At 46.9% G+C, this 57,671-nt stretch carries 57 protein-coding genes and 5 tRNA genes (1 of these 62 running past the window's edge); 25 read left to right on the top strand and 37 right to left on the bottom strand.

The window, feature by feature from the left end; translation table 11 throughout:
• The 5 genes in view from ccmE to ccmA are tightly spaced (at most 48 nt apart) and all read right to left on the bottom strand, a layout consistent with a single transcriptional unit that may run on beyond the window.
• Positions 1-393: the 5' portion of a cytochrome c maturation protein CcmE gene (gene ccmE / locus AAGC78_RS11815; protein ID WP_435784279.1), read on the bottom strand. It extends 72 nt beyond the left edge of the window; the window shows 393 of its 465 coding nt (coding positions 1-393); it begins with the start codon at positions 391-393; the stop codon falls past the left edge of the window.
• A 38-nt stretch (positions 394-431) separates the two neighbouring features.
• Positions 432-641, bottom strand: coding sequence for a heme exporter protein CcmD (ccmD, locus tag AAGC78_RS11810; RefSeq protein ID WP_435784278.1), 210 nt, complete (start codon positions 639-641; stop codon positions 432-434).
• A complete protein-coding gene (locus tag AAGC78_RS11805) occupies positions 641-1,393 on the bottom strand; it encodes a heme ABC transporter permease (protein ID WP_435784277.1) in 753 nt (250 codons plus the stop codon). The genes ccmD and AAGC78_RS11805 overlap by 1 nt, the downstream gene beginning before the upstream one ends.
• A gap of 48 nt (positions 1,394-1,441) precedes the next feature.
• Positions 1,442-2,140 (bottom strand): heme exporter protein CcmB, encoded by a 699-nt coding sequence (ccmB, locus tag AAGC78_RS11800; protein WP_435784276.1) that lies wholly within the window; start codon positions 2,138-2,140, stop codon positions 1,442-1,444.
• Positions 2,133-2,843 (bottom strand): cytochrome c biogenesis heme-transporting ATPase CcmA, encoded by a 711-nt coding sequence (gene ccmA / locus AAGC78_RS11795; protein ID WP_435784275.1) that lies wholly within the window; start codon positions 2,841-2,843, stop codon positions 2,133-2,135. The genes ccmB and ccmA overlap by 8 nt, the downstream gene beginning before the upstream one ends.
• Positions 2,844-3,023: 180 nt before the next feature.
• Here ccmA and AAGC78_RS11790 point away from each other — a divergent pair, with 180 nt between their 5' ends.
• The 3 genes from AAGC78_RS11790 (at position 3,024) to AAGC78_RS11780 (ending at position 6,054) form a co-directional block, all read left to right on the top strand.
• Positions 3,024-4,805 (top strand): hypothetical protein, encoded by a 1,782-nt coding sequence (locus AAGC78_RS11790; protein ID WP_435784274.1) that lies wholly within the window; start codon positions 3,024-3,026, stop codon positions 4,803-4,805.
• Between the two features lie 10 nt (positions 4,806-4,815).
• A complete protein-coding gene (locus AAGC78_RS11785) occupies positions 4,816-5,109 on the top strand; it encodes an EscU/YscU/HrcU family type III secretion system export apparatus switch protein (protein WP_435784273.1) in 294 nt (97 codons plus the stop codon).
• Between the two features lie 132 nt (positions 5,110-5,241).
• Entirely contained in the window at positions 5,242-6,054 is an 813-nt protein-coding gene (locus AAGC78_RS11780) for a sulfurtransferase (RefSeq protein WP_435784272.1), read from the top strand.
• 92 nt (positions 6,055-6,146) lie between these two features.
• Here AAGC78_RS11780 and AAGC78_RS11775 read toward each other — a convergent pair whose 3' ends face one another.
• The 16 genes from AAGC78_RS11775 to prmB all read right to left on the bottom strand — a co-directional run bounded on the left by AAGC78_RS11775 (position 6,147) and on the right by prmB (position 22,008).
• Positions 6,147-6,926: a hypothetical protein gene (locus AAGC78_RS11775; RefSeq protein ID WP_435784271.1), complete on the bottom strand. Its 780-nt coding sequence runs from the start codon at positions 6,924-6,926 to the stop codon at positions 6,147-6,149.
• Positions 6,901-7,428 (bottom strand): DUF2878 domain-containing protein, encoded by a 528-nt coding sequence (locus AAGC78_RS11770; protein ID WP_435784270.1) that lies wholly within the window; start codon positions 7,426-7,428, stop codon positions 6,901-6,903. Before AAGC78_RS11770 ends, AAGC78_RS11775 begins: the two co-directional genes overlap by 26 nt.
• Positions 7,428-8,693, bottom strand: coding sequence for a class I SAM-dependent methyltransferase (locus tag AAGC78_RS11765; RefSeq protein WP_435784269.1), 1,266 nt, complete (start codon positions 8,691-8,693; stop codon positions 7,428-7,430). The genes AAGC78_RS11770 and AAGC78_RS11765 overlap by 1 nt, the downstream gene beginning before the upstream one ends.
• Positions 8,690-9,538 carry a DUF1365 domain-containing protein gene (locus AAGC78_RS11760; RefSeq protein WP_435784268.1) on the bottom strand — a complete coding sequence of 283 codons (849 nt, stop codon included), beginning with the start codon at positions 9,536-9,538 and terminating at the stop codon, positions 8,690-8,692. Before AAGC78_RS11760 ends, AAGC78_RS11765 begins: the two co-directional genes overlap by 4 nt.
• 33 nt (positions 9,539-9,571) lie before the next feature.
• Complete coding sequence (locus AAGC78_RS11755) at positions 9,572-10,840, bottom strand: NAD(P)/FAD-dependent oxidoreductase (protein ID WP_435784267.1); 1,269 nt, start codon at positions 10,838-10,840, stop codon at positions 9,572-9,574.
• A gap of 63 nt (positions 10,841-10,903) precedes the next feature.
• Entirely contained in the window at positions 10,904-11,680 is a 777-nt protein-coding gene (locus tag AAGC78_RS11750; RefSeq protein WP_435784266.1) for an SDR family NAD(P)-dependent oxidoreductase, read from the bottom strand.
• A 12-nt stretch (positions 11,681-11,692) separates the two neighbouring features.
• Positions 11,693-13,114 (bottom strand): cryptochrome/photolyase family protein, encoded by a 1,422-nt coding sequence (locus tag AAGC78_RS11745; protein ID WP_435784265.1) that lies wholly within the window; start codon positions 13,112-13,114, stop codon positions 11,693-11,695.
• Positions 13,111-13,545 carry a nuclear transport factor 2 family protein gene (locus tag AAGC78_RS11740; protein WP_435784264.1) on the bottom strand — a complete coding sequence of 145 codons (435 nt, stop codon included), beginning with the start codon at positions 13,543-13,545 and terminating at the stop codon, positions 13,111-13,113. Before AAGC78_RS11740 ends, AAGC78_RS11745 begins: the two co-directional genes overlap by 4 nt.
• The gene (locus tag AAGC78_RS11735) at positions 13,542-14,483 is read right to left on the bottom strand and encodes a MerR family transcriptional regulator (RefSeq protein ID WP_435784263.1); all 942 of its coding nucleotides are present in this window, start codon (positions 14,481-14,483) and stop codon (positions 13,542-13,544) included. The genes AAGC78_RS11740 and AAGC78_RS11735 overlap by 4 nt, the downstream gene beginning before the upstream one ends.
• Complete coding sequence (locus tag AAGC78_RS11730) at positions 14,483-15,442, bottom strand: YbgA family protein (protein WP_435784262.1); 960 nt, start codon at positions 15,440-15,442, stop codon at positions 14,483-14,485. Before AAGC78_RS11730 ends, AAGC78_RS11735 begins: the two co-directional genes overlap by 1 nt.
• Before the next feature lie 225 nt (positions 15,443-15,667).
• Positions 15,668-16,642 (bottom strand): HTH-type transcriptional regulator CysB, encoded by a 975-nt coding sequence (gene cysB, locus AAGC78_RS11725; RefSeq protein ID WP_435784261.1) that lies wholly within the window; start codon positions 16,640-16,642, stop codon positions 15,668-15,670.
• 287 nt (positions 16,643-16,929) lie between these two features.
• Positions 16,930-17,835 (bottom strand): 5'-nucleotidase, encoded by a 906-nt coding sequence (locus AAGC78_RS11720; RefSeq protein WP_435784260.1) that lies wholly within the window; start codon positions 17,833-17,835, stop codon positions 16,930-16,932.
• A 30-nt stretch (positions 17,836-17,865) separates the two neighbouring features.
• A complete protein-coding gene (locus AAGC78_RS11715; RefSeq protein ID WP_435784259.1) occupies positions 17,866-18,633 on the bottom strand; it encodes an amidohydrolase in 768 nt (255 codons plus the stop codon).
• Positions 18,626-19,813 carry an MFS transporter gene (locus AAGC78_RS11710; RefSeq protein WP_435784258.1) on the bottom strand — a complete coding sequence of 396 codons (1,188 nt, stop codon included), beginning with the start codon at positions 19,811-19,813 and terminating at the stop codon, positions 18,626-18,628. Before AAGC78_RS11710 ends, AAGC78_RS11715 begins: the two co-directional genes overlap by 8 nt.
• A 70-nt stretch (positions 19,814-19,883) precedes the next feature.
• A complete protein-coding gene (gene aroC, locus AAGC78_RS11705; RefSeq protein WP_435784257.1) occupies positions 19,884-20,984 on the bottom strand; it encodes a chorismate synthase in 1,101 nt (366 codons plus the stop codon).
• A 94-nt stretch (positions 20,985-21,078) separates the two neighbouring features.
• On the bottom strand, positions 21,079-22,008 hold the full coding sequence (prmB, locus tag AAGC78_RS11700; protein ID WP_435784256.1) for a 50S ribosomal protein L3 N(5)-glutamine methyltransferase: 930 nt from the start codon (positions 22,006-22,008) through the stop codon (positions 21,079-21,081).
• A 144-nt stretch (positions 22,009-22,152) separates the two neighbouring features.
• Here prmB and folE point away from each other — a divergent pair, with 144 nt between their 5' ends.
• Entirely contained in the window at positions 22,153-22,692 is a 540-nt protein-coding gene (gene folE / locus AAGC78_RS11695) for a GTP cyclohydrolase I FolE (RefSeq protein WP_435784255.1), read from the top strand.
• Positions 22,693-22,823: 131 nt separating this feature from the next.
• On the opposite strand, the gene AAGC78_RS11690 is transcribed toward folE, so the two are convergent.
• From AAGC78_RS11690 to AAGC78_RS11665, 6 genes are all read right to left on the bottom strand, one after another.
• Positions 22,824-23,732 carry a DUF4892 domain-containing protein gene (locus AAGC78_RS11690; protein WP_435784254.1) on the bottom strand — a complete coding sequence of 303 codons (909 nt, stop codon included), beginning with the start codon at positions 23,730-23,732 and terminating at the stop codon, positions 22,824-22,826.
• A gap of 56 nt (positions 23,733-23,788) precedes the next feature.
• On the bottom strand, positions 23,789-24,661 hold the full coding sequence (locus AAGC78_RS11685; RefSeq protein WP_435784253.1) for an alpha/beta fold hydrolase: 873 nt from the start codon (positions 24,659-24,661) through the stop codon (positions 23,789-23,791).
• 49 nt (positions 24,662-24,710) lie between these two features.
• Positions 24,711-25,181 (bottom strand): phosphohistidine phosphatase SixA, encoded by a 471-nt coding sequence (gene sixA / locus AAGC78_RS11680; RefSeq protein WP_435784252.1) that lies wholly within the window; start codon positions 25,179-25,181, stop codon positions 24,711-24,713.
• Positions 25,182-25,568, bottom strand: coding sequence for a DUF4389 domain-containing protein (locus AAGC78_RS11675; protein ID WP_435784251.1), 387 nt, complete (start codon positions 25,566-25,568; stop codon positions 25,182-25,184). It lies immediately after the preceding gene.
• On the bottom strand, positions 25,568-26,587 hold the full coding sequence (locus tag AAGC78_RS11670) for an NAD(P)H-dependent glycerol-3-phosphate dehydrogenase (RefSeq protein ID WP_435784250.1): 1,020 nt from the start codon (positions 26,585-26,587) through the stop codon (positions 25,568-25,570). The genes AAGC78_RS11675 and AAGC78_RS11670 overlap by 1 nt, the downstream gene beginning before the upstream one ends.
• Before the next feature lie 509 nt (positions 26,588-27,096).
• Complete coding sequence (locus AAGC78_RS11665; RefSeq protein ID WP_435784249.1) at positions 27,097-27,597, bottom strand: flavin reductase family protein; 501 nt, start codon at positions 27,595-27,597, stop codon at positions 27,097-27,099.
• Between the two features lie 405 nt (positions 27,598-28,002).
• Between AAGC78_RS11665 and AAGC78_RS11660 the strand changes: the two genes are divergently transcribed.
• The 11 genes from AAGC78_RS11660 to AAGC78_RS11610 all read left to right on the top strand — a co-directional run bounded on the left by AAGC78_RS11660 (position 28,003) and on the right by AAGC78_RS11610 (position 33,335).
• Positions 28,003-28,079 (top strand) — tRNA-Pro (locus AAGC78_RS11660).
• Between the two features lie 37 nt (positions 28,080-28,116).
• A tRNA-Arg gene (locus tag AAGC78_RS11655) sits at positions 28,117-28,193 on the top strand.
• A 93-nt stretch (positions 28,194-28,286) separates the two neighbouring features.
• Positions 28,287-28,362, top strand: a tRNA-His gene (locus AAGC78_RS11650).
• Positions 28,363-28,577: 215 nt separating this feature from the next.
• Positions 28,578-29,423, top strand: a complete 846-nt coding sequence (gene folD / locus AAGC78_RS11645; protein ID WP_435784248.1) for a bifunctional methylenetetrahydrofolate dehydrogenase/methenyltetrahydrofolate cyclohydrolase FolD — start codon at positions 28,578-28,580, stop codon at positions 29,421-29,423.
• A gap of 81 nt (positions 29,424-29,504) precedes the next feature.
• Complete coding sequence (locus AAGC78_RS11640) at positions 29,505-29,819, top strand: hypothetical protein (protein ID WP_435784247.1); 315 nt, start codon at positions 29,505-29,507, stop codon at positions 29,817-29,819.
• A gap of 94 nt (positions 29,820-29,913) precedes the next feature.
• Positions 29,914-30,675 (top strand): tRNA pseudouridine(65) synthase TruC, encoded by a 762-nt coding sequence (gene truC, locus AAGC78_RS11635; protein WP_435784246.1) that lies wholly within the window; start codon positions 29,914-29,916, stop codon positions 30,673-30,675.
• A complete protein-coding gene (gene rsuA / locus AAGC78_RS11630) occupies positions 30,675-31,370 on the top strand; it encodes a 16S rRNA pseudouridine(516) synthase RsuA (protein WP_435784245.1) in 696 nt (231 codons plus the stop codon). Before truC ends, rsuA begins: the two co-directional genes overlap by 1 nt.
• Positions 31,367-32,434, top strand: a complete 1,068-nt coding sequence (locus AAGC78_RS11625; RefSeq protein ID WP_435784244.1) for a methyltransferase — start codon at positions 31,367-31,369, stop codon at positions 32,432-32,434. The genes rsuA and AAGC78_RS11625 overlap by 4 nt, the downstream gene beginning before the upstream one ends.
• Before the next feature lie 207 nt (positions 32,435-32,641).
• Positions 32,642-32,717: transfer RNA gene (locus AAGC78_RS11620), tRNA-Asn, on the top strand.
• 118 nt (positions 32,718-32,835) lie between these two features.
• A complete protein-coding gene (locus tag AAGC78_RS11615) occupies positions 32,836-33,117 on the top strand; it encodes a pyrimidine/purine nucleoside phosphorylase (RefSeq protein ID WP_435784243.1) in 282 nt (93 codons plus the stop codon).
• Positions 33,118-33,259: 142 nt separating this feature from the next.
• Positions 33,260-33,335, top strand: a tRNA-Asn gene (locus AAGC78_RS11610).
• A gap of 73 nt (positions 33,336-33,408) precedes the next feature.
• Here AAGC78_RS11610 and AAGC78_RS11605 read toward each other — a convergent pair.
• Entirely contained in the window at positions 33,409-34,107 is a 699-nt protein-coding gene (locus AAGC78_RS11605; protein ID WP_435784242.1) for a TIGR01621 family pseudouridine synthase, read from the bottom strand.
• A gap of 386 nt (positions 34,108-34,493) precedes the next feature.
• Here AAGC78_RS11605 and AAGC78_RS11600 point away from each other — a divergent pair, with 386 nt between their 5' ends.
• The 7 genes from AAGC78_RS11600 to rhlE all read left to right on the top strand — a co-directional run bounded on the left by AAGC78_RS11600 (position 34,494) and on the right by rhlE (position 43,114).
• On the top strand, positions 34,494-35,111 hold the full coding sequence (locus AAGC78_RS11600) for an acyltransferase (RefSeq protein ID WP_435784241.1): 618 nt from the start codon (positions 34,494-34,496) through the stop codon (positions 35,109-35,111).
• An 80-nt stretch (positions 35,112-35,191) separates the two neighbouring features.
• The gene (locus AAGC78_RS11595) at positions 35,192-36,214 is read left to right on the top strand and encodes an extracellular solute-binding protein (RefSeq protein ID WP_435784240.1); all 1,023 of its coding nucleotides are present in this window, start codon (positions 35,192-35,194) and stop codon (positions 36,212-36,214) included.
• A 1-nt stretch (position 36,215) separates the two neighbouring features.
• On the top strand, positions 36,216-37,964 hold the full coding sequence (locus tag AAGC78_RS11590; protein ID WP_435784239.1) for a diguanylate cyclase domain-containing protein: 1,749 nt from the start codon (positions 36,216-36,218) through the stop codon (positions 37,962-37,964).
• Positions 37,965-37,978: 14 nt separating this feature from the next.
• Complete coding sequence (locus tag AAGC78_RS11585) at positions 37,979-39,523, top strand: FMN-binding glutamate synthase family protein (RefSeq protein ID WP_435784238.1); 1,545 nt, start codon at positions 37,979-37,981, stop codon at positions 39,521-39,523.
• 4 nt (positions 39,524-39,527) lie between these two features.
• The gene (locus tag AAGC78_RS11580; RefSeq protein ID WP_435784237.1) at positions 39,528-40,094 is read left to right on the top strand and encodes a DUF3806 domain-containing protein; all 567 of its coding nucleotides are present in this window, start codon (positions 39,528-39,530) and stop codon (positions 40,092-40,094) included.
• A gap of 158 nt (positions 40,095-40,252) precedes the next feature.
• Positions 40,253-41,485 (top strand): multidrug effflux MFS transporter, encoded by a 1,233-nt coding sequence (locus tag AAGC78_RS11575; RefSeq protein ID WP_435784236.1) that lies wholly within the window; start codon positions 40,253-40,255, stop codon positions 41,483-41,485.
• A gap of 225 nt (positions 41,486-41,710) precedes the next feature.
• Entirely contained in the window at positions 41,711-43,114 is a 1,404-nt protein-coding gene (gene rhlE, locus AAGC78_RS11570) for an ATP-dependent RNA helicase RhlE (RefSeq protein ID WP_435784235.1), read from the top strand.
• A gap of 86 nt (positions 43,115-43,200) precedes the next feature.
• Here the strand turns inward: rhlE and AAGC78_RS11565 are convergent, their stop codons facing one another.
• The 5 genes from AAGC78_RS11565 to adk all read right to left on the bottom strand — a co-directional run bounded on the left by AAGC78_RS11565 (position 43,201) and on the right by adk (position 48,470).
• The gene (locus AAGC78_RS11565) at positions 43,201-44,211 is read right to left on the bottom strand and encodes a tryptophan--tRNA ligase (RefSeq protein ID WP_435784234.1); all 1,011 of its coding nucleotides are present in this window, start codon (positions 44,209-44,211) and stop codon (positions 43,201-43,203) included.
• 125 nt (positions 44,212-44,336) lie between these two features.
• A complete protein-coding gene (locus AAGC78_RS11560; RefSeq protein WP_435784233.1) occupies positions 44,337-45,365 on the bottom strand; it encodes a cyclic nucleotide-binding domain-containing protein in 1,029 nt (342 codons plus the stop codon).
• Positions 45,366-45,646: 281 nt separating this feature from the next.
• Positions 45,647-46,981, bottom strand: a complete 1,335-nt coding sequence (locus AAGC78_RS11555; protein ID WP_435784232.1) for a M18 family aminopeptidase — start codon at positions 46,979-46,981, stop codon at positions 45,647-45,649.
• 16 nt (positions 46,982-46,997) lie between these two features.
• Entirely contained in the window at positions 46,998-47,723 is a 726-nt protein-coding gene (tsaB, locus tag AAGC78_RS11550; RefSeq protein ID WP_435784231.1) for a tRNA (adenosine(37)-N6)-threonylcarbamoyltransferase complex dimerization subunit type 1 TsaB, read from the bottom strand.
• Between the two features lie 93 nt (positions 47,724-47,816).
• Positions 47,817-48,470 carry an adenylate kinase gene (gene adk / locus AAGC78_RS11545; protein WP_435784230.1) on the bottom strand — a complete coding sequence of 218 codons (654 nt, stop codon included), beginning with the start codon at positions 48,468-48,470 and terminating at the stop codon, positions 47,817-47,819.
• A 286-nt stretch (positions 48,471-48,756) separates the two neighbouring features.
• On the opposite strand from adk, the gene AAGC78_RS11540 reads away from it, so the two are divergent.
• Positions 48,757-49,227 (top strand): Lrp/AsnC family transcriptional regulator, encoded by a 471-nt coding sequence (locus tag AAGC78_RS11540; protein WP_049629802.1) that lies wholly within the window; start codon positions 48,757-48,759, stop codon positions 49,225-49,227.
• A gap of 74 nt (positions 49,228-49,301) precedes the next feature.
• On the opposite strand, the gene AAGC78_RS11535 is transcribed toward AAGC78_RS11540, so the two are convergent.
• The 3 genes from AAGC78_RS11535 to AAGC78_RS11525 all read right to left on the bottom strand — a co-directional run bounded on the left by AAGC78_RS11535 (position 49,302) and on the right by AAGC78_RS11525 (position 54,305).
• Positions 49,302-50,942 carry a methyl-accepting chemotaxis protein gene (locus tag AAGC78_RS11535; RefSeq protein WP_435784229.1) on the bottom strand — a complete coding sequence of 547 codons (1,641 nt, stop codon included), beginning with the start codon at positions 50,940-50,942 and terminating at the stop codon, positions 49,302-49,304.
• Positions 50,943-51,079: 137 nt separating this feature from the next.
• Complete coding sequence (locus AAGC78_RS11530; protein WP_435784228.1) at positions 51,080-52,543, bottom strand: NAD-dependent succinate-semialdehyde dehydrogenase; 1,464 nt, start codon at positions 52,541-52,543, stop codon at positions 51,080-51,082.
• A gap of 34 nt (positions 52,544-52,577) precedes the next feature.
• Positions 52,578-54,305 (bottom strand): potassium/proton antiporter, encoded by a 1,728-nt coding sequence (locus tag AAGC78_RS11525; RefSeq protein ID WP_435784227.1) that lies wholly within the window; start codon positions 54,303-54,305, stop codon positions 52,578-52,580.
• A gap of 201 nt (positions 54,306-54,506) precedes the next feature.
• On the opposite strand from AAGC78_RS11525, the gene AAGC78_RS11520 reads away from it, so the two are divergent.
• Positions 54,507-56,504: a VacB/RNase II family 3'-5' exoribonuclease gene (locus tag AAGC78_RS11520; protein WP_435784226.1), complete on the top strand. Its 1,998-nt coding sequence runs from the start codon at positions 54,507-54,509 to the stop codon at positions 56,502-56,504.
• A 35-nt stretch (positions 56,505-56,539) separates the two neighbouring features.
• Positions 56,540-57,001 (top strand): EVE domain-containing protein, encoded by a 462-nt coding sequence (locus tag AAGC78_RS11515; RefSeq protein WP_435784225.1) that lies wholly within the window; start codon positions 56,540-56,542, stop codon positions 56,999-57,001.
• Positions 57,002-57,298: 297 nt separating this feature from the next.
• On the opposite strand, the gene AAGC78_RS11510 is transcribed toward AAGC78_RS11515, so the two are convergent.
• Positions 57,299-57,671, bottom strand: a 373-nt coding sequence (locus AAGC78_RS11510; protein WP_435784224.1) for a hypothetical protein, incomplete at its 5' end; no start/stop codon positions are given.

The raw sequence follows: 57,671 nt of genomic DNA, 5'->3' as shown, positions 1-57,671 counted from the left end.
AGGCGGAACATAATTTTCGTCGTGCTTGGCAAGTACTTCGCTCGCATTCAATTCGCCGGATTCTGTCACTACACCGTTGATAACAGCGGCTTCGCCCTCAGCAAATAAATCGGGCAATATACCGTTGAAATTGACTTTGACATCGGAAATGCCATCCGTAATTAAAAAGCGGATTTGCAATGAATCACTGGCGCGTTCAACGCTACCCGGTTTCACACAGCCGCCTGCGCGTATACGTGTGTTATGAGGCACATCACCTGAGGCAATTTTGCTAGGTGGATAGAATAAGTTGATATTTTCGCGTAATGCATAGGCCATCAAGCCCACTGCAAGACTGGAAAAAACCACAATAAAAATAACAATCATCAAACGTTGTTTGCGAAGCGGGTGCATAAGTTGTCGTGCTCTGTTCAGCTAATACGGAAAATCATTTATTCAATTGATTCACCGGCGACATCATTCGACCGGGTCAATTTTTGTTGTTTTTGCTGTTGTTTAACAAACGCTTTTTTCTGCAATACCGGGCTGACCAATAAAAATACCAGCACCGCAAAAGTGATAGCGTAGGAAGCCCACACAAAAGGACCATGGCCATTCATGGCAATAAAATCTGCAATTGATTCAAATTGGAATTTCATCATTACACCTTCTTGTTACTTGTGCCGATGAGGTCATTAACCCATTGGGTTCGACTCTCGCGCCGCAATACTTCAACACGAGTATTGAGTAAAAGCACCAAGGCGTAGAAACAATAAAAACCGATCACCATCGTCAATAAGGGATACAACATTGAAGGATCAATACTGGATTTACTGGTGAATTTGATTGTTGCTGGTTGATGAAGCGTATTCCACCAATCAACCGACTTATAAATGATCGGGATATTTACCATCCCAACCAACGCCAACACGGCACTGGCTTTATCAGCAGTGTCGCGATGTGCAAAAGCTTGCTGCAGGGCAATCATACCCAAATAGAGAAAGAACAGAATCAGCATGGAAGTGATGCGTGCATCCCATTCCCACCAAGTCCCCCAAGTAGGCTTACCCCAGATAGAACCGGTGACCAAGGATACAAAGGTGAGCAATGCTCCTATCGGTGCTGCTGACTTCATTACCATAAACGGCAATTTCATTTTCCAGATAAGGCCAATCGCCCCCGAAATCGCCATGATGTAGTAACCCGCCAGCGCTAAAAATGCAGCGGGAACGTGAATATAAATAATGCGATAGCTGTTGCCCTGCTTAAAGTCCGCCGGTGCAAATGCCAATCCCCATACAGCGCCCGTCACGAGAAGCGCTATGCTGATCGTTGCCAACCATGGCAGCCAAGGTGTTGTTTTCTCGTAAAACCAACGGGGAGAACCTAATCGATGAAACCATTGCCATGCCATAGTTGTAAGACCTTATCGCTGTAGCTGTTAGCTGATCGTTATTATTAGTTAACCATTTGTACTGATACGCAAGGCGCCAACTGCTGCAATTGGAGCAAGCACTATCGCCAATGCGAGGAACGCGCCTAATACTGCGAGCTGCATGCCAATCGCTCCGCCCTGCACGGCGGTCTGCACTGCACTCGCACCAAAAATCAGTACGGGAATATACAGTGGCATCACGATCAGCGACAACAATAAACCACCCTTGCGCAGTGAAACTGTTAAAGCAGCCCCAACAGCGCCAATTAAACTCATCGATGCAGTCCCTAAAGCCAGCGATGCCAGCAGCGGAAAGTAGCCATCGACCGGCAAACTCAACATCAATCCGAGTAAAGGTGCCAACAAAGTCACCGGCAAACCCGACACCAACCAATGCACTAACACTTTTGCCATCACCGTAAAGTACAGTGACTGCGGGCTAATCAACATCTGCTCCAAGGATCCATCGTCGTAATCGCTGCGAAACAGACCATCGAGCGACAGCAATGTCGCCAGTAATGCCATAACCCATACGATTCCCGGTGCAAGCAACGCCAGTACGGATTTTTCCGGACTAACCCCCAATGGAATCAGGGTTACCGCGATCAAAAAGAACACCAGCGGATTAGTGAGTTCCGCCTTGTGCCGCGCGGCGATCAGTAAATCGCGACGAAAACTCGCGGCAAACCCGCCAAATAAAGTCGCTGCCGGCATCTTATCAACCATGATAAGCATCCCCGTCAGTCAGACTCTCAAATCCGTTTTTGGTTTGGTTGCTCCGCGCACCAGGCTGATAGTCATTCAAATTGACTATCCGCAGTTGCGGCAAGGTTAAATCCTGATGGGAAGTGAGGATCACCACACCGCCGTTAGCAGATTGCTTGGCGATAAGCGCTTCCAGCTGGCTTACGCCCAATTTGTCGATTGCGGTAAAAGGCTCATCCAGAATCCAGATACGCGCCAGACTGAGGTGTAACCTTGCCAACGCAACCCGGCGTAACTGCCCCGCCGATAATTGATAGCAGGGAGTGTCCTCGTAACCGTAAAGGCCGACAGCTCTGAGGGCAGCGTCGATTGAAACAGCAGCACCGCTTTGGGCTTTATACCATTCCAGATTTTCGGCCGGTGTTAATGCCTTTTTGATTCCGGGCAGATGGCCGAGATAAAGACTATCGCCCGCGAATTCCCATGCGGCCGCTGGTAATTCCTGACCAGCATAAAGAATTTTGCCGAGATAATCCGTGCTGATTCCCGCAAGGGCGCGCAATAAAGTGGTCTTGCCAGCACCATTAGGCCCGCCGATTTGCACAACATCGCCCGGAAACAGACGCAAATCCAAACCGGAAAAAAGCAGTCGCTCATCCCGCTCACAGCCAAGGTCACGCAGCTCAAGCAGTGGAACACCTACCTCAATCCCCAAATCGGTCATGCTAATAATTGCCTTGGCGTGTATGGTATCTACAGGAAACCTATGATCAGCCGCTATACTCAGCACAAGCAATTCGCTTGGCTGGCGACCATCTAAAGTTCGCGATTATAGCGGCCTGTGTTCCGGCATAGCACCCCAATTTACGTTTTTGATCATATTAATGTCTATTCGAGATAAGCCATGGAGCTGAGTTCCGTAACCGACAAGCTGGTACAAAATGCCCAGCGTGCGCAGGTCGAGCAAATAATGGCGATCACCAAGGTGCTTGGCTTGAAAGTAGGCGATCAATTTTTAGCGGATGTCCAAAAAGTAACCCAGGCAACACCGGAAGAGCGCGCCCAACTGGTTAAAACAATTGAGGCCAATTTGGCCCAACTCAATAAAAACTCCGCTGCACCTGCCATCAAAGCCCTGATCACCCAATTGGAAGCACAGAAAAGTTTGGTGGAAACACCCAGCGTTAAGCTGGTGACAATTTCAGTTAATACTCCCCCGCCTGTTAACGCTGCTGCTCCCACCGCTACTAATATCCCAACTCCGTTAGCCACAACATTGCTCACTTACACTAACCAGCCAGTGCAAGTCGGCCAAACACTATTAATGCAGTTGAGTGAAGGAAAAGGTTTACAATTACTGCAGCCGCTGACCAAAGCGCAAGTTGCTGCATTTAATGCACTCCTGCAGACGACCAACACCCAAACCACAACGACGAACACCGGCTCAGCAAATCCAAACAATGCGTTGAGTGAATTGTTGGCGACAATCGTTACCCAGAACCAAAATGTAGCGATTAAAAATACCGATGCCGTTGGCGAAACATTGCGCCGCTTATTGCCGCAAAAAGACAAAGGACAGGATTTACTGGCAAGCCTGCCGAAAATCACCCAGTTTATTCAGCAGTTGCCAATCGCGGAACGTAAAGAGTGGCTGTCAAACCAAGTGCAACAATCACTAAAAACCTTGAGCAACCATATTCGTTTAACCGATCAACTCAGCAATCCTAAATTGCTGGAAATGACGTTAAAAAATAATGGTCAGGGTTTTGAAAATAAATTAGCGCAGCTAGTTTCCAGCCAGAAAAATAATGAATTAACCATAGCGCCAGCTCCAACTAATTCATCTTCACCAAAGGGCTCTACTACGATTGCCAACCCTTTAAATCCGACGACAGGAATTACATCACCGCTATTAAAGCCCAGCGAGCAATCGGTCTCGCCCCACAAACAAATAGCAATACCGCAAGTTTCTGTTGAAAAAATGGCAAGTCAAGATTTAAAAGGCGCACTGCTTGGATTGCTACATGAATTAGATAGCGAGCTTGAGACTGCCAAACCCGCGTTACCCGGCTCACCACTGACAAACGAGTTCACTAAAAATTTGGTAGCTATCGCCCTGCCCCAATTTTTAGGTTTGCTAGCCAATAAACAGCAAGGAGAACTCAGCCAAAAACAATTACGTACGCAGTTGGTTATGTTGATGCATCAATACACGCTGGGCAGCCTTGCAAAAATTCAATTGCAACAAGTTCACACACTGAACCACCAATTAGGCCAAGTCGATCAACCTCAACCAACCCAATCCTGGCAATTTGAAATCCCTGTACGCCAAGGGCATGACGTGCATCCGCTGCAGATCCAAATGGAACAGCAGTGGATTGAAGAACAAAGTGATGATAAAGAAAAAAGCAGTACGCGCGTGCGCCAGTGGAATGTAATGCTCAATTTTGATTTGCCATTGATAGGCCAGTTCTACGCGCAACTCACAGTCCTGGGTGATAGCCTTGCAGCAAAATTTTGGGCAGAAAATGAAACCACTTTGCAAGAAGCAAAAATTCGTCTCGATGGATTAAAAAAGCTGTTAGAGGGTGAAGGCATCCGTGTTACCCAAATGCAATGCCTTCCCGGATTACCGCCCAAACCCAAAATGAATGTCAGTTATTCATTGGTCGATATTAAAACCTGAGATCATCCCGATGGCTTCCGAATATTCTCCCCAACAATTACAAAAAGCCGTTGCGATCTACTACGACGGAAAAAATGCCCCACATGTTAGCGCTAAAGGCACAGGCGATGTTGCCGAGCAAATTATTGCTATCGCAAGGGAGCATGGTGTCCCGCTGTGCGATAACTCAGCGCTTGTGGATCTGCTTGTCACACTGGAACTGGGTGATGAAATACCTTCGGCGCTGTACATTGCAGTGGCCTATATCATCGCCTTCGCCTATCAACTGGAAGGTAAAACTCCGGAAGGCTGGCAAACCCGTTAATAAATGCGATTAATCTGTATCATCAACATTTACAAAAAATACACAAAGCGTTCAGTTTTCACCCTTCCCAACCAACCCGTAATAATGCGATTATGACGCCACTTTTTTGACTTTCACGCGCGTCACATACCAATGAGTCACTTTATTACTAGCGAACAACTGAAATCGCAACTGGGCAAAGTTGTGATTTTTGATTGCCGTTTCAACTTGATGAATAAAACCCTCGGCAGCGAGCAGTACCGCACTGGCCACATTCCCGGCGCTTACTTTCTGGATGTGGAAAAAGATCTCTCCAGTGAAGTTGGTAAGCACGGTGGCAGACACCCTCTTCCGGATACCGAAATGCTCAGCCAGAAGCTGCGCGCAGCCGGAGTAAATCAACACACAACCATTGTGGTTTACGATGATTCGCGTATGGCTTACGCCGCGCGCGCCTGGTGGTTGCTCCGTTATTACGGACATCAGGAGGTGCTGATTCTTGATGGTGGTTTCGCAGGCTGGGTAAATAACGGGGGCGCAATCGACAGACGCGAGCCTTCCTCCAAACACGGAAATTTTAAAGCGGTTATCCAACAACATTGGATCGCCGACCGTGCTGATATTTTACAAGCTGGCTCTGGGTTTACCTTGATAGATTCGCGTGAAGCCAAACGCTATCGCGGCGAGGAAGAGCCTATAGATCCGGTGGCTGGTCACGTTCCCGGTGCAATTAATTATTTCTGGCAGGATGCCATTACAGAACAAGGTTTTATCAAACCGGAAGAAGCACAAAAGCAGCGCTGGGAGAATTTGCCAGATCGCGATAATCTGGTGGTTTATTGCGGTTCGGGGGTGACAGCTTGTGTGAATATTTTATCGCTGGAAATAAGCGGTATAAACGCGAAGCTCTATCCCGGTAGCTGGAGCGATTGGTGCTCCTATTTAGAAAAAGGCCAGTCAACTTAGAAAAAGATCAGCCAGCTTAGAAAAAGACCAATCGGCTCAATAACATCTTAAAAAAAGCGAGGGACATTCTATCCCTCGCTCCATTCATCATCTTAATTCGTATATTCATACTCGATACGAACATCCTGCGGGCCACCTTTATCATCATCGATATTGGAACGACCGTAGAAACGCACTAAGTATTTTCCATTCGGGTCGTAAGCAAGATTGATTGGATCAGCGAAAAATGAAACGAATTTTTTTGCCGGTGCAATACGGAAGTAAATCCACTCGCGACCATAATTCGCATCATATACAGGTGAATCAGCAGCCTTAATCTTGCGCACTTCCAATTGAACAGTATTCAGCTTGGTAGGAAGTGCAAAATCAAACTTCAAGGTTTTACCGGAAGCCAACTTATCCCAATTCAATTGGATGTAAGAATCAAAACCTGCATCAATAACAAGACGCGCGTTGTCGTAAATCGTCTTTTCCGTTTTGGTGTCTTTCACCCCATGGGTGAGAAGTAAACGGCCGCCTTGAAAATGGGCCGAGGCAAATTCGTTATCGCGGGTGTCTTTAAAGGTAAAACTTGGCTGAAAAGGCTCACCGTTGTAGTCCAGTGTTTTACTTGCGAATGTCTGGCCGTCGGGTGTTACATAATCGACACGTACGGTTTTGTTCTCGTCGAGCGCAGTGTACAACTCGCGATAGATAAGCTTATTGCTATCAAGATCATAAGCGCTGCCCGCCACAACGTAGTTGTCTTGCGCTACTGCGTAATTCTCCTGGGCAACAACCTGCGCGGTGTAAAAACCAGTGAGAAGCGCGCACAAGCCCACCCCTTGAGTAAGAATGTGACCAACATTATTTTGTCGTTTTGCACTGGACATAAGACGAAATCCTCAAGCTAAGAAAACGGTGTAATGGCAGTATCACTAACCACAGAGCCGCTATTATAGGTAGAACTTCAACCAGCGGGCTAGACCATTCCGCTGATGATAATTTTACCCCCGCGAGATAGCTAAGTGGTGCGAGCAACCCGCCCAATAGTGAAGACCACAAAGGGCGATAATAAATCCACTGCAATGAATGGTTCAGCGTTATACCTAACAGAGCCCACAAACATACCAGCCACAGAGGCGGCAGCTGAGCGGATTCCACAAAGTGGATCTGGCCGGTGTGGATCAGTAGCAGATCATGAGCAAGCCCTAAAAGGATGGCAAGCACAACGGCGATAGCATCATCACAACGGCGATTCGCAAAAAAGAAATGGATAACAAGAACAATAGCGGTAAATCCAACGGCCAAAGCGCTGCCGCCGAGAATACATACAAACCAACCTAGCTGAAAAATCAGGGCATTGGTAAGCGTGAGTACCAATGCCCGACTCATTATTGGAAATACCCGCTACGGTATTGCGGTTTAGCCAGAAGGACTTGCGCTGTACCTATGCTGCGCTCCATAAATCCGCCCTCGCAAGAGCAGAGATAGAACTCCCACATGCGGATAAAACGCTCGTCAAAACCTTGTGCACGCACCGCACCCAATTTTTCATTGAATGCTTCGCGCCAATGCTTCAGGGTTTGCGCGTAGTGCTCACCAATATCTTCAATGTGCAGGATATTCATATCGGTTTTACGTTTAGCCCAATCGCTAATCACCGCGACTGATGGCAATGAACCACCCGGAAAAATATATCGCTGAATAAAATCAACCGTCCTGCGCGCCATATCATAACGCTGGTCGGCAATGGTGATGGCCTGCAACAACATTAACCCATTCGGAGCCAACAAACGCGAGCAGGTAGAAAAATATTGGTCGTAGTGTTCATGGCCAACAGCCTCGATCATTTCAATCGAAACCAACTTGGTGAACTGCCCGCGCAAATCGCGATAATCATCAAACAACACACTCACACGATCACTCAGACCAGCCGCCGCTACTTTTGTGATTGCATAATCGCGCTGCTCGCGGGAAATGGTGGTGGTGGTTACTCGACAACCGTAGTTCTGCGCTGCATAAATCGCCATACCGCCCCAGCCGGTACCAATTTCAAGTAAATGATCATCAGCAGACAACTGTAATTTTTCACACACGCGCTGCAGTTTATAGCGCGACGCATCAAATAATGTGGCATCGGGCGTTGGATATATTGCGGATGAATACATCATGGTTTGATCAAGAAACAAGGAGAAAAAGTCATTTCCCAAATCGTAATGTGCGGCGATATTTTTGCGCGATCCAGTTTTGGTATTGCGATTAAACCAATGAAATAGTTTGAGTAGATATTGGCCAATAAAAGATTGTTTCGCATCCATAGCATCGAGCGCGTCCATATTACGCACAAACAAGCGCGTAACCTGCGTAAGATTAGGCGTGCTCCAACATCCACTCATGTAAGCCTCACCCGCGCCGATTGAACCACCAAATACTACATCGGCATAAAGTTGCGCATCATGCACATAAATATCCGCGACTAAATCAGCCATATCGGCCGATTGACCAAACTGATAAAGCTCACCTTGCTCATGAATGCGCAAGCAGCCCTGCGTAATACCACGCAACAATTTGAATAACATGTTGCGGGCAATATTTTGGTTACGAGTCAACGATGCAATTTTGTGCTTCGGCAGCAGCGCGATACTGGTAGATTTCACGATTGTTCCCCTGTCGTTTTAAGTTCACCGCGAACAGCTGCAGGCAAAGGATTTTTTGATTGATGGTCGTAAACAGGCACACCTTTGATTAACAAGCGTAGTGCTTGCCAATAAATAGCAACGGGCACTTTTATTGCCGCCCAAGGTTGCAGCCACAATATTTTTTGCAACAGCGATTTAGACCAAGGTTTACGTTGTAACTTTAATGTGGCATCCATATGGCAGATCGCACCTTTTTTTCCGGCTTCTAATTTATCCTTGGCAAGGGAATGATTTTCCATATGCACAAGCAGGCTTTCCGCCGGGGCAGAGCTAACCCAGTGATACTCCATATCCAGGGGGTTAAAAGGCGATACATGAAAATCTTTATCGAACTGCGAATTAGCTTTACCTGTTTCCGCATCACAATGAATGAGATAGGTATGGCGCTCGTTCCACGGCGTATTATTCACTTGCGCAAGAATCATTGCCGGCTGACTAGCGCCTGAATTAAACAGATAATAAAAAGTTACTGGATTAAAACTAAAACCAAAAATACGCAAATTCGTCAGCATCCGGACTGCACCATTCGGGCAGCGCATTGCGCTTTTATTATCCGCCGCTAGCAACGCATTAACTTCGTTATGCACAGCTGTTTTCAACGGCACAGCGGGATCGCCTAAAAAATCACTGCGACGAAAACTGCCAAAATTCGCGCGATTAAGCGACCAGCCGGTAACACCGGAAAATAAATCCGGCAATTCATCAAGGTCAATGTAAAACAATGTGGACGAATAACTAAATTCGTGGCGTTTCGGAAAAAAACGCCGATGCCGCAAATTACCTTGATAAATAGCGCTATACATAGACATACCTCGGGCAACAAGTAAGGTATTTCATCACCACATTTCCCCCAGAGCTTCAGCTACACGAATGGCCGACACCACGCCATCCTCATGAAAACCATTGCGCCAATAAGCACCGCAAAAATGGGTATGGTTAACGCCGCTAATCTCAGACCATCTCGCCTGCGCAGCTACTGACTCACGCGTAAAAACCGGATGACTGTAGTGATATTCACCATATACTTTTTCTAAATCGATATTCCCATGTGCATTGACTGATACGCAGAAAGTTGTTTCCGCGTTCAGTTTTTGCAAAATATTCATGTTGTAGGTCAAGGCCGCATTGTCCTCACCATGATTTACTAACAAGTAATTCCAGCTGGCCCAGGCGCGGCGCGAATTCGGCAGCAAACTGATATCGCTGTGCAAAATCACCTGATTAAGCTGATAGGGAATTGCACCAAGGATTTCATTTTCCTTCGGTGTTGGATCAATAAGGAGCTTTAATGCTTGATCACTGTGGCAAGCAAAAATAACTTCATCAAATGTTTGCGCTCCATGAAGCTGTGTATCAATCACTATCGAGTCAGCATCTCGCTTTACGCTCAACACCGGGCAATCGGTATAAATATTTTCTTTAAAATTTTCAGTTAATGGCTTCAAGTACTGATGGGAACCGCCTTTAATGGTGTACCACTGTGGCTGTTGCGTAACGGTTAGTAGTCCGTGGTTATGAAAAAAGCGGATAAAAAATACTAACGGCATTGAAGCCGCAATATTGATAGGCGAAGACCAAATCGCTGACACCATGGGCAATATATAAAAATTGATAAATTTCTCACTATAGCCATGGCTGCTCAAGTATTCGCCGAGGGTTTGATCTTCTGGAATAGTATTATCGGTATAGAGTTTGGTGCAGGCTGAATTAAACCCTACGATTTCTTTCAACATGCGCCAGTGGGCTTTATCGAATAGATTTTTCCGTTGCGCAAATACCCCATTGAGAGAGGTACCGCTATATTCAAAACCGGTTCGCTGGCAAGCAACACTAAAACCCATATCAGTTGCCTGATAAGCAACATCAAGCCGTGCTAGCAACTTCAAAAAATTGGGATAAGTACGGTCATTAAATACAATAAAACCTGTATCAACCGCAAACTCACCTTCAGGTGTAGAAACCAATTTGGTTGCGGTATGCCCGCCAATACTGCTTTCGGCTTCGAATACCGTTACGTCATTACGCCGCGACAATAGATACCCGCTTAGCAATCCGCTGATTCCCGATCCGATGATGGCGATTTTTTTTCTGCTAGCTACTGTCATGCCTTAACTCTTACCTGAATCTTAAAATGAAATCTGTTGGTTAAGCTGCCGTTGCCAGATGCCTTATTGAGCGCGTGAAATTTTCTGCAATAACCAAACTTGTGCACGCAGCGGCAAGACGGCAATGCTGCGCATGACCAACACTAAAGGCCATGGAAATTGCACCAACCATTTACGCTTATTAATTCCTTGCATAATGTTGCTGGCAGCCATTGGCGCGGTCTGCTCAAACGGCATGGAAAAATCATTGCGCTGAGTAAGCGGTGTTTTTACAAAACCGGGACGAACAACGGTGATATCAATTGCTGCGCTTGCCAAATCCACACGCAATGAATTAAATAAATACTCCACAGCAATCTTGGATGCTCCGTAAGCTTGCGAACGCGGCATCGGCAAAATACTCGCCATGCTTGAGATTCCAACTAATTGCGCGCGTCTACCCTGCTCTTTGCAGCGCCGTAACAGTGGTAAACAAAACAAAAGAGTATTGAGTGTGCCCTGCCAATTAATCGCCATCACCTTATCAAAAGGTTCGCGGGTTAAATTAGCTACATCAACGTATTCGCAGGTGCCTGCATTCAGGATAGCGAGGTCGAGATGTTGTATTTGTTGATTGATCCATTCTCCAGCGCGCTGGCTGTCTTCAGCACTGGAGAGATCAACTGTTACCGGCAAACAGAGTTCAGGAAACTGCGCAACCAATTGCGCTAACCGCTGTTCCGAGCGCGCTAACGCCAATACCCTTGCGCCCTGCTTTAAATAACCTAACGCCAGCTCGTAGCCAATCCCGCTGGAAGCACCTGTAATTAATACTGTGTAAGGTGCGGGGCTGGAATTCATAAGGTTGTCCGGTTAACGCGCGATGGGCGGCAGTTGTGCAAAAAGCGCGATGGTTTCTTTTCGGCTCGCTGACAAATCGACAAACGGGCGCGGATAATTTTTTACCGCTGGCGGATTGTGAATTTGTTTATTCGACAAATGCGCCAACTCTGGAACCCATTTACGAATGAATTCACCATTTGGATCAAAGCGTTCTGATTGACTAATAGGATTAAAGATACGGAAATAAGGCGCAGCGTCAGTTCCTGTGGAAGCACTCCACTGCCACCCCCCGTTATTCGCGGTGAATTCGCCATCGATTAGCTGAGACATAAAATAATCTTCGCCCCAGCGCCAATCGATTTGGCAATTTTTTGTCAAAAACATAGCAACAACCATCCGCAAACGGTTATGCATCCACCCTGTTGCATTCAACTGTCGCATCGCCGCATCAACAATAGGAATTCCGGTCTTACCGTCACACCATGCAGAGAATTCTGTTTTGTCATAACGCCAGGGAAAAGCTTCAGTGTGCGCTTGCATGGCTTTGCGTTTACACACTTGCGGATAATCCACCGCTACATGCTGATAAAACTCACGCCAGATTAATTCGCCGATCCAACAATTTGCGCCCGCATTACCACCATCCCACTCGCCGTGGGTATAGGCCAGCACCGCGGAGAGCGCTTGACGGGGTGACAGAGAACCAACAGCAAAATAAGGAGATAAAGTTGACGTGCCCTCTATAGCGGGAAAATCGCGCTGATCCAAATAGCGCGACAGCGACCGCTCAATAAATAAATCCAGTCGACGATAAGCTTCGTCTTCACCCGCAGGCCAAAGTGCGGATAAATCACGCAGCTCATGTCCGGTAAATAATTGATCTATCTCTTTTGCAGATGCAGCGTTGATATTGGAAACGGCAGGCTGCTTCGCGGGCAATGCCAGCGGCTGCAAAGTGACAGGCATAACTGTCTGCAACCATTTCTTTTTAAATGCAGTAAATACCTTATAGGGATCGCCCTGACCATTGCGGATCATGCCCGGCGGAACTATACAGCGGTCGTGGCAGCGTTTTACCAAAATGCCGTTGTCACGCAGCAATTGATTAACCGCGAGATCGCGATTCAATTCGTTGAGCGGATACTCCGCATTAAAATAACAATATTCCGCGCTAAAATCCTGCGCCACCCGCAGTAACGCCGGCGCTATTTCTGCTGGCTTTTTTACGCGCACAACCAACAAAGGAATATTCAGTGCAGTTAATTTTTTCTGCATAACCAACAAATGGCGACGCACAAAGTCCAGCTGCGCGGGAGCAATAACATGCAATTTCACATAAGCATCGCAGTGTACGTAAACAGCGACCACCCCCTGTCCTGACTCTGCGGCCTTAAACAACGCAGGGTTATCGTACACGCGCAAATCATGGCGCAACCAAACAAGAGAAGTCACTTTGCACCTACTTTTTTCTTTATCTTCCTAATGGCATAACCCATTAGCGGAATATGTTCATAGAGCATTGAACCAGCATCGTAATAATCGCGATGGTAATACACCTTATCGTTAAAGAGCAGATGGGTATTCCCCGTCAGTTCCAGCAATTTACCTTTGGCTAATTTTTTATGGCGATAATGCATCGTCCAGAAAAGGATAGTCTCACCACGTTCGGTCATTTCCATTGAATGATGGAATTCAAACCGACATTCGATCAGTTCACCCATCATCCCTGCGTAATAATCGGTAAGATTTTGCAAACCGTTCAATGCATGGAGTGGATCGCGAAACTGAACGTCATCGCTGTAAACGTCAGCAAGTGAGCGAAGTATTTTTTTATCAAAACGCAGATATAAATTACGTATTTTTTGCGGAACCGTAAGCGTCATAAAGATGACTCATCCGTTAGTATTTGGTTGACCATAGCCAATACTTGTTGCTGGCTATCACAAAGGTAAATGCCTGTTGTTGGCTCGAAATGCAGCGCCCTGAAAAGACGCGCCGCATTTCCCGACAACACAACAGGTATGGCCAGACGCTCTCGCCATAGTGTTAAGTGTAGCTGCAACTCGCCCGCAGCAATTGTATCGCCTCCGGGAATTACCACTATTTCTGCACCCATAGCCTCAGCACACAATAACGATTCCTTTACCGGCAAATAACCTAAAAACTCTGCCCGATGTTGATTTACCAAAAGTCCATAATTCAGTACATGAGACAAAATCTGGCCTTCGCCCTCTGATACTGCAAGAACCAAAATTTTCTCGCCCCGGGCGGCCTGCCGCTGACGGCTTTGTGATGCATGGATGTACTCCTGGATCACCGTATTAAAAAAAGCGCGCCGTGCAGGCTTACCCGGTTCATCTCCTTGCAACTCCTGTAGAAGTGGGGCCAATAAAAAATCAGCAATCATTTCAACCGGATAAAGCGCAAACGTATCTTCAATCAATCGTTCAAGCTGGTTGCGATTAAATGCCGTTATAGCGGCTTGAATTTGCTGAGCTAACTGAATCCAAATGGAATCGATTGCAGGAATTTCATTTCCGCGTTGTTCATCAGCAAGCAGCGCTTTGACTTTGCTAATCGCCAAGCCGCGTCCGAGCCATAATTGAATTTCCTTAACGCGCTCTATATCCGCGCGACTGTATAGGCGGTGGCCTTTGGTCGTGCGCTGTGGAATCAACAATCCGTAACGACGCTCCCACGCACGCAGGGTCACGGTATTTACACCGGTGACGCGGGAAATTTCACGAATGGGAACGCTATCGTCGATCAACTCGTTCTCTTCAAATACATCTTCAACTTCTGTATTAACTGTGGATTCCACTATTCATTCTCAATAATGTGATTACGCAAACCCAAGCGCTCAGGGTGCGGCGACCAAAAAGTTTGGGATTTTAAATATGGGTTGTCGAGCTTCAACAAATGATGTTTGAGCAACGTGAGCGGTACCACTAACGGCACAATCCCGGTTCGGTAAGAATCGATTAATTGCGACAACTCATGTTTCTCCTGAGTGTTAAGCCGGTCTTTCAGATAACCGCGCAAATGCATAATCGCGTTGGTATTACTTTTACGCGTAGCATGGTGGGCAAGCGCCTCCATCAGCAGACGAAAAAACTCATTGCTGCAGATGGATATGTCGCGTCCGGAAAGATTTGATAAATATCGGCCAATCGCAAAATAGCTCGGCACATGGTGCGCCATCACCTGGTATTTATAGCGGGAGTAAAACTCGATAAGTTTTTTGGCGGTAGGAGCCTCAGCCACAGAAGTTTTAAAATCATGATAGGCAAATACACGGGTTAAAAAGTTATCGCGCAAGCCTGCATCATTTAAACGCCCAGCCTCTTCCACCGGCAGCAAAGGCACAAGTTCCATTACCCGCTTCGCGTAAGCGCCCCGCCCTTTGCTATCAATGGAATAACCGTTGGCGAGATAACGCTTCATCCCAAATGCGCCGCAGCTAGGCGACTTCTGCATAAATATGTAGCCGCAGATGTCAGGCATCCGGGCTATGGCGAGTTCGGCCTGATCAACGAGCGCATCAGTGACATCCTGATCCGGGTTCGCAATACCACGTACGCGGGTTTCATCGCCAACAATAACCAACCTTATGGGTTTGCGTGGAATCCCTAAACCAATCGCTACCTCCGGACATACAGGGCGAAACTCAAAGTATTCGCTGAGCACATCGGTCAAATAATGGTTGTGCTTGTGGCCGCCATCAAAGCGAACCTGCTCCCCCATCAAACACTGACTGACTCCCAGCGGAATTTTGCTCATGGTATTCCTATACAAAATAATTGCCTTGTATAAGTTTTATATCAACATCCTGTACAAAGCAATTATTTTGTACAACAAAGACAAATTAAGTGGCCAAGGAAGAGGACTTACTGGAGAGGGATAAGCGAAGCAAAACTAGAGAGACAGGATTAGGAAAATACGTTAATTAATTGATATTAAATAAAAAAGCCGAACTTTCGTTCGGCTTTTTTAGCTTCATCCCTATCAGTGCGTAGGGATTTCGATATCTTCAAACAAATCATCCAATTCCGCCCGCGAATGGCGGTTAAAGGCTTCATTGATGATGTCTTTGGTCAGATGCGGCGCAAACTTCTCGATGAAGTCGTACATAAACCCGCGCAAGAAGGTACCGCGACGGAAACCAATCTTGGTCACACTGGATTCAAACAGGTGGCTAGCATCCAGAGAGATCAGATCGCTGTCGGTATTTTCGTTGTAGGCCATGCTGGCAATGATTCCAACACCCAGCCCTAAACGCACATAGGTTTTGATAACGTCAGCATCGGCAGCAGTAAAGACAACTTTCGGCGCAAGGCCGCGATTGATAAAGGCCTCATCCAATTTAGAGCGACCGGTAAAACCAAACACATAAGTTACGATTGGGTACTTCGCCACCTCTTCAAGCGTCAAGTTGGAAACCTGAGCTAGTGGATGGTTTTTAGGCACCACGATACTGCGGTTCCAACGATAACAAGGCATCATGATCAGATCGCTAAACAGCTCCATAGCCTCAGTAGCGATTGCAAAATCCACAGTACCGTCCGCTGCCATTTCGGAAATCTGCATCGGTGTACCTTGATGCATATGCAGCGCAACTTCTGGGTATTGCTTGATGAATGAACCTATTACCGGCGGCAACGCATAGCGCGCCTGGGTATGGGTAGTCGCAAGCGTCAAAGTACCTTTACGTTCATTACTGAACTCTTGGGCAACTTGTTTAATACTCTCAACTTTACGCAGGATCTCGCCTGCGGTTTTGAGTATCGCCTCACCTGCTGGTGTAATACGGGTCAAATGCTTCCCGCTACGCGAAAAAATCTCAACACCCAGCTCATCTTCCAGCAAGCGAATTTGCTTACTGATACCGGGTTGGGAGGTATAAAGACTCTGTGCAGTAGCTGACACGTTTAAATCGTGATGTGCCACTTCCCAGATGTAACGCAGTTGTTGCAGCTTCATAAGCCCTCCGATTGGCTCACTCACTGGGGTATTTGCAAGCGCAAGTACCAGAAATAAACCCTGATGCAAGCTCAGAGTTATAAAATCAAGTTAGGTTATTCGTTTCTAGAATAGAACAGATAGCAACCTTATGCCTAACAATTATTAATTGTGCTTCCGGCTGCTCTTGTTACAACTTTAGACTATATCCCATAAATTCAAAGTTTTTGCTGAAGGAATATTACAAAAATAACAAAAAATGCGGTTTACATACCCCACATTGGGTATATGTGTGCAGATGCCACTATTTAAGGAATGATCCGGTTAGCGATTCCATGCGGAACATGCCCGGTAGCAACATGCTCACGCGCAGATTCGCAATGCATTTTTTGGTCGTCAAAAAACACATCCGCACCATAAGCCTTAAGAAATGTTCCCTTTGATAAACCACCCAAAAATAGCGACTCATCGATACGAATATCCCACGCGCGCAAAGTGCGAATAACGCGCTCATGCGCCGGTGCCGAGCGCGCCGTAACCAATGCGGTGCGGATTGGACAATTTTCACCGAACTCTGATTGCAGGCTGTGCAAAGCCGCCAGAAATTGCTTGAAGGGCCCACCACTCAATGGTGATTTTGCCGATGCTTTTTCACTCTCGGTAAATGCTGACAAGCCCTGTAATTTATAAACTTGCTCTGCCTCATCAGAAAAGATAACCGCATCGCCATCGAAAGCAAAACGCAGTTCATCTTCATTTTCGACCTGGTTGTTCGATGCAATTAATGTTGCAGCGGCCATACCGTGATCCAGTGCTTGCCGCACATCATCCGCTTCAGTGGATAAAAATAAATGGCAACCAAATGCAGAGGCGTAGCGATAAGGCGAGGTGCCGCCACAAAATGCCGCACGACTAATTTTTAAACCGTAGTGCTCAACTGAATTGAATACGCGCAAACCGGTATCAGCGCTGTTGCGCGATAACAAAATCACTTCAACACGCGGTTCATCGCCCAATTTTTCATTGAGACGCAATAGTTTTTTCACCAACGGAAAAGCGTCGCCAGGCTCAAGAATTTCATCTTCATGCTCAATTTGGTATTGCGCATAAGCAGCAAGCCCTTCATTGATGTAGACCTGATGGCTTTCATCCAAATTAAATAAAGCACGGGATGAAATTGCGATCACCAGTTTATCGCCAAAACCTTTAGGCATAATTAAATTCCCCTGCGAGAAAGAAAACCATTACTGCAATATAAACGCATCCGCATCCAAATTGGCTGGAAACTGTTCACGATACGCAATTAACTTTTCTGCATACAATTCGACTGTTATCAACTCCGCTTCCTGGCTTGTTGCAATCAATTCGCCAGAAGGGCCATAGACACTGGAATCGCCTGCATAATGCTGCCCTGCCTCATCCATACCCACACGATTTACACCAAGGGTATAACTTAAATTTTCAATCGCGCGCGCTTGCAATAACCGATTCCAATGCAAGCCGCGAACGCTTGGCCAATTGGCAACATAAAGCGAAAGATCATAATCGTTACGATTGCGACTCCACACCGGAAAACGCAAGTCGTAACAAATCAACGGCAGTATCCGCCAACCATTCAACTCCACCAGAACACGCTCGTTGCCCATTGCGTAGCGCGTGTGCTCGCCAGCCATCCGGAATAGATGGCGCTTGTCGTATTCGGTATAGCTCCCATCGGGGCGCATCCACACCAAACGATTAAAATACTGCTCACCGACTTTGACCACCAAGCTGCCGGTGACGACTGCATTATGTTTGGCAGCTTGTTGTTGCATCCATTGATAAGCGCGACCATCGACGGACTCTGCGTAGCTGCGTGCGCTGGAGCAAAAACCGGTGGTAAACACCTCCGGCAAAACAATAAGATCTGTTTTGGTAATGGCGCTCATCGCCTGTTCAAATACATCCAAATTGAGTTGGGGATCATTAGGTGTAATCACCTGCTGTACCAGTGTGACCGTCAAATTATTCATGAGGCGTATCTCCTGCCGAGCGATCTACGGGATGCAACCAAAAATAACACAACACAAATGCAACGAATACGGAAACCGCAGCCAATACGTAAGTGGTTGATGCACTATAGTCCCACAAGAGTCCGCCAATCAATGCGCCTGCTGCACCACCAGCACCAAAGCTAAATGAGCTGTACATTGCCTGCGCTTGCCCCTGATTCGCTCCTTTAAAATAAGTGCGAACCAATTCGATAGAAACCGCATGCGCGATACCAAAGCTGCAAGCATGCAATAGCTGCGCAAATAACAACACCGGTAAATATTCAGCACCATACGCAATCAGCAGCCAGCGCAAACTGGTAACGCCCAAGGCGAATAGCATTAGCAGACGCAAATTAAAACGCCCCAATACTTTATGCATCACCATAAAAATGGCGACTTCTGCAAGCACACCCAGCGCCCACAACAAGCCAGTTGCAGTGCGGGTGTAGCCGTAATTCTCAACCAGATAAAGTGTATAAAAGGTGTAATAAGGACCGTGACTCAGCTGCAATAAAAAGCTGGCGGCCAGAAAGCAAATAATCGTTGGTTGCAAAACCAGGCTTAAAAATTTCGGGCGCTCGCCATCGGACTTTTTCGCGCTCACATCCTTTAAGCTGAGGCTGGATAACCAGATTAAAATCAGGAAGGTTAAAATAAATAACGGCAAGAAACGAATCGGCAATACATCAAACACTAAACCCAATCCTACCACTGCCGCGATAAAACCAAGTGATCCCCACAACCGAATTTGGCCGTAACGATGGTAGTTATTGCCTAAATATCCCAGCGTAATGACTTCAAATTGCGGCAGCACTGCATGCCAAAAAAAGGTGTAGCAACTAACCACCAACACCAACCACCAATAACGCTGATCAAGCAAAATACCGGTAAAAATAATACTCGCAGTCAAACTACCAATACGAATAATACGCAACCGTTGCTGGGTGTGATCAGCAAGCCAACCCCAAAAATTCGGAGCGACGATACGGGTTGCCATAATAATTGAGCTGATAACGCCAACGTCTTGCGATGAGTAACCGAGGGATTTGAGATAGATCCCCCAGTAGGGAATCAGACTGCCGACCACAGCAAAATAGAAGAAATAAAATCCGGAAAGACGCCAATAAGGAATTGCTTGCTGCGCAAAAGAAAGGGACATAGATACACAACGGCAGGAGTGAATAAAAAATTGGGTTAGTGATTACACTAACCCAACACACCCTTGGAAATTATTTAACGCTGGCAGGAATTACTGGAACAGAGTGTTTGACGGCACCATTTTGTCCGCGCTGGCGCAACAAGTGATCCATCAACACCAACGCCAACATAGCTTCCGCAATTGGCGTTGCGCGAATACCCACACAAGGATCATGACGACCTTTGGTAATCACTTCGACCGCGTTGCCGTGTACATCAACACTGCGCCCGGGAACGTGCAAGCTTGAGGTTGGCTTCAAAGCGATATGCGCGATAATTTCCTGGCCAGAAGAAATACCGCCCAAAATACCGCCGGCATTATTCGATAAAAAACCTTCCGGTGTTATTTCATCGCGATGCTGGGTGCCGCGTTGCTCAACCGAACCAAAACCTTCACCGATCTCCACACCTTTTACCGCATTAATGCTCATTAACGCGTGAGCGATTTCTGCATCAAGGCGATCAAAAATAGGCTCGCCTAAACCGGGTGGAACATTGGTCGCAGTCACGGTAATTTTTGCGCCGATGGAATCACCTTCTTTGTTCAGCGCCTGCATGAAGGCTTCCATTTCAGGTACTTTGCTGGCGTCAGGACAAAAGAACGGGTTTTGATCAACTTGATCCCAATCTACAGTTTCAATTTTGATCGGGCCGAGCTGCGACAAATAACCACGCACTTCAATCCCGTGGAAATCTTTTAAATATTTTTTAGCGATGGAACCTGCAGCAACACGCATAGCAGTTTCACGCGCAGATGAACGACCACCGCCGCGATAATCGCGCACACCATACTTCTGCATGTAGGTGTAGTCTGCATGCGCGGGACGGAACTGGTCTTTGATGTTGGAATAATCTTTTGAGCGTTGATCGGTATTTTCGATCAACATGCCAATCGGGGTGCCGGTGGTTTTGCCTTCGAATACACCAGACAAAATCTTGACCGCATCCTCTTCACGTCGCTGGGTGGTGTAGCGGGAAGTTCCCGGCTTACGACGATCCAGATCAATTTGAATATCCGCTTCGGTCAGCTCAAGACCGGGTGGACAGCCATCCACAATCGCGCCCAATGCCACACCATGGCTTTCGCCAAAGGTGGTCACAGTAAACAATTTGCCGTAAGTATTTCCTGACATTCGTTATTTCCAGACTTAAGAATCAAACTTCGGATAAGTAAAAAGTGCGCCGATTATACGTGACTTGCCCTGCAGGCGCATCGTCATCAGCGGATTAGAGGACACCTTCTGCGCGCGCATTGCGCAAATCCTGAGCCGCTAATACGAAGACACCGTGACCACCGCGCTCAAATTCCACCCAGGTAAACGGTAGCGATGGATAAGCCTCTTCCAATGCGGGCCAGGAATTGCCCACTTCCACGATAAGCACGCCTTTATCGGTTAAATAATCTGCAGCCTCAACCAGAAGTCTACGGGTAAAATCCAAACCGTCATTGCCCGATGCGAGCCCCAGCTCAGGCTCCGCGTGGAACTCCTCCGGCAAGCTCGCCATATCATCAGCATCCACATAGGGCGGGTTGGACACGATCAAATCAAAACGCTGTCCGTAGAGGTTTTCAAACAGATCCGATTGCAGCGCAAACACTCGCTCAGTTACACCATGTTGTTGGATATTTTCTTCTGCTACCGCCAAAGCATCATAAGATATATCGCTCAATTGCACTTCAGCATCAGGGAGCGCATGGGCGCAGGCAATACCAATACAACCACTACCGGTACACAAATCCAGAATCTGCTGCGGCTCATCTGCCAACCAAGGTGCAAAGCGCTTTTCAATAAGCTCCGCGATGGGCGATCGCGGCACTAACACCCGCTCATCAACAACGTAAGGCAAACCCGCAAACCAGGCTTGACCAGTGATATAAGCCGCGGGGATGCGCTCCTCAATACGGCGCTGGACGTTAGCGACTACCTTGGTTCGTTCGCTAGGCGTCAACTTCGCATCCAGCCATTCATCACCCAATGGCGGCGCCAAATGAATTGCATGTAGGACCAACTGCTCGGCCTCATCCCAAGGATTATCAGTGCCGTGGCCGTAAAAAAGCTTGGCCGCGATAAACTCGCTGGCAGCCCAGCGAAAGAAATCGCGAATGGTCACCAATTCATCGCGCGCCTGATCAAAAACTGTTGGGGAACTAGCCATAGATAACCTCGGGTTCAGCAGACTGCGCGCATTCTACCGAATTAATCACCCAAATCAGGATTTATGTTTTCTAGAAATCCGTCGAAAGCGGTAAACTGCTGTTTTGTGTAAGGCAGCGCCCCACTGCCGCTTGAGGAGCTTTTGATGAGAGAACACTTTGCGAACATTATTGCTGGCGTTGGTGAAGATTTAACCCGCCCCGGCCTGCTGGATACCCCTGACCGCGCGGCAAAAGCCTTTCAATTCCTGACCCGTGGCTATAACCAGACACTGGACGAAGTGGTCAATGACGCCCTCTTTCCATCCGACTCCGACGAAATGATCCTGGTAAAAGATATAGAGTTGTATTCACTCTGCGAGCACCACCTTTTACCCTTTATCGGCAAAGCCCATGTTGCTTACATTCCAACCGGAAAAGTGCTGGGATTATCCAAGGTCGCGCGGATTGTTGATATGTTCGCGCGCCGTTTGCAAATTCAGGAACAACTTACCGTGCAAATCGCGGAATGCGTGCAGGAAATTACTGGCGCATCGGGTGTTGGCGTTATTATCGAAGCAAAACACATGTGCATGATGATGCGCGGCGTGGAAAAGCAAAACTCGTCGATGAAGACCTCGGCAATGCGCGGCAGCTTCCGCAGCAACCAGGCCACACGCAATGAGTTTTTATCACTGCTGCGTTAATCGCTTAACGAACCGTAAAGTCGAGCGATTGAATCGAAAAAATATCGAGCAATAAAAAAGGCGGCATCACATTTGATGTCGCCTTTTTTATTGCTCTAAATTATTGACGATGGGCTTATTGCTCATCCATGTTATTCATTAATTTTTACAACTTCGACGCGCGCGCTGCGATCACCGCGCCCTGCCGGGGCAAGGCTGCCTATACCGTAAGTAGTGATGCGGCTGACTACAACACTCTTATCCTTCAGCGCATTTTTTAATTGCTCGGCATAAACTTGCGAATCTTTTTGTTGCTGCGCAAGCGACACAGGAGCGTAATCATGCCCTACCAGCGCAATTTTCCAGTTAGGCTTTTGTGTCAGTACATCAATCAATGCTTGTAAATGTGCCTGCTTGATTTGGATGCTGGTATTGCCTTTTGGATCATCGGATACCAGATCGGGGAAAACGTAGTAGCCATTGGCATCCAGCGATTTGATAATCGATTCAGGGCTTGAGGCTATTCCCAACTCAATAATTTTATCGACATGCAACACATCAACCTGAATAACAACACGCTTGTTGCCACGCTGTACCGCATAGAGCGCTACGTAAAACGGTTTTGCATCCGCAGTGGTAACTTCATAAGCGCCATACTGTTGAAACTGATCCAACCCGTATAACTGCTGGATTTTAAAGTGATTATTAGCCCATGAATTACTGGTGCCACAATCCCGGCTTTTGCAGTGAAATAATTCGCGAAAACTAAAATTCTGTAACTGATCCAGATAAAAATCGAAACCATTATTTGCGCTGTGCCCTTCAGGCAACTCCAAGGTATAACGAGCAAGCTCACCACTCAAACGTTGCTGGCGATCAACCCGCCAACTACCGGCAATTTTTTTATAGCTACCTAATGCCAGCACATAATCATCAGTTTCGCCGCCGCTTTGGAACATTACCCGCGCATTGTGGTAATTCTGCAACGGCAACTCATCGGCAAACACTGAACAACAAGCCAACAATAAAATCACACTACCGATATAACGAAAACAGTTCATAGGCTCTCTCAGAAATTTGTAGCTATTCTTGATCTGATTCTTTTGTGTATGAATAACTAGACCATAAATCGGGCGAAAAATTCGTTGAGTTTGTCCGCAACCAAATCCACCTCTTGCTCCATGTGCAGATGGTGGCCTCCAGGCAGCAAGTCGTAGTCAACACTGGGAAATTGGGCGACCTCTTGCATGTAGTTTGCGTACAGTTTGGGCAAACCATCTTCAGCCAATAATAATTTTATGGGTGCCTGCACATGATTAATAAATGCGTGTAAGTGTTCGCGCGATAACTTAATTACTGAAGGCGCCAACAAACGGGGATCAGTACTCCAGGAAACACCATTCGGTTGCGCCACAACACCGCGCTCGGTTAAAGCTGTCGCTGCTGCGTGCCCTAACGGAAACATACCGCGCTCGCGCGCTTTGATCGCCAACTTTATATCAGGATAAACCGAGGGAGTTTTTTGCAGCTGAACGCGCAAGCCATTAATAGCACTTGCTAATTGTTTTGGGGCTTCTTCAGGGCGAGCAGGTTCAGGCAACAATCCCTCAATCAACCCCAGAGCAATAAAGCGCTCGGCGAATGCACCCGCAGCTAGCGTTCCGATAATAGCGCCGCGCGAATGTCCAAGTAATACAAAACGCTCCCAACCTAAATGGTCGGCAACGGCGAGAATATCGTTGATGTCATCCCAAGGGGTGTAAGCCATTTGTCCGGGGCGATGCTCACTCTGGCCGTGCCCCGCCATATCAACCGCAACGATATGCACATTTTTCAGTCGCGGAGCTAAAGCAAAAAAACTGGCGGAATTATCCAACCAGCCATGCAATGCGAGTACCGGTAATTGCGTGGAATCGCCCCACTCCTGCGCGGCGAACTGCATTCCATTGACAGTAAAACGCAGCTCGCGGGGATTGGATGATTGCACCATAGAAAAACTCACTATGAGATAGAAATAAAACAAGGTTAATCGTTTTATTCTAGGCGTGATCCAGCCAAAGTAAATCGCCCATACCCACAGCAACAATTGGGGTCTGGATAGCGGCAAGAGAACTGGTGCCCATCGGATAATAATCATTAGGCTTGTTGCACAGCTTATTGATCAACAAACCTACCAGCGGCTGATGGCTCACCAGCAGAATTGATTGATCAGTCGCTTGCTTTGAATTGAGCACATCCAACCACTCCATTAGCCCCAGCGGATTAGCCTCTGGTACGAGAAGATCAGTGGTCTGGATGCTTAACTGCGGAAAATAACCTGCAGCAATTGTTGCAGTTTGTTGCGCACGCACCAACGGGCTCGCCCAAATCTCGGTGACCGATGCCATATCGGCCACGCGCGCCTGCATAACTTTATCGGTATCACTCCGGCCCTTATTGGTAAGCTGACGCGCGTCATCCGTTGTAATCTGCGCTTCAGCTTGTCCGTGCCGCAAAATAAAAATTGTCATTTAGTTTGCAGCTTCATCCGGAGTATCAGTTAAACGAGTCGCTGGCTCTTTTGCAGATTCTTTTGCTGCTGCCTCTTTCGCAACCGGCGCATCCTGTGCAGCTGCACCAGTGTCCGCAGGCCAGTCAGCAAATGGGAAAGGTTTTTCTTCGCTGCTGTAACACAAGAATTTCAACACATCGTAAATATAAGTGGACAGCGAATGGCCAAAGCGGCGCAGATGCTGATTGTCTTCGCCGGTAATCAGCGAGAAGAAAAATTGCACAATAACCAATATCCACATAACCAAACTGGCAAGTTGCAATATTGCGGCGAACAGCAGCATAAAAATCAACCGCAACCAATGCTTACTGGATGTAAGATTGGATTTTAATTGTTCATTGTCCATTAGTTACCCCTTAAATATTCAACATCATCAGCTTGTTCACCCACCATCAAACCACGCGCCACATCAGCAATCGCTTTTTGTTGGAAGAGAACGGCGTAAAGCCCCGACACCAATGGCATATACACTTGCAGCTCATCGGCTTTTTGTTTCACTTGACGCAGCGTATTAACACCTTCAGCCACTTGCCCCAGCGAGGCAACAATGTCATCCAGTTTTTTACCCTGCCCCAAGGCGAAGCCTACACGATAATTGCGACTTAAATCCGAAGTACAAGTCAGAATTAGATCACCAACCCCAGCTAATCCTAAAAATGTCATGGGATTTGCACCCATCATCTGCGCAAAACGCCCCATTTCTGCGAGGCTCCGCGTTAACAACATTGCTTGAGTGTTATGCCCTGCCCCTAACGCCGCTGCCATCCCGCAAATAATGGCGTAGATGTTTTTCAGCGCCCCGCCCAGCTCCACACCATAACGGTCGTGATTGGCATAAACACGGAACGTAGAAGATTTGAGGGTGTGCTGCACACAATCGATAACCGCTTCACTCTCACTGGCGATAACAGTACCTGTCTGCTGCTGATGCACAATCTCTTTTGCAAAGTTAGGCCCGCTCAACACCCCGATTGGATGATCGGGCAATTCCTGCTCAAGAATTTGACTCATCAGGGTAAAACCTTCCGGCTCGATACCTTTGGCAGTGCTAACCACCATAGTATCTTTACCCAGCAAGGGCTTGAGTTGACGGGTAACGGCGCGGAATGAATGGCTGGGAATAGACACAAACACCAGATCGGCATCAGTAATAGCCAACGCGAGATCCGAGGTAATCACTAATTGCTCATGCAACATATAGCCGGGGAGATAACGGGCATTCTGGCGCGCGGATTGGCACTCTTCCGCTTGCTCAACGGAGCGCATCCAAAGATAGGTTTGGTGATTGTTACACGAGATGATATTGGCAATTGCCGTACCAAAACTACCACCACCCAGCACGGCAACCTTCAATCGTTTACTCATAAATAAATCCAGTGGTTTAACCAGGAAAATTCAATTAAAAATCGTCACTTGTTACGGTTAAAAAGATACAAAGCACACAAACTGTAACTTTTTTGCACAAAAACCTTCATCAAATTTTTGTCCACATTTTCTGTGGATAACTTAGTGGATAGTTTTTGGGAAACCTTCTCAAAGGCCTATAAAATCTATACCAACAACAAATTGGACAAATTTTAACCAACAAAAAAATTTCCTTATATTTCATATTGTTACATAAAAAAACAAGGCTAAAAGTTCATTTTTTCACGTTTTTGATCAAGCTATGAGCGAGCTGGTCATTTAAGCACAGAAGGTGTGCATAAAGAGTTAGTGATCATTAACCCTAAAGGCCTCATAGAAACGAAATATTCATATTGCAAGGTAAATTTTGATTAATTGTTTGGTTCATTACCAAACTCTTACAAGGCTCAAAATAGCCCATTGAATAGTGAATATCAGAAAAGGAAAAACACTCTTTTTATAGACTCGACTTATTGGCGCGCAAACGCGCCATAACTACCATCGGCATATAACAGCGGATCTACATTGACTTCATTTAAAATCACCTTATGGATAACACCTATAACAATCTTATGGGTGCCATAAGTAGTGACATGGTCAGTTTGGCAGATGAATACAGCCTGGGCATCCCCAAGCACTGGCAGACCAGTATCGTCCTCTACCCAATTTCCTATCTCAAAACGATTCCGGTTCGGTTCACGTCCGGCACAAATATTGGAAACGTCTTGATGATCAACAGAAAGGACATTAACCGCAAACTGACTTCCGGGCGTAGCCAAGTGCCCTTGCTGTGAAACCAACTGATTGATGCACACCAACAACGAAGCAGGAGAATCAGATACCGAAGTCACTGAAGAGACGGTCATGGCGAAACGTTGATTCCCCGGCAAGATAGTAGAAAGCACACAAACACCGGACGCCAAGCGACGCATACCCAGCTTCATTGAAACGGCTAAATTATTGTTTTGCATAAAATCTCCAAACGTATAGTTGCTTATTCTGACCAGCTGATGACCGACACACAAGTCTCGACAATGACTTAGCCACTATTTCGACTGTAGATTGTCAGGGTCGCATAAACACAACCAAGGGAGGCAATAGGCAAAACTCAATGGCTCACGAAGCAACAGACTATGAAGCAACATGTTCTGTTCCCGCAGGCATCCAACAACAAATACAAAAGCTGAACTCTTTTTGTACGACACATGAAATCGCAATCTGGCATTTCGTGAGCGTTCTGAACACCCGTTGTGCAAGCTGATTAGAATTTAACTGCGAACGCTAAATATTTTATTTTATTGCACTTTTTTCGTTGACGATCCTAAATCTCATCGTTAATATGCGCACCACTTGAAACGCACAACGTTTTAAGTCGTCGGAGTGTAGCGCAGCCCGGTAGCGCGTCTGTTTTGGGAGCAGAATGTCGGGGGTTCGAATCCCTCCACTCCGACCATCTTTTTTATCGAACCTGCGAAGGTTTGTTCCAGCATGTGCCCGTAGCTCAGCTGGATAGAGCACCCGCCTTCTAAGCGGGTGGTCGCAGGTTCGAATCCTGCCGGGCGCGCCATTTGGGCATTTTTTATCTCGCCCTACTTTCTCTAGTAAGTTCAATTTGGGATAACATCCCACACATATGGATGTGTTATTTCGTTTTGCTACGGTGGCTGTAGCTCAGTTGGTAGAGCCCTGGATTGTGATTCCAGTGGTCGTGGGTTCGAGCCCCATCAGCCACCCCAATCCCTTCTGCAAAAAAATCATTTAAAACTTTCCTAAAAATTTTTAAATCTAATTTAAAAATCAGCTTTTAAATATCCTTCAATTATTTTCTTTTGCTAGCCGTTTTTTCACCTCACCATCCTTTATTCCCTTGGCGACTCATGCCTGCTGTGGGAAAATGCGCAACCTCAGATTTTGACCCTTTTATCATTTACTACACAGGTAATTAGCGCCCATGTCCGCACTTGTATTGGATGGCAAAGCCCTTGCCGAAAAAACTGAACAGGAACTCTCTGCTCGTGTTGCCGCACTGAAAGCACGTAGCAACGGCCAAACTCCTATCCTGGCAACCATCCTTGTGGGTGATGATCCAGCGTCGGCAACCTATGTGAAGATGAAAGGTAATGCCTGCACCCGTATTGGCATGGAATCGCTGAAGGTGGAATTGCCTTCATCTACCACCACAGATGAACTGCTCGCCAAGATCCACGAGTTAAATAACAACCCAAATGTGCATGGCATTTTGTTGCAGCATCCAGTTCCGCATCAGATTGATGAGCGTCTGTGCTTTGATGCAATCAGCGCCGAGAAAGATGTGGATGGCGTGACCTGTTTAGGTTTTGGCCGTATGAGCATGGGTGAGGAAGCTTACGGTTGTGCTACGCCAAAAGGCATTATGCGCCTGCTTGAAGGTTATGGAATTGAGTTGGCTGGCAAGCACGCTGTGGTTGTTGGCCGCAGCCCGATTTTGGGTAAACCAATGGCGCTGATGCTGCTTAATGCCAATGCTACCGTTACTATCTGCCATTCCCGCACGCAAAACTTGCCGTCATTAATCAAGCAAGCCGATATTCTGGTGGGTGCCGTTGGCAAGCCGGAATTCATCAAAGCAGAATGGATTAAAGACGGTGCGGTGGTAGTTGATGCTGGCTATCACCCTGGCGGTGTGGGCGATATCGAATTAAAACCTTTGGTTAACCGTGTTGCTGCTTACACGCCGGTTCCTGGTGGTGTTGGCCCAATGACAATTAATACCTTGATCTACCAAACAGTAGACTCGGGCGAAAAGAAAATCGGTTAATGCGTTAAATTTTTTCTGTTTGTTGTCGCTAGCTTGATAAAACTGTTCGTATCGCAATTTAACTTAAGGAGTAAAGATCAAATGCGTAATTTTCTCTTATTGGGTAGCCTGTTGTTGGTAAGTGTTTCTGCCACTGCAAATGATGCAATTAAATATACCTGCAAGATGAACAATGCCGAGCGTGTTATCGAAGTAGCTTATGCTTCTGCCGACAAAGCAGCGCCTTGCACTGTGAGTTACACCAAAGACGGTGTAACCCAGACACTGTGGAGCTACGAAAGCACCGAAGGTCAGTGTGAAGCAAAAGCTGCCGAATTTGCAGAAAAACAAAGTAGCTGGGGATGGACTTGCAGCAACGATGCAAGTGACGCACAAGCAGCTAAAAACGCTGAATAATTTAACCTGATTTTTGTATCAGTTTTGTAATTCAATAAAAGCAGGCACTCGCCTGCTTTTATTTTTATAGCTCACCACTTTATAAGTTAAGCTGATGACGGAATTACTGCCCATCATTTATCGCGATGAATATATGGTTGCCATCAATAAACCTGGCGGCCTATTGGTTCATCGCAGTGAAATTGATCGCCATGAAACGCGCTTCGCCGTGCAGTTGTTGCGCGACCAAATTGGCCAGCCTGTTTATCCTATTCATCGGTTGGATAAACCAACCTCCGGCGTATTGGTATTTGCGCTTTCATCGGAGATCGCGAGACTCTTGAGTGATATTTTTACTCGCCATGAATTGAACAAAACCTATGTGGCGCTAGTACGTGGTTTTTCTCCCGACCAAGGGATAATTGACCATCCACTTGTAGAAGAATTGGATAAGTACACCGATAAAAAAGCACGCACCGATAAACCGGCACAGGCTGCTGTTACCGAATTTAAAACACTAGCGCAGATTGAATTACCCTTTAGCATTGATAAATACCCGTGCACGCGTTATTCGCTCGTACAATGCAATCCACACACCGGGCGTAAACACCAAATTCGTCGCCACTTGAAGCATATTAGCCACCCGATCATTGGCGATGCCAAGCATGGCAAGGGTAATCATAACCGGTTTTTTCAGGAAAAATTTGGCTGCGCTGGCCTGATGTTAGCGTCGCCGGAACTAGAGTTTATCCATCCTGTCACCCGACAAAAAATGACGCTTGTAGCACCGCTTGCAGCCAGATTTACCCAAATTATTCAGCAGTTTGACTGGGGTAATGCCCTACCCCAGCATTGGCTCACCGCTCAGGATTTCTAATGCGCCTCGATAAATTTCTCAGCCAATATACTGATCACTCACGCTCGCTGGTACAGCAAGCGATTAAATCAGGCAGAGTATTAGTAGATGGAGTCACCGCAAAAAAAGGTGATCAAAAAATAGCGGGCCATGAAATTATTACGCTGGATGGAACACACATTGAAGCATTCCAAACCCGCTATTTAATGCTGCACAAACCATTGGGGTATGTGTGCGCGAATAGCGATAGCGAGCACCCTGTTGTTGTCGATTTAATTCGCTTGCCGCGCTGGCAGGAATTGCAAATCGTCGGACGTTTGGATTTAGACACCACAGGTTTAGTGCTGCTTACCGATGATGGACAATGGAATCATCGCATCACCTCACCGCGCAGCGAATGCCCGAAAACCTACCGCGTGACTACCGCAAACCCGATTACGTCTGAAACTGCCGCACTCTTTGCAGCTGGCGTACAATTGCATGGCGAAAAAATGCCAACGCGTCCGGCGCAACTGGAATTAATCTCCAGTCATGAAGCGCGCCTGCAAATTCATGAAGGAAAATATCATCAGGTAAAACGCATGTTTGCGGCTGCAGGCAATTTGGTAGTGGGGTTGCATCGCGAGAGCATTGGCGATATTCAGTTAGATCCTGCATTAGCGCCCGGCGAGTATCGCGCACTAACTGCCGATGAAATAAAGAGCGTAGTACCATGAACGATTTACCCCTTACCTGGATCACCCAACAGCTGAGCAATATTCCAGCGGACACCAACAAACGTTATCTTTGGTGTACCGATGAAAATGCATTGAATATGCTCCCGGCAGCGTTGCATCAACAGCAATTGTTAGTGTTGACCAATCGCTGGGATGTTGCCGAGCAAGCAAAAGCGCACGGTTTCAATACCGAATTCAATGACTTTGATTGCAGCGCAATCGCAGACAATAGCCTCGATAAAATTTTTTACCGCGTATCGAAAGAAAAGCCAGTGGTGCATCACTTGCTCAATCAAGCATGGCGCTGCTTAAAGCCCGGCGGACAATTATTGATTGCCGGATATAAAAACGAAGGTACAAAAACCTATATCGAAAAAATTGCCAAATTATTGGGCAGTGCAAAAAATATCGAAAAAAATGGTCCGGTTTATTCATCTGAATTGGGCAAATATACCGAATATGATGCAGCGCAATTGCTGGATGATAGCGACTACAACCAGCAGCGCCCGATTGCACTCGACTCGGAACTAAAACTACTCAGCAAACCCGGCCTGTTTGGCTGGAATAAAGTGGATTCGGGCAGTGCTTTGCTTATTGAGCAACTGGAAGAGCACTTCGACGCGGCAAAAGCGCCTGCATCCTGTCTGGATCTGGGCTGCGGCTACGGTTACTTGACTATCGCGGCTGCCGGCTTGGCGAACTGCAGCAGCATCCAGCACTGGACGATGACCGACAATAACGCTGCCGCCCTCGCCGTAGCCCGGCAAAACTTGCTGCACAACCAGCTAACTGGCGAGGTTATCGCTGCTGATGCGGGTAAAGGTATATCGGCAAAAGTGGATTTAGTCCTGTGTAACCCCCCCTTCCATCAGGGATTTAGCATTGATGGCGATTTGACTGACAAGTTCCTCGCCAGTGCCAAGCGCCTGCTAAACCCGCAAGGTACGGCACTTTTTGTGGTAAACCAGTTTATTCCGCTGGAGCGTAAGGCCGCACCACTCTTCACACAAGTCAAAGTGCTGATTGATAACGGTAGCTTCAAGGTCATCCAACTGGGACTTTGAAGACCAGCACTGATGAAAAAATGACCTGCGCATTGAACCAATCCATCCCATATTGGATAGCGAAAATACAGCTTGCAGGATTAATAAACAGCCTTGAATTTATTGATGTTTTTTTGCAATAAAAGTTACCCAAAATAGGCAAAAACGGTTGACCAACCAAAACTGCCTCTATATCATGCGCACCACTTCCACAGAGGAAGTCACCGTTCCGCCTTAGCTCAGTCGGTAGAGCAAATGACTGTTAATCATTGGGTCGCTGGTTCGAGTCCAGCAGGCGGAGCCAGAATTAAAACGAAAGGTCGCATTTATGCGGCCTTTTTTGTGCCCGTGTTATTCGTGTTTATATCCTCGTGCCTCCAACGGCATTTTTTATCCACTACCCACCTCGAGCGGAGCATCCCATGTTTAAAGTTAATGAATACTTTGGTGGCGCAGTTAAATCTATCGCATTCCAAACCGAAACCCTGCCAGCAACTATCGGCGTAATGGCGAAAGGCGAATATGAATTCGGCACCAGCCAAAAAGAATACATGACCGTAGTAAGCGGCAGCCTGACTGTAGTATTGCCAGGTAGCGACAAAGCTGAGACCTTTGCAGCGGGCCAAACGTTTATCGTTGAAGCCAACCAACGCTTTAAAGTATCTGCTGATGTGGAAACTTCATATCTGTGCAAATACGAGTAATTTTTTACTCGGATCTAAAAAGGCGCTTCGGCGCCTTTATTGTTTTTTTATAACCGAAAATTAAATAGATGCGATTAAAAAGATTGACCGATTTTTTCTGTCTCTATATGATGCGCGCCTCCTTCACGATGAAGGACACAATTCCGCCTTAGCTCAGTCGGTAGAGCAAATGACTGTTAATCATTGGGTCGCTGGTTCGAGTCCAGCAGGCGGAGCCAAATAGAATTAAGAAAAAACAAAAAGGCCGCACTGAGTGCGGCCTTTTTGTTTTCAGCAGATCCAGCTTACTTTTTAACCCTTCCCCGCAATAACCGGCCAGGGCAAAAACCAAGGCTCACCCCATTCCCCCACAGCCGCAGTAAAAAACTCATCAATAAAAAACTCACCCTCACGTGGTAACTGGGTAAATCGATATTGTTTACCATTCACCCGGAACGCAAGACTGAATGCATGCAAATACGTGCGATCAATCGCTTCACTCGCTACTGAGTCACCATAGAGACCATCACCTAAAATAGGTGCACCGATACTTTTTAATGCCACACGAATTTGATGCGTTTTTCCTGTATGAGGCTTCACAATAAATAATCGCCGACCGGCAGTAATACTTTTGCTAAAAAACTGCGTGCTCGCGGGATTCTCTTGCGTAACCAGAAGTTTCCATGCACCGCGCCGCGAGGGCGCCATATCGCCCTTTATCAAGCCTTGTTTTTTTGTTGGTTTCTTCGTACTGATAGCAAGATAATATTTTTCTACTTCACGCATACGAAACGCATCATTTAATTGGTGATTTACATCGGCAGTTTTAGCCATCACCAATAAACCGGATGTCACTTTATCCAGGCGATGCACCGGAAATAATTCAGCTAAATTTTCACGTTGACGCAGAGTTTCAAATAATCCTGGCTCACCGGATTCACTGTGAAAACTGGTATTCGGTTTTTTATAGATCACAATAAATTCCGAATTATTTTCTACAATGTCATACATAAAAGTGATCCAAACTGAGATGCGATGCAGATTACCAGCCAGAGCTGCATTCAGCTATAAGATTATTTTGGCTATAAAAATGACAGACTTGTGACTTTAAAAACTAATGTATAGCTAGCATCAAAAAGCGGTAACGCTATAATCAGTTCAGGTGTTCGTTTCAGTTGTCGTAATGACGGGTTTACCCTAAGAGCGCTTATGTCAGTGCTCCATGTTTTGAGTTGTGCCCAGTTTTTACCACAGGTAAAAGCGCTAGCGGCCAAGCAAACAAACCAATCACCTACAACTGGCGGACACCTTTTTATTTCTACCGCCCTGCTTCCGATTTCCCATCCCCCCTCCAGCCTCTATAATTGCGCGCATCATTTCTTTCGACCTGCCTATACATGAGCGACACAGACAATACGGAACGCTACCGCCAGCAACATAAATTGCGCCTGAGTTATATGCCGTGGCTTTACGCCCGCCTCAAACCGGCGCAACGCCAGTGGGCGCAGGCTTGGCAGGATGAATGGCAAGCCTACTTGTGCGCAATGGAAACCCTGATGATAGGCAAAGACTGCTTTATCGCCCCCGAGGCCAAATTATTTGCCGAACCCGGCCGCCCTATCATCATTGGGGATAACACCTATATCGCCGCCGATTGCGTCATCCATGGCCCTGTTACTCTTGGCCAGAACGTATCCATCAATCATCACGTCAGTCTTGACGGTGGACGCAAGGGGATCGTCATTGGCGATAACACCCGCATCGCGGCTTACTCCTACGCCTATGCGTTCAATCATGGGATGGAGAAAGACCAGCTCATCAAAGATCAAGCCGTTACTTCCACCGGGATTACTATAGGTTCAGATGTGTGGATTGGTGCCAATACCGGTATAGTGGACGGCGTAACCATTGGTGATCATGCCGTCATAGGCATGGGGAGCATAGTGACTCGCGCAGTAGTCGCACATACCAAAGTCGCGGGTAACCCCGCCCGTCTTATTGGTGAACGGGTCTAGGTAGATCCACCCTAAACTCACCCAACCATTTGGCAGTAGTAAGCTAAAATCAATTGACCTCAGGATATTCAGGTTCAGAGATGCACTATTACCTAGCCAAGCTCCCCCTTTTGCTGATCCTGCTGCTCGCTCCCACCGTTTGGGCCAAGGAACATCTGCAAATACTGGCATGGGACGGCTACGCCGATGCCGATCTGGTGCGCGAATTTGAAAAGCGCTATCAGGTCGATGTCAAAGTCACGCTCGTATACTCCGATGACGAGCTATGGAGCAAAGTCACCGAGCCAAATAGCGACAGTTATGACTTGATTGCCGTCAATACTGCAGAGTTACAGCGCTACATCGCCAAAGGCCTTGTGCGCTCGCTCGACACGAACACGATTCCCAACCTCAATCACCAACTTCCGCGTTTTAAGCATCGCGAAGCTATCCCCGGCCTAGTCAAAAGTGGGCAAACCTATGCGATTCCCTACACCTATTCAGAAATGGGGATTATTTATAATCGCAAGCTTGTGCACCAACCGCCAGAAAGTATTAATGCGCTCTGGGACCCAACCTATGCAGGCAAAGTTCTCGCCTTTAACACCAGCAACCATAATTTCACATTAGCCGCGCTCGGCTCCGGGATAAAAAATCCTTTTATCCAATCGCCAGAGCAACTGCGGCAATCTGCTCGTCGCCTTGTCGAATTGCGTCGCAACCTGCTTACGTTTTATTCCTCACCACAAGAAGCCGTTAAATTATTTAAAACACAGGAAATTGCGCTGATTTTTGCCAACTACGGCAATCAACAATTAAAAGCATTAATCGATGTCGGTGCTGATGTAGGCTACACCATGCCGCAAGACGGCACACTTGCATGGCTGGATTGCTGGGCCGCCCTTAACGAGGCCGGCCCACTTGCGGAGCAGTGGATTAATTTTATGCTGGAAGAAAAAGCCAGCCTTCGTTTAACCAACGCGCAAGGTCTCGCCAATACGATTCAGGAATCAACTGCGCACCACAATGCTAATCTCATCTGGCTCGAACCCATTGAAAATGCCGATGCGCGTGCAAGCCTGTGGGATCAAATTATTTCTGGCGATGTGATGGAAAGGTTTTAGCATGGGATCAAGGATTGTTATAAAACTAGCCATTTGGATTGCGGTGCTGAGTATTTTAAGTGCAGGGATCAGTGTGTATTTTACTTACACCCATGGGCGCGCTTTATTAATTCAATCGGCCAAAGATAAGTTGGCCACTGCCACCCAGGTACTCGCAAATCGCTATTCATTTTTTATCGCCGATATCACCAAAGACTTGCTCTTCATTTCACAACTTCCGGCGATCAATGAAATTGCATCCTCTACCGAGCCGCAATCAGCTAAACATCGCGAGCGCCTGGCAACTGCACTTGCAGGCTTTTTAAGATCCCATGAAGAATACAATCAAGTCCGTTTTATCGGCGCACGCGATCATGGTCGCGAATTAGTGCGGCTCGATAAATCGCAAAATTCAGTACACATAGTTGAAGGTTTAGCGCTACAAGAAAAAGCGCATTACTCCTATATTTACAATACGCTGCAACTAAAACCCGGCAATGTGTTTGTCTCAGGTATCCGCCTGAACAAAGAACGCGGTTTGCTGGATGGTTACGGCAAACCCAGCGTGATAGTTGCAACACCGGTTTACAGCCCCGATAACACCGTATTCGGCGTTATCGTAATCAACGTTGATTTGGAAAAAATGTTTTCCCTGATCGAAATAGATGTACCGGAGGGCATTGACGTTCTAGCAACTAATTCAGCAGGCGATTACATCCTGCACCCCGACCTGGAAAAAACCTTTGGCTTTGATAAAGGTATGCGCGTACTGATGCAAGATGATATGCCCGTATCGCAGCGCATTTTTTCGGGTGAATCATCGCGTTTGGTTGCCGAAGTGGCCGATCTCCACTCACCGGAAAAACAAGCGGTTATATCTCTGACCAAAGTTCCTTTCGCCACAGAGTCAGATGAAAAATATATTGTCTTAGGGCTGGTTAGCAACCTTGATACAGTATTGGCCGATAGTCGCGAACTGGGTGTTACCAGCCTGAAAATCTCTATCACCTTCGGTATTTTGTTTGTGCTGTTGTCACTTATTCTCGCGCGCAAAATAACTACCCCGCTGCAACGTATGGCGAGCACCTTTGCGCGTTTTAAACAGGGTGACCCGGTACCGGAACTCAGCACAAATCGCGAAGATGAGCTGGGCCAATTAGCACGTAATTTTTCAATCATGGCAAAAAAATTAAACGCGCAATTACATGAATTGAATAGCCAGCGCCAATATCTTCATAAAGTAGCTCACCACGATGCACTTACGGGGCTGCCAAATCGTATTTTGCTGGAAGACCGTATCGAGCAAGCGCTCATCAGTGCACGGCGCGATAAAGTAGAGATAGCAGTAATGCTGGTCGATCTTGATGGATTTAAACCAATCAATGATAAATATGGCCACGATATCGGCGATAAATTATTGCAAGAATGCGCTGCACGTATGTTGACCTGCATCCGCGAAACAGATACTGCTGCACGCTACGGCGGCGATGAGTTTATGATCATCATTTCCGCCAGAGACTTGCAGCTGCGTGGCATGAGTGCACGCCATCTCAGCAGACAAGTTGCGGAAAAAGTTCGCAATGCACTTAACCAGGGTTTTAAAATAGAAAACTATCTGCTGAATATTTCATGCAGTATTGGTATTGCACTCTACCCACAGGATGGAGATGACAAAAACACCTTGATTAAACACGCTGACATTGCCATGTATTACGCGAAATCAACAGGCAGAAATAACGTGAAGTTGTACACTGATATACAAATTGATTAGGAAAAATTGGCATTATGATTGATTCACATTGGGCGTTAACCTTGCTGACCTGGCTTGAGGTCATGTTTATTATGCTGATTGGGTTAGGCCTGCTGGCAGTGGTGATTATGTATATCACCGACATTACCCAAAGCACTCATACCATTCGCAAAAACTATCCCGTCATCGGCCGCTTTCGTTATTTTTTTGAACATCTGGGTGAATTTTTCCGGCAATACTTTTTTGCCCATGACCGCGAAGAAATGCCCTTTAACCGCGCTGATCGCTCCTGGGTATATCGCGCCGCAAAAGATGTCGACAGCAATGTCGGCTTCGGTTCAACACTCGACTTAAATAAACCGGGCACATTGATTTTTCTCAATGCGGCATTTCCAATAATGGAAAGCGATGCATTGATTCCATCAGCCGTTGTGGTTGGCCCATTTTGTAAAACACCCTATACGACCCGCTCCATTTTTAATATTTCAGGAATGAGTTACGGCGCAATATCGAGCCCGGCGATCCTCGCTTTATCGCGCGGCGCTGCAAAAGCTGGCTGCTGGCTCAATACCGGTGAAGGCGGATTATCGCCTTATCATCTTGATGGTGGTTGCGATCTGGTATTCCAAATTGGTACTGCAAAATATGGCGTGCGCGATCTGGAGGGTAATTTAAGTGATGCCCGTTTAGCTGACCTCGCAGCTAAACCACAGATCAAAATGTTTGAAATTAAATTAAGCCAAGGCGCAAAACCGGGTAAAGGCGGAATATTACCGGCGGAGAAAGTATCTGCAGAAGTAGCGCTTATTCGCGGCATTACCGAAGGCCAAGCTTCTATTAGCCCTAATGGCCACACTGATATTCGCTCCGTGGTCGATTTATTACAAATGATTAATCACGTACGCAATGTCACCGGAAAACCCGTTGGATTTAAATCCGTGCTGGGCGAGAAAAAATGGTTAGTTGATTTGATCAACGAAATCCGCGTGCAGGGAATAGAATCTGCTCCCGATTTTATTACGCTTGATAGTGCCGATGGCGGTAGCGGCGCAGCACCACAACCCTTAATGGATCACGTTGGCTTACCAATTAAAGAAAGCTTGCCGTGGGTAACGGCATTGTTAAATGAAGCAGGATTAAAAGAGCGCATTAAAATTATTGTTGCTGGCAAATTGGTAACACCGCATATGGTTGCCTGGGCCTTGGCAAGCGGTGCAGATTTTGTAAACAGCGCGCGCGGTTTTATGTTCGCACTCGGTTGCATCCAGGCACTGCAGTGCCACAAGAATACCTGTCCTACTGGCATCACCACTCACAATATAAAATTACAGAAGGGTCTTGATCCAACCGATAAAGCGGAGCGAGTGGCATCCTATCAACGCAATATCACCAAAAGCGTAGGAATGATCGCCCACTCCTGTGGCGTCGCTGAGCCGCGTCAATTAATTAGTGAGCATATCCATATCGTCAATGCAAATGGCTTCTCAGTGCCACTGGATGAAATTAATCCGCAACCACTCATCTTCACATCACCGGAAACCTCAATTCCCGGTAGCGAAAGCCGACAAAATATTAATTGAGTGAATGATTATCTTGTTAAAACGATTAACCGCTCCACTAATCAGTTCATTGCTTATTGCACTCTGTGTGCCCTGCGTATTTGCGCAGGGATTGAGCAATGCAGCGACAGTTCATAATCTGGGATGGATTGATGAAAACCAAATGGAGCAAGATGCGGCAAAGATAAATGAGTTGACCTTATCCAAAATTGGCACACCTATTCGACGCGACTTAGGTGATTTGGAAACACTACAGAAGTTAATTGATCAAAATTTGGTAGCCAAGGACGATTACAAAACACAACAATCCATGGGCATAGTGTTAGGCAATATTATGCAAGCCGATTTCCCAGATACACTTGTGTGGCAAATTTATGAAGATAATATCGGCCGCAGCCGTGCGCTTTGTGTAAAAGAAACCAACCATTGCCTATTTCCGATTACAATGCTTTCCCGGCGCATTGAATTGGGCAGCAAACCGGATGTAAAAAAAGTCTATGCTGACGCCATTGCGTTAATGGAAAAGCACTTGCCGCAACTACCTTATGGCGGTGGCATTCGCTACCGGCTACCGCGCACCTCAACCAATTAACACCACAGATTCTCAACTTATTGCATGCACCCTGTCGATTACCCCATTGGTCATTCGACTAGTTAATACCGGGTCGATCACTTACCGACATGAACTGACATGATCACCCCGTATGATTGCCTTGGATGCGGAACAAATTACTAACGGAAATACCTTTTATGTCTGATTACTCTACACACCCTACGCCATCGCGCATTTCCTCCAAGGAATTTACCGTGTTGGTTGCACTGCTGATGTCCATAGTGGCAATGTCTATCGATGCTTTATTGCCAGCACTGGGCTTTATCAGCCAGGAAATTACTCTCGCCCATGCCAACCAAGCCCAGTACATCATTAGTGCATTGTTTTTGGGAATGGCAATCGGCCAATTAGTCTGCGGGCCTTTGTCCGATGCAACCGGGCGTAAAAAAATTCTCTATGCCGGTATCGCATTATTTTTTTGCGGCAGTGTGATTTGTTTTTTTGCGCAAGATATTAATACGCTGCTGATCGGCCGTTTTATTCAAGGCCTGGGCGTTGCCGGCCCCTATGTTTCTGCCATTTCCATCGTGCGAGATAAATATTCTGGCAACGAAATGGCTCGCGTTATGTCGCTGGTGATGATGATTTTTATTATGGTCCCCGCACTTGCACCAAGTATTGGCCAAGCTGTGTTGCTTGTAAGTTCATGGCGCTATATTTTTGTGCTGTATATAGTTTATGCACTGATTATCGGCATATGGATTTTCTGGCGACTGGAAGAAACCCTGCCAAAAGAATATCGAATCCCCTTCAGTACGCGCGGTTTTATCGATGGATTTAAAGAAGTCGTCAGCAACTACACCACTATGAGTTACACATTGTGTATGGGATTATTTTTCGGCAGCTTTCTCGGCTACCTGAACTCATCACAACAAATTTTTCAGGATTTATTTCAGACCGGAAAATTATTCACCGTGTATTTCGGCCTGCTCGCATTAGTATTTGGCGTGGCCTCTATGGTAAACGCGCGCTTTGTACAAAAGTGGGGAATGGATTATTTGTGCAGCCGCGCGGTGTTGGGAATTATTGTCAGCTCGGGAATTTTTCTTGTGGTGCAAATGGTCATGCCGCCAAATCTGTGGGTATTTCTTGTCTATGCATCGGTATTATTTTTCTGTTTCGGTTTAGTCTTCGGTAACGTGAATGCAATGGCAATGGAACCTATGGGACATGTGGCCGGTATTGCATCGGCAATTATCGGTGCAACTTCATCAATTATGTCGATGTTGATCGGAACCGCTATTGGCCAGATGTATAACGATACACTCATCCCTGTTACCAGCGGCTTTTTAATTTTGGGCAGTATTGCAATGGTTATTTTGCATCTCGCACGCAACAAACGAGTTTCTGAGCAGGCAGCGGCCGAATAACTCATCTTGCGACGCCTTTCTGCATATGCACAAAGGCGTCAATTCAGCGAGTTAACTTAACAAAAAGTAACTGGCATATTTTTCACCAACTGCGTACCATGCGCGCCGACACCCTTAAGGTCAGTGTCACCCTTCTCTGCTGTCAGACACCAAAGCCGTGTTTGCCACATCTCAGCTCGCCAGACCTTGCCCGCCACGCGGGAGGCCGAGCAACAGGAAACCCTTATGTCTTTTGAAACTCTCGGTCTACGGGCCGATATTCTGCGTGCTATTGCCGATCAAGGTTACAGCACCCCTACTCCTATCCAGTTACAAGCTATTCCCGCAGTATTAAAAGGCGGCGATATCCTCGCCGGCGCCCAAACCGGAACTGGAAAAACCGCCGGTTTTACCCTGCCTTTGCTGGAGAAACTAAGCAAAACCCAGCCAGCACAAGTAAATGGCCGCCGCCCAGTGCGCGCATTGATTTTGACCCCAACCCGCGAACTGGCTGCACAGGTATTTGAAAGCGTGCGCGATTACGGCAAATATTTGCCATTGCGCTCCACCGTTGTTTTTGGCGGCGTCAGCATTAATCCACAAATGATGAAATTGCGCGGTGGCGTGGATATTTTGGTTGCAACTCCCGGTCGTCTGCTCGATCTGGTAAACCAAAATGCAGTAAGCCTGCGCAATATTGAAGTATTGGTGTTGGATGAAGCTGACCGCATGCTCGATATGGGCTTTATCCACGACATCAAAAAAGTATTGGCTTTATTGCCGAAGCAACGCCAAAACTTGCTGTTCTCTGCCACTTTTTCTGACGAGATCAAAGCGCTTGCCGACAAATTACTTAATCAACCTACGTTGATTGAAGTCGCGCGTCGCAATACCGCTTCTGAGCGCGTAACCCAATGTGTTCATCCGGTAGATCGCAATCGTAAACGCGAACTTTTGTCGCACCTGATCAACAAAGGCGAGTGGCAACAAGTATTAATTTTTACTCGCACCAAGCACGGCGCGAATAAATTAACAGAACAATTGCAAGATGACGGCATCAGCGCTGCCGCAATTCACGGCAATAAAAGCCAGGGCGCGCGCACCAAAGCGTTGGACGATTTTAAACGCGGAACCATTCGTGCATTGGTGGCAACCGATATTGCCGCGCGCGGAATTGATATCGACCAATTACCGCACGTGGTCAATTATGAATTACCCAACGTGCCGGAAGATTATGTGCATCGTATCGGCCGTACTGGTCGCGCCGATGCTGAAGGTATTGCAGTTTCATTGGTGTGTGTAGATGAAATTAAATTTCTACGCGACATCGAAAAACTGATTAAGCGCGAAATTGAAAAAGAAGTTATCGAAGGTTACGAGCCAGATCCAAATGTAAAAGCCGAACCTATTGTGTTGGGTCGTCGCATGACAATTGGCGCTGGCGCAGGTAAAAATGGCAACAGCAGATCTGCACCTAAAAAACCAACGCTTGGGCAAAAGCCTAAGAATGGTAACGGCGCAAAATCACAAGGCAAAGAAGGTACGCATCGCAAAGGCCAATCTCAAGGTGGTGCAAAACCGCAAGCTAATGGCAATCGCACCAATGCCGGAAAACCGCAACAAGCGCGTCGACCACAAGCAGCAAGCTAGTGTTTCCTGATAGCCTGAAATAAAAAATCCCCGCCATTGTGAGATCGCGGGGATTTTTTATGCATCAATTGTGCTTTATTTGATGGTTATTTTATTTTGCGAATCCCAACAGCTTCACGCACTTTTTCTAACAGTGGCTGACTGTAAGCACGCGCTTTTGCCGCGCCCTTTTGCAACACTTCTTCGATGTGATCAGGGTTAGCGAGCAAAGCTTCGTATTTTTCCCTCGCCTCGCCTAACTGACCGTTAATCAATTCAAATAGCTGGCGCTTTGCTTCGCCCCAACCAATACCATCAGCAAATTGCTGGCGCATTTCCGCCGTTTGTTCTGCCGTTGCGAAGGCTTGCCAGATTTGAAATACCGGAGAGGTATCTGGATCTTTTGCCTGACCCGGCTCCAACAAATTGGTAAGAATTTTATTAATCGACTTTTTCAGCTGCTTTTCCGGCAAAAATAATGGAATGGTATTGCCGTAGCTTTTACTCATTTTGCGACCATCCAAACCTTGCAGGATCGCATTAACATTGTCATCTACCTGCGCTTCCGGTAAGGCAAAATGTTCACCGTAGTGATGATTAAAACGCGCAGCAATATCGCGGGCCATTTCAATGTGTTGGATCTGATCGCGACCAACAGGCACTTTGTTGGCATTGAACATCAGGATATCGGCGGCCATCAAAATCGGATACGAATACAAGCCCATAGTAATGCCGTAATCAGGATCTTCTCCCGCTTCCAGATTCGCATCCACTGAGCCTTTGTAAGCATGCGCGCGATTCATCAACCCTTTCGCAGCGTTACAAGTCAGCACCCAGCACAACTCTGGAATTTCTGGCACATCGGATTGGCGATAGAAAATCGCATTATCGGTATCCAAACCCAATGCTAGCCAGGTTGCCGCGATTTCGCGGGTGGATTGGTGAACCATATCCGGGTCTTGGCATTTAATCAGCGCATGAAAATCTGCCAGAAAATAAAAGGATTGCACGTTAGCACTTTGGCTCGCTTGAATTGCCGGGCGAATAGCGCCGACATAATTGCCAAGGTGGGGAGTTCCTGTTGTGGTAATGCCGGTTAATACACGGTGTTTGGTCATAGTGTCTTATCTATAAACGATGGATAGCCGAAAAATCAGGGCGTCATCATACAGGCAAGCGACAAGAATTTGCAGCTCGCCCGCTATTTAACCTGAGCGTGGTTATTGTTATGAACGATGTGGAACTACAAGCCTGAGTAGTGGCTCGCGGAATCGCGCAAGATGCAGCTGTCGAACCCTGCCTGGGTGAGCAAGTGTGAAGCTACATCACAGCGACGGCCGGAATCATCGGTAACGACGTAAGTAACGGCGTCATCCAAATTTTTGAGATGGTTACGTAATTGGTTGAGGGGAATGTTGCGACTATCAGGTACTGCCTGCGCACGGCGCTCCAGCGGTAAACGCACATCAAGGATCTGGTATGGAGGCATATCTGCAGTACGTGCTTTTAGCTCTTCTGCGGTGACATGTTTTAACACTGGCTCTTGCAATAACTCTCTAAAGTCTTCTTTGTCGAGGCGCATCACCTTGCCGGGAGTAATCATTTTTATGGTCGCATTGCGCGTTGTATCACCGACTAACGCCTCCTCACCAAAATAATGACCAGGCCGCAAAGCAGCCAGAATTTTTCCGGCCGGATCTACCACCATCGCACTACCAGACTCCAGCACATAGAAGTAATCACCGCGCTCGCCTTGCTTCACTACCAATTCATCGGCCTGAACTTTTTGGGCTTTGAAGCGAATAAACAGCTGGCGAATATTGGCGGGAGGTAAACGACTGAACAGCGGTGATTGCAGCAGTGACGACATCCAGTCGCTGTCGTCATGCAGGCTAATGCCGGAGGTATCGACCTCTTCATCGCTGGACTCACTCCACGCGAGTACCAAATCAAGAAAATCGCTATCGACAGATAAGAGCGTCACATCAGACTTGGCAACTGCAGAAACCTGGGTGGGCTGGGTAATATTGAGCGGCGAGCGACGCGATTCACTGGCGGGATTGATAGTGCTGACCTGAAAACCTGAATCGATTAGATCCACAGTACCACTAACCAGATAAACCTTCTCAGGAAAGGGGCGGCCGCGCTTGAAAATGATGGCGCCTTTAGCGATTTCGCGCAGGTTCGCTTTTTCGGCAACTTGCACCAAATATTCGTTGTTAAGGGTGTTAAAAGGCGCAAAAGACGCTAATACATCGAGGCTAATCGCCATTTTTCAGCTCCACTTACTTTACACACGGCCGCTAACGCTGATCGCTATAGACTGATTGGGTTATCGAAAAACGATAAAAGCTTTTTATTAGGGAATATGGCCGATTATAAACAGTCGGTACCGCGAGAGGGCGAGCTTGTCGCCAGTATTAGTGGTTGGTCACAGCTGGATTGCGAGCGGTTGCACTTTCGTCCGGAAAATCCAACCGCTCAGCCAAAAACACTTGCTCAGAATATGCGCGTAGCGCTAGCCGTCACTGGACGCACGAAGCTAAATGCCTATTAGCGAGAGATAAGCGCGATAGGTGCTTTTAGATAGGTAAAGAATTCGACTGCTGCTTTGTAGAGGTACCAACCATCACGAGTACCTGCCAATTCTCGAATAGAGTGCATGGCAAAAGTTGGGCAACCTACATCAATCGTCTTAACACCAACTTCCGATGCCACCACCGGGCCAATCGTACTGCCGCATCCCATATCGGTCCGCGCTACAAACGCTTGCACTGGCACATCAGCTTTCTCACACAACAAGCGGAAAAAGGCGCTGGTTTCGCTGGTTGTCGCATAACGCTGGTTGGCATTGACCTTGATTACCGGGCCACGATTAAGCAAAGGACCATGATTTTCATCATGCTTGTCCATAAAGTTCGGGTGGATTCCGTGGGCATTGTCGGCAGAGATCATCATCGAACGCTCGATGATCCGCACACGGGTATCGACATCAGGAACCAACCGTTCCAGGAACTGCTGCAACATCGGCCCTTTGGCGCCACAGCAAGACGCACTTCCCACTTCTTCATGATCGGTGCAAATTAGCAAACTTGACACATCGTCATCAGCCTCAAGTAAGGCTTGTAAGCCAATGAAGCAGCTCAATAAATTATCCAAACGCGCACTGGAGATAAAGTCTTGTTCAAGGCCGATTAGCGCAGGTGGCTGAGTATCATAAAGACTGATTTCGTAATCCAAGACCTGCTTAATGGCTAATTGTGGCTGCTGCTTTTGTAGCTCGGTATGCAGTAGCCCGCGGAAATCCGGCAGCGGTGTTTCATCGGTAGGCAACTGCAACACCAGAGGAACTATGTCCTTCTGGGCATTGATCGTACGGAGATTGTTGGCCTCGCGATCCAAGTGGATCGCCAAGCTGGGCACAACGGCGATTGGACGCTGGAAATCTACCAAAGCACTGGCGATTTGATCGGATTGATCGCGATAAGTCACCCTCCCCGCCATCGATAAATCGCGGTCATACCAAGGCGCTAACAACGCGCCGCCATACACTTCGACACCCAACTGAAAATAGCCACGACGATTCAACTCAGCACGAGGCTTCACTTTTAAGCAAGGACTGTCCGTATGCGCGCCCAACATGCGTATTCCGCTATCCAACAACGGTGATTTGCCGTACACGAACGCGATAATCGACGAGTCGTTACGGGTTACCACATAGCGCTTACCCTGCTCAAGCTCCCAGCTATCGCCTTCGTAAAGCGGAGTAAATCCTTTGCTTAGCAAAGCTGCAGCAATATTTTTGGTAGCGTGAAATGGTGTGGGCGATGCGTGCAGGAATTCGAGTAAACCGGTGTTGAAATCAACCATGGAGCTGGAGGCAGTCATAATAACGTCACCAAATTCAAGTTTCAGAGGTTCCCAAATCGGGATTACGAATGCGCTGGCGCTTTTGCCAGGAGATGGTATCGCGCAAATATACCGGCTCAGCATCAAGCACATCAATTGCGGCACCCGCAGCCCAAACTTTTGCTGCAATCAACGCCATTTCTTCAGCTTGCGGTTGTATATCAACCACTGTAGCGCCTGCAGCGAGCTGCTGCATTGCCGGATAATGCCAACCGGAGCCAATTGCAATGAATTGCCCGGCCAATTGTTGGATAGAATCTTGCGCAGACAGCAATTCCGGCTTCATTACACTTTCATTGCACAGTGCCATTACTGAATCACCATCGCGCACGAATAATCCTGAGTAAACCTCATCCATGCGTGCATCGAGCGTCGCTAATACCGGAAGGCTTACATCTGGATTAGCGCGATAGTAGGCCAATGCCATGGACTCAAGGGTAGATACAGGAATAACCGGCAATTGAGCCCCAAACGCCAGCCCTTGCACGATTCCCATACAGATTCGCAAACCGGTAAAAGAACCTGGTCCGCGACCAAATGCGATAGCATCCAAATCCTGCAACTTGAGACTTTGGCTTTGCAGGAGTTCATCCACCATTGGCAACAATCGTTGGGTATGGCTTTTGGCGGCCAACTCAAATCGGGCACTTAATTGCCCGTGCACGTTAAGTGCAACTGAACAGGCATCAGTGGATGAATCCAGGGCGAGAATTAAACTCATAAAACGACGCAATAAATGTAATGACAGGAAAAGGGAAAACACCAGACAAAAAAATAGGCTCCGTAGAGCCTATTTTTGCTGTATCACGCTGAATTAGCCCAATACAGTCAACAGTTGTTGACGAATTGAATCGACACTGCCGATACCACTAATACGGGTATATTTAGGCACTTTAACTTTAGCTGATGCCGCCAAACCTTGATAGAAACCTACCAACGGCTCGGTTTGATCATGGTAAACGCCTAAACGCTTACGCACTGTCTCTTCGGTATCATCTGGGCGCTGAATCAACGGCTCACCGGTCAAATCATCATGATCAGCAACTTTAGGTGCGTTGTGAATCACGTGATAAACGCGGCCAGAAGCTTCATGTACGCGACGACCGCTTAAACGTGAAACGATTTCTTCATCCGGAACATGGATTTCAATGACATGGTCGATATCAACACCCGCATCCAACATCGCTTGTGCTTGTGGAATAGTGCGCGGAAAGCCATCAAACAAAAAGCCATTAGTGCAATCACTGGAAGCAATACGCTCTTTTACCAGAGAAATAATCAGGTCATCTGGCACCAAACCACCGGATGACATAATGTCTTTGGCCTGCAAGCCTAAAGAAGTTCCCGCTTTAACAGCAGCACGCAACATATCGCCAGTCGATATTTGCGGGATACCAAACTTCTCCATAATCAGTTGCGCTTGAGTACCCTTACCGGCACCTGGCGCGCCCAACAATATCACTCTCATCTCGGATTGCTCCTCAGCATTATTTTTATCGGGTCAAGTGGGGAGTTCCCCTTGTCCTCGAACACGGCACAAAATGCCAACAAAGGAGGCGTACGATACACGCCCATGAGTCCAATCACAATATGCGGGTTGAGCGCCTTCCTAGAAAAGGGGCAGAAGACGGCTCTTTTTAATATATCAATGGGATAAACAAGGATTTACGATTAAATGTATCCTCAATTTATTGTCATATGAAAAATTTCATCCTAGAATAGCCCTCCTAAATCCCGCCATTCAGGATAACCCCATGTCCAAGTCAGTCGAGCTCGATGAGTACGATCGCAAGATCTTGCGCGCCCTTCAGGAAAATGCTGATTATTCTATGGCCGATCTCGGCAATATGATCGGTCTTTCGCATACTCCCTGCTGGCGCCGTCTCAAGCGATTGGAGGTGGAAGGTGTAATTCGCGGAAAAGTGACCTTGCTCGACCCCAAACTGCTTAATTTGGGTGTGACAGTTCATGCGTATATCACCATCAAAAATCACGATGCTCCATCACTCGAGGCATTTGAGGAAATGGTGCAGGCAATCCCGGAAGTTGTTGAATGCTATTCAACCAGCGGCGAGAAAGATTACGTACTGCGCGTGGTCGTAGAAAGCGTTGAGCATTACGAGCGATTGATGAAACAAACACTGATTCATCTACCAAACATTGGCTCAATCAATTCAGCATTTGCACTGAAGCAAGTGAAATTCACAACGCAATTGCCAATTTAAAAACGCGACATACATTGTTGCTGCAATAAAAAACCGGGCAAAAGGCCCGGTTTTTTATTATGAAAAAAGAAAACCTATACCTTAAATTGCATCAACAACTGGCGTAACTGGATAGACAAATCATTCAAACGCTGACTTTCAACCGCTGTTTTTGATGCGCCTTCGGCTGTATTCATCGCCAGCGAATTAATCTGCACTAAATTTTTATCGATCTCTGATGTAACTGAGCTTTGCTCTTCAGCAGCAGTAGCGATTTGCAACGTCATATCTGAAATTTGTTTCACCGCTGTACCGATTCCAGTTAATGACTGCCCTGCTTCTGTTGCAGAACTAACCGCTTCACTGGTCATGGTTGAGCTACTACCCATTGCGTCCACCGCGTGCTGTACGCCCTGCTGCAGCTTGCTCAACATACCTTGAATATCTTCGGTCGATTTTTGTGTACGGCTCGCAAGCGTGCGCACCTCATCCGCAACCACTGCGAAACCACGACCCTGCTCACCAGCACGCGCAGCTTCAATGGCCGCGTTCAACGCAAGCAAATTAGTCTGCTCGGCAACACCGCGAATCACATCAATAACAGAAGTAACATTTTTCGCTTCATTTTCCAGACGCGACATAAATTCTGCAGTCTCACTAATACGAACAGCCAAGGTTTGCACACGTTCAACAGCGATATGAATACGCTCCTGACCGCTGTCCGTAATTGAGGTGGCCTCTTTCGTATTTTGCGCCGTGTCACTGGTGTTGCGCGCAACTTCCTGAATTGCCATTGTCAATTCATTTACAGCAGTGACCACCATAGTAATTGCATGGCATTGATCATCAGCCGCGCGCTGGCTATTACTGGACACCACCAAAAGTGATTCAGCAGCCTTGGAAACTTCAGCAGCATTAACTAAAACACTACCGATAATTCGCTGCAGTTTTTCGATAAATTGATTAACGTAGGTAGCAAGCTCACCCAGCTCATCGTTAGTGTTTACCGGAAGACGCACAGTTAAATCACCGTCACCATCAGCGATGTTTTGTATGCGATGACTGATTTGGCGAACCTGATTTGCAACCAGAATAGGTAAAAAATAAGCGGCCAATAAACTGACTACTGTTCCTATGACGACTAAAGCCAGTAACTGCGCAGAACTGTCTGATTGATTTTCGTCGATCTCAGCGGTGAACTCATCAACATGAGCGAGACGCTTTTCTTGTAGTTCATCAATATAGGTACGCAAATGCTCAAACGCTTTGGATGCGCTACCGTAGGATTTTTCTTGCGCAAGCGCGCGGCTTGCATCATCGGTTAAACGCGCAGCATTAATAACTTCGGCGGCTTGAATTTTCCATGCATTGTAACGACGAGTAAATTCTTCGCGTTCTTCAGGCGTTGAGGTGTTGGATATTTCAAGGGATTGGTAAACGCGATCCTGAGCTTGTTTAGCATTATCACTCTGCTCAGTAAATAAACTTTGATGAGTTGAACCATCCAACTGGAGAAGCGCTCGCTCAGCAAGCATCGCCTGATAGAGGTCGCGATCTGCCTGGATGAGCAATTGGATCTCAGGCAAATTTACTTTGGCGATGGTAGTTGCATTACCGCCAAGAACCTTACTGGTGCTCATTGCATGAACGCCCATGTATAACACTAGAGCCACCAACAACAATAAAGGAAGTGTGAGCTTCCAACGCAAACTTAATCCTTGATACCAGCCAAACATGGCAAAACCTCATCATTAAATTTTTGAAAAAATCAGATATATAAACTGATATTTTCAAGTCTAGTAACGATTTGGAAATTTGCTACAAAAAAGCGCATTTTAGCGCCGAGTGGTTAATGCCTTCACAAACAAGTTAATTAGAAACCTTCGCAAATATATTTAATGTTCACATAATCATCGATTCCATAATGCGAACCTTCCCTGCCCCAGCCCGATTGTTTTATTCCACCGAAGGGTGCCATTTCATTTGATATCAAACCGGTATTGATTCCAAGCATTCCTGACTCAATTGCTTCGGAGAGCAGTTTTATGCGTTTAGCAGAAGCGGTATAACAATAACTGGCCAAACCAAATTCACTGTTATTGATTAATCCAATTACTTCTTCATCAGTATCAAAAACAACCAAGCCTGCAACAGGGCCAAAAATTTCCTGCTGATTTAATTTTGCATTCCGAGGCACATCCAATAATAAGGTTGGTGGATAAAAATGCCCTTGCCCGTTTATCGCTTTATTTAACTCAGCTTGATATCCAATACGCGCCCCACCTTCCAGTGCATCTGCAACAAGAGCTTGGACTTTCTCTACAGCATTTTTAGAAATAAGTGGACCAATGGTAATTCCGGAATCAACACCATTGCCTACTGATAATTGTTTCATCGCAGCGATTAATTTTTCACTGAATTGTTTGTAAATCGAACGGTGAATATAAAAACGATTAGCGCAAACACAGGTCTGTCCTGCATTACGAAACTTGGAAGCGATCGCACCAGTAACCGCCGTGTCCAAATCCGCATCATCAAATACAACAAAAGGCGCGTTGCCGCCTAATTCAAGCGTGATACGTTTTACGTCGTTGGCACATTGCTGGATCAACTGTTTGCCAACAGCCGTTGAGCCAGTGAACGATAACTTGCGCACGATCGGATTCGAGGTCAATTCCCCGCCAATCGCAGCAGAATCTTTTCCGGGAAGGATATTGATAACACCTGCCGGAATACCCGCTTCCTGAGCTAAGGCTGCAAGTGCTAATGCAGATAGCGGAGTTTCTGATGCCGGTTTCGCCACCACCGCGCAGCCTGCAGCTAATGCAGGCGCAAGTTTGCGTGCGAGCATCGCACAGGGAAAATTCCAGGGAGTGATTGCCGCAACTACACCAACGGGTTGCTTGATTACGATAATGCGCTGATCTGGACTTGCGGAAGGAATCACGTCGCCATAAACGCGTTTTGCCTCTTCCGCAAACCATTCAATGTAGGCTGCACCGTAGGCAATTTCGCCAATGGCTTCGGCCAATGGTTTGCCTTGTTCGATAGTGAGAATCTGTGCAAGTTCGTCCTGATGCTGCAAGACCAAATCAAACCAGCGGCGCAATATGTTGCTGCGCTCTTTGGCTGTCTTTTGCGCCCACAATGGCTGCGCTTGTGCGGCGACGGCAATTGCACGACGGGTTTCAGCAACGCCAACATCGGCAACACTGGCGATAAGATCGCCATTTGCAGGGTTAGTTACAGGAAAAGTCGCTGCGGAATCCGCATCGCACCAATTACCATTAATGAATGCGCGGGTGCGCAGCAGAGGAAAATTGCTCAAATTCGCCATTAGGATTCAATCGCTCCATGGTTAAGCTACTTTATTAAGCGACCTTTTTAGCCGTGGATTTCACACCAATTTTGCGCACGTTGTTGCCATCGACCTCGGCGATCGTCCACAACATACCGCTCCATTCGGCATGGTCGCCCACAACGGGTTTGCCACCGACCATCTGTGCAATCAATTCGCCCAGCGTTTTATGGTCGCCGACCTCAGTCATGTCTAATGAGTAGAGCATCGCCAAATCAGCCAGTTCAGCATCCCCTTGGATAATAAAGTCACCGAAGAAGGTTAAATCCAAGGTGCGCTTGGGAGCTTCGCTGAATAATTTACCTAAAGCAGGCAAGTCGTGTTCGTGTCCAATCACACATAAAATATCGCCAGCCATAAGCCGTGTACTACCGGAGGGATGGAACATTTCTTTCTCGCGAAACAAGGCTGCGATGCGCGTGTTTTCCGGCATATGCAGCTCGCGCAATGCAGCGCCGATACACCATTTTTCGGCACCCAGCTTATAAACAAACAGCTCCCATTGGCTGGTGATATGAATCTCCAGACCAGCACGGGAGACAGGTAAAGGTATTTCCGGCACTACCACATTGGCCTTTTTGGCCGCATAGGCAAGCGTAGTACCTTGAAGCAGCATCGATACCAACACGATAAAGAAGGCGATATTGAAAAAGAGCTGGGCGTTGGGCAGTCCTGCCATCAACGGAAACACAGCCAAAATGACCGGCACCGCACCGCGCAATCCAACCCAGGAAAGGAATGTCCGTTCACGCAAATTGAAACTGCGGAAAGGTAGCAAGCCGATAAAAATAGATAGCGGCCGCGCAAACAGAATCATCCATAACGACAATGCGAGCGCCGGTATTGCGATGGGTAGCAATTGGCTTGGCACCAACAGCAATCCGAGCACCAGAAACATCCCGATCTGGCTAAGCCACGCCAGCCCATCAAACATATGCAAAATGCCATGGCGGTTACGGATCGGCCGATTCCCCAACAAAAGCCCACACACATAAACAGTAAGAATGCCGCTGCCATGAAGAACACCGGCTACTGCATACAACAAGATGCCGCCACTGACTGCCAGCAACGGATACAAACCGTCGGATATCGCCAATCGATTGATCAGCTGCAATAACAACCAACCACCGCCTAATCCGAGCGCAATACCAATACTGAACTCATGGACAAATTTGCCCAAGATACTCCAACTAAAGCTGTTCTCACCCGCCGCAATCATCGCAATCAAGGTCACCGTCAGGAACATCGCCATAGGGTCATTGCTGCCCGCCTCTATCTCCAGAGTCGAACTCACCCGCTCGTTCAGGCCTTTACCGTTTAAGAGATTAAACACCACCGCTGCATCAGTAGAACCGACGATGGCGCCAATCAACAGCCCCTCCATCAAGGAGAGATCAAACAACCAAGCCGCAGCGATACCAGTCAAACCAGAGGTTATCACCACACCGACCGTCGCCAGCGACATCGCCGGCCAGAGCGCGACACGGAAAGTGGCGGCACGCGTGCGCATACCGCCATCCAACAGAATCACCGCCAGCGCCAGGTTGCTCACCAAATAGGCAGTCGAATAATCCTTGAACTCAATCCCGCCAGGGCCATCGACTCCCGCAATCATCCCCACCGCAAGGAAAATTACCAGAATAGGAACACCCACCCGCGTCGAAAGCGAGCTCAGTAAAATACTGGCGGCGACTAAAACTGCCCCGATAAGAAGAACGTGATTGATTGAGACGGCGTCCAAAAAATAGCCCTTATGCAGAAAATCGATAAAAACAACGAATAACCTTAAACGATTGTAGACGTTTGGCGCACTAGACTGTCAGATTTATCCATGAGTAACGGCAATTTCAACAAAATAAATAGCTGCCCCAGATTTGCGCAACATGCCAAACAATTCCAGCTATAATCCGCGCCATAATCCTTACTACATAAGATGTTCTTCATGCTCAATAAAGATGCTCTGCAACAACTCGCGCAGTTAAAGTCCGCTATCGCCGTTACCAAAGATATCGCCCAAGGCTTGGTGCGCAGCACTACCAAGCGCTTCGGTTTTCTGATTCTCGATGATGGTCGGGAAGCATTTATCGATCCAGAGCAAATGATGCGGGTGCTACCTGATGACCGGGTAGAAGCAGAGATCAATACCAACAGCAAAGGCCAATTTGAAGCAAAACTGATCAAATTGATTAAGCCAGGCCTGAAAGACTTTGTTGGTCGTTACGTTAATAAAGGCACGACTGATTTTGTAGAGCCGGATGTCATCAATTTTAATCGTTGGTTATTTATTCCACCGCAAGAGCGGAAAGGCTACAAGGTTGGCGATTTAATCCACTGCGAAATTTCTCGCCATCCTTTTAACAACGAAGGAAAAACCCAGGTTCACATTCTCAACCGCATAGGCACACCAGATGAACCCGGTGTAGAAAGCCGTTACAGTATCGCTAAATTTCAAATTCCATTTGAATGGCAACCGGCAACACAAAATCAGGCCAGCAGCATTAATTGGTCGCCACTCACGTTTGATAACAACGAGCTGGATTTAACTCATCTTCCATTCGTGACGATTGATTCCGAAAACACGCGCGATATGGATGATGCAATCTACATAATTCCTAATGAAAACGGTTGGGAATTGATTACTGCGATTGCTGACCCTAGTAAACACATCAGCTTCGACAGCCCACTAGAGCAATCTGCGCGCGCGCGCGTTAGTACGCTCTACTTGCTCGGCCAAACTGTCACCATGTTGCCAGTAGATTTATCGCACGATACTTACTCTCTCGTACCAGAACAAAAGCGCCCGGCACTCATTTGCCGCATGCAAATCGCGCGCGACGGCACCATAAGCAAATACGAATTTTGCGAAGCACAAGTCCGTTCACATCATAAATTAAGTTATCAAGGCGTGTTTGATGCATTGATGAGCACGGGCGATTCGCCGCTTGCGGCGCCCGCTTACATTCACGATATGCTGGTAGAATTAAAATCCTTTGCACAAGCACGCGCGCAATATCGCCAAGCAAATGCGTTAGTGATGGAAGAACGCCCCGATTATTCTTTTGTGCTTAATGACCAGAAAAAAATAGATCATATTGAAAAGCGTGAGCGCAATATCGCGCACCGCATGATTGAAGAAGCCATGCTGGCAACTAATATTTGCGCAGGGCAATTATTTCTGGACAATCCCGGCTACGGTATTTTCTCAAGTCACATTGGCTTCCGTACCGAACGCATTGCCGATGCACTTGCACTCATTCAGGAAGATCGCCCGGATTTGGAAATTGGTGATCTAACGCAGCTGGATAGCTTCCAAAAACTATTCAGCGAACTGCGCACCAACCCAACCAACAATCCAAACAGCGCCACCTTACATTCGCTGTTACAACGCATGTTGCAAGCCGGCTCACTAACATTTGATCCTATCCCACATTTCGGTTTGGGTTTTAAAGCCTACGCGATGGTGACCTCCCCTATCCGTCGCTATAACGACTTATTCAACCATCTCGCCATCAAACGAATTCTGCGTGACCTACCTGCAGAAAATATCAACGATAAAACCCAATTTGCCGAGCAATTACAAAATCAATTGAACACCGGCCGCCAAGCCTGTCGCTATGCAGAAGCATGGCTCGGCTGCCAGTACGCCAATCAACATATCGGCAGCGTACATGCCGCGAGCATTGGCTTGGTGAACTCGTTCGGTATTGGCGTTAAATTTGATGATTGGGGCTTGGAAGGCTATGCCCTACTCGCCACCAAAGAAAGTGAAGTGAAAGCGCAATTTGATTCACGCCGCCTTAGCCTGACCATTGAAGGCAACACTTACAAGCTGGACGAAAAAGTATTCGCGTTAATCAAAGATGTCGATGTGGAAAAACGCAAAATCAATTTGGAGCTAGTCAGCGAAGAAACCGCGCAACGCCTCAGCGCATGGCTCTAGCTTCTCTGCACCAGCAGATAATTCAGGAGTAAGTGATGGCAAAAAATTACTGGCTATTTAAAGCGGAACCACACATCTACGGAATAGATCACCTCGCCGCCGCCCCACAAAAAATCGGCCGCTGGGACGGAATCCGCAACTACCAAGCCCGTAATTTTTTGCGCGATCAAGTCGCCCTGAACGATGAAGTATTCATCTACCACAGCAGCTGCAAAAACGTCGGCATAGTCGGCACCGCCAAAGTAGTAAAAACCGCCTACCCCGACCCCACACAATTCAATCCCGAAAGCGACTACTACGACCCAAAATCCACCCCGGAAAATCCCCGCTGGGTTTCAGTAGATATCCAACTCACCAAAGTATTCCACCGAATAATTCCCCTCGCCGAAATCAAAGCACAAGAATCATTACAAGATATGGTATTGATCAAGCAAAGTAGACTATCGACTCAACCAGTGACTAAAGAAGAGTGGAAAATTATTAATAACCTTCTATAAAAACACAGGAGCAACAACACGACCTGCAACATCTTCACTCATTTTCTAGCCTATTGAATAAATAGGCCCAACAAGTTTGTATTTTGACAGCGGTCAAAATCTGCATTTTAAGGGACCTGCAAAAAAACAAAAGCCCTCAGCTGCGTTACCAACTAGAGGCTCACGAGCATTGGAATCACAATCCAGTGCTCTAATAAAAAACCCGCCGAGATTGCTCAAGGTGGGTTTATGTATCTTCTTTATGGACGATAACGTCCAACATGAAAAAACGCTAGAAGATAGATGAATTTACGCAAGTCAATCAATAACCTCATTTACCATCAACACCTCTATCTCGTTCACAGCATCAAGAAACAACTCAAATTTTGTCTCTCTAAATTCAATGAAAGGCGTTAAATCATTATTTGAATATTGATATTCTGCAAGAGAATACTTTGGAAATGCTGATAGTATGACCCTAAGTTTTTTAATCAACAATTTGAACTTCATATCGATTGGAAGCGCATCGAGAGCTATAAGCCTTTGAAATAGTGACAGTTGATCTAGGTTATCCTCAATTGCACTTGTGACAGGAACATACTGAACATCGGCCCATTTCCCCATGAACACTTCGCGATTCGACATTCGACATTCGACATTCGACATTCGACATTCGACATTCGACATTCGA

Origin of the sequence: Cellvibrio sp. (genome assembly GCF_039207905.1) — a bacterium.
In the GTDB taxonomy this organism is placed as follows: domain Bacteria; phylum Pseudomonadota; class Gammaproteobacteria; order Pseudomonadales; family Cellvibrionaceae; genus Cellvibrio.
Note: the sequence above shows the minus strand (reverse complement) of the source record. Positions and strands in the feature narration are given on the sequence as shown.

Bases quoted from the DNA above. Each gene is read 5' to 3' on its own strand.
- AAGC78_RS11590 (WP_435784239.1), top strand. From the start codon at position 36,216: ATGGGATCAAGGATTGTTATAAAACTAGCCATTTGGATTGCGGTGCTG.
- prmB (WP_435784256.1), bottom strand. From the start codon at position 22,008: ATGGCTAGTTCCCCAACAGTTTTTGATCAGGCGCGCGATGAATTGGTG.
- AAGC78_RS11805 (WP_435784277.1), bottom strand. From the start codon at position 1,393: ATGGCATGGCAATGGTTTCATCGATTAGGTTCTCCCCGTTGGTTTTAC.
- AAGC78_RS11775 (WP_435784271.1), bottom strand. From the start codon at position 6,926: ATGTCCAGTGCAAAACGACAAAATAATGTTGGTCACATTCTTACTCAA.
- AAGC78_RS11585 (WP_435784238.1), top strand. From the start codon at position 37,979: ATGATTGATTCACATTGGGCGTTAACCTTGCTGACCTGGCTTGAGGTC.
- AAGC78_RS11540 (WP_049629802.1), top strand. From the start codon at position 48,757: ATGTCCAAGTCAGTCGAGCTCGATGAGTACGATCGCAAGATCTTGCGC.
- AAGC78_RS11710 (WP_435784258.1), bottom strand. From the start codon at position 19,813: ATGTCCCTTTCTTTTGCGCAGCAAGCAATTCCTTATTGGCGTCTTTCC.
- AAGC78_RS11760 (WP_435784268.1), bottom strand. From the start codon at position 9,538: ATGTATAGCGCTATTTATCAAGGTAATTTGCGGCATCGGCGTTTTTTT.
- AAGC78_RS11750 (WP_435784266.1), bottom strand. From the start codon at position 11,680: ATGAATTCCAGCCCCGCACCTTACACAGTATTAATTACAGGTGCTTCC.
- rsuA (WP_435784245.1), top strand. From the start codon at position 30,675: ATGCGCCTCGATAAATTTCTCAGCCAATATACTGATCACTCACGCTCG.
- AAGC78_RS11580 (WP_435784237.1), top strand. From the start codon at position 39,528: ATGATTATCTTGTTAAAACGATTAACCGCTCCACTAATCAGTTCATTG.
- AAGC78_RS11605 (WP_435784242.1), bottom strand. From the start codon at position 34,107: ATGTATGACATTGTAGAAAATAATTCGGAATTTATTGTGATCTATAAA.
- ccmD (WP_435784278.1), bottom strand. From the start codon at position 641: ATGATGAAATTCCAATTTGAATCAATTGCAGATTTTATTGCCATGAAT.
- AAGC78_RS11625 (WP_435784244.1), top strand. From the start codon at position 31,367: ATGAACGATTTACCCCTTACCTGGATCACCCAACAGCTGAGCAATATT.
- AAGC78_RS11560 (WP_435784233.1), bottom strand. From the start codon at position 45,365: ATGGCGATTAGCCTCGATGTATTAGCGTCTTTTGCGCCTTTTAACACC.
- AAGC78_RS11555 (WP_435784232.1), bottom strand. From the start codon at position 46,981: ATGACTGCCTCCAGCTCCATGGTTGATTTCAACACCGGTTTACTCGAA.
- ccmA (WP_435784275.1), bottom strand. From the start codon at position 2,843: ATGACCGATTTGGGGATTGAGGTAGGTGTTCCACTGCTTGAGCTGCGT.
- AAGC78_RS11595 (WP_435784240.1), top strand. From the start codon at position 35,192: ATGCACTATTACCTAGCCAAGCTCCCCCTTTTGCTGATCCTGCTGCTC.
- AAGC78_RS11530 (WP_435784228.1), bottom strand. From the start codon at position 52,543: ATGGCGAATTTGAGCAATTTTCCTCTGCTGCGCACCCGCGCATTCATT.
- AAGC78_RS11720 (WP_435784260.1), bottom strand. From the start codon at position 17,835: ATGCCTAAAGGTTTTGGCGATAAACTGGTGATCGCAATTTCATCCCGT.
- sixA (WP_435784252.1), bottom strand. From the start codon at position 25,181: ATGACAATTTTTATTTTGCGGCACGGACAAGCTGAAGCGCAGATTACA.
- AAGC78_RS11640 (WP_435784247.1), top strand. From the start codon at position 29,505: ATGCGTAATTTTCTCTTATTGGGTAGCCTGTTGTTGGTAAGTGTTTCT.
- aroC (WP_435784257.1), bottom strand. From the start codon at position 20,984: ATGTCAGGAAATACTTACGGCAAATTGTTTACTGTGACCACCTTTGGC.
- rhlE (WP_435784235.1), top strand. From the start codon at position 41,711: ATGTCTTTTGAAACTCTCGGTCTACGGGCCGATATTCTGCGTGCTATT.
- folE (WP_435784255.1), top strand. From the start codon at position 22,153: ATGAGAGAACACTTTGCGAACATTATTGCTGGCGTTGGTGAAGATTTA.
- AAGC78_RS11780 (WP_435784272.1), top strand. From the start codon at position 5,242: ATGAGTCACTTTATTACTAGCGAACAACTGAAATCGCAACTGGGCAAA.
- AAGC78_RS11520 (WP_435784226.1), top strand. From the start codon at position 54,507: ATGCTCAATAAAGATGCTCTGCAACAACTCGCGCAGTTAAAGTCCGCT.
- AAGC78_RS11715 (WP_435784259.1), bottom strand. From the start codon at position 18,633: ATGAATAATTTGACGGTCACACTGGTACAGCAGGTGATTACACCTAAT.
- AAGC78_RS11685 (WP_435784253.1), bottom strand. From the start codon at position 24,661: ATGGTGCAATCATCCAATCCCCGCGAGCTGCGTTTTACTGTCAATGGA.
- AAGC78_RS11675 (WP_435784251.1), bottom strand. From the start codon at position 25,568: ATGGACAATGAACAATTAAAATCCAATCTTACATCCAGTAAGCATTGG.
- AAGC78_RS11770 (WP_435784270.1), bottom strand. From the start codon at position 7,428: ATGAGTCGGGCATTGGTACTCACGCTTACCAATGCCCTGATTTTTCAG.
- ccmB (WP_435784276.1), bottom strand. From the start codon at position 2,140: ATGGTTGATAAGATGCCGGCAGCGACTTTATTTGGCGGGTTTGCCGCG.
- truC (WP_435784246.1), top strand. From the start codon at position 29,914: ATGACGGAATTACTGCCCATCATTTATCGCGATGAATATATGGTTGCC.
- AAGC78_RS11565 (WP_435784234.1), bottom strand. From the start codon at position 44,211: ATGACCAAACACCGTGTATTAACCGGCATTACCACAACAGGAACTCCC.
- AAGC78_RS11535 (WP_435784229.1), bottom strand. From the start codon at position 50,942: ATGTTTGGCTGGTATCAAGGATTAAGTTTGCGTTGGAAGCTCACACTT.
- AAGC78_RS11600 (WP_435784241.1), top strand. From the start codon at position 34,494: ATGAGCGACACAGACAATACGGAACGCTACCGCCAGCAACATAAATTG.
- cysB (WP_435784261.1), bottom strand. From the start codon at position 16,642: ATGAAGCTGCAACAACTGCGTTACATCTGGGAAGTGGCACATCACGAT.
- AAGC78_RS11690 (WP_435784254.1), bottom strand. From the start codon at position 23,732: ATGAACTGTTTTCGTTATATCGGTAGTGTGATTTTATTGTTGGCTTGT.
- AAGC78_RS11665 (WP_435784249.1), bottom strand. From the start codon at position 27,597: ATGCAAAACAATAATTTAGCCGTTTCAATGAAGCTGGGTATGCGTCGC.
- AAGC78_RS11515 (WP_435784225.1), top strand. From the start codon at position 56,540: ATGGCAAAAAATTACTGGCTATTTAAAGCGGAACCACACATCTACGGA.
- AAGC78_RS11670 (WP_435784250.1), bottom strand. From the start codon at position 26,587: ATGAGTAAACGATTGAAGGTTGCCGTGCTGGGTGGTGGTAGTTTTGGT.
- AAGC78_RS11615 (WP_435784243.1), top strand. From the start codon at position 32,836: ATGTTTAAAGTTAATGAATACTTTGGTGGCGCAGTTAAATCTATCGCA.
- folD (WP_435784248.1), top strand. From the start codon at position 28,578: ATGTCCGCACTTGTATTGGATGGCAAAGCCCTTGCCGAAAAAACTGAA.
- AAGC78_RS11785 (WP_435784273.1), top strand. From the start codon at position 4,816: ATGGCTTCCGAATATTCTCCCCAACAATTACAAAAAGCCGTTGCGATC.
- AAGC78_RS11575 (WP_435784236.1), top strand. From the start codon at position 40,253: ATGTCTGATTACTCTACACACCCTACGCCATCGCGCATTTCCTCCAAG.
- AAGC78_RS11755 (WP_435784267.1), bottom strand. From the start codon at position 10,840: ATGACAGTAGCTAGCAGAAAAAAAATCGCCATCATCGGATCGGGAATC.
- tsaB (WP_435784231.1), bottom strand. From the start codon at position 47,723: ATGAGTTTAATTCTCGCCCTGGATTCATCCACTGATGCCTGTTCAGTT.
- AAGC78_RS11790 (WP_435784274.1), top strand. From the start codon at position 3,024: ATGGAGCTGAGTTCCGTAACCGACAAGCTGGTACAAAATGCCCAGCGT.
- AAGC78_RS11740 (WP_435784264.1), bottom strand. From the start codon at position 13,545: ATGACGCTTACGGTTCCGCAAAAAATACGTAATTTATATCTGCGTTTT.
- AAGC78_RS11730 (WP_435784262.1), bottom strand. From the start codon at position 15,442: ATGAGCAAAATTCCGCTGGGAGTCAGTCAGTGTTTGATGGGGGAGCAG.
- adk (WP_435784230.1), bottom strand. From the start codon at position 48,470: ATGAGAGTGATATTGTTGGGCGCGCCAGGTGCCGGTAAGGGTACTCAA.